The organism is Pararhizobium antarcticum (assembly GCF_001885585.1).
GTDB lineage: Bacteria > Pseudomonadota > Alphaproteobacteria > Rhizobiales > Rhizobiaceae > Pararhizobium > Pararhizobium antarcticum.
In genome coordinates, this window is sequence record NZ_LSRP01000083.1 from 1 (window position 1) to 57,671 (window position 57,671).

Annotated in this window: 48 protein-coding genes and 4 pseudogenes (1 of these 52 running past the window's edge); 17 read left to right on the top strand and 35 right to left on the bottom strand. The window is 58.7% G+C overall.

The window, feature by feature from the left end:
• The 7 genes from AX760_RS11390 to AX760_RS11420 all read right to left on the bottom strand — a co-directional run bounded on the left by AX760_RS11390 (window position 1) and on the right by AX760_RS11420 (window position 7,683).
• The gene (locus AX760_RS11390; protein WP_071833003.1) at window positions 1-1,722 is read right to left on the bottom strand and encodes an ABC transporter substrate-binding protein; all 1,722 of its coding nucleotides are present in this window, start codon (window positions 1,720-1,722) and stop codon (window positions 1-3) included.
• Window positions 1,723-1,806: 84 nt separating this feature from the next.
• Window positions 1,807-2,088, bottom strand: coding sequence for a DUF2160 domain-containing protein (locus AX760_RS11395; RefSeq protein ID WP_071833004.1), 282 nt, complete (start codon window positions 2,086-2,088; stop codon window positions 1,807-1,809).
• 13 nt (window positions 2,089-2,101) lie between these two features.
• Complete coding sequence (locus AX760_RS11400; protein WP_245294993.1) at window positions 2,102-3,025, bottom strand: carbohydrate ABC transporter permease; 924 nt, start codon at window positions 3,023-3,025, stop codon at window positions 2,102-2,104.
• Window positions 3,026-3,035: 10 nt separating this feature from the next.
• Window positions 3,036-3,902, bottom strand: a complete 867-nt coding sequence (locus tag AX760_RS11405) for a carbohydrate ABC transporter permease (protein ID WP_071833005.1) — start codon at window positions 3,900-3,902, stop codon at window positions 3,036-3,038.
• A 2-nt stretch (window positions 3,903-3,904) separates the two neighbouring features.
• Window positions 3,905-4,975, bottom strand: coding sequence for an ABC transporter ATP-binding protein (locus AX760_RS11410; RefSeq protein WP_071833006.1), 1,071 nt, complete (start codon window positions 4,973-4,975; stop codon window positions 3,905-3,907).
• A gap of 9 nt (window positions 4,976-4,984) precedes the next feature.
• The gene (locus tag AX760_RS11415; RefSeq protein ID WP_071833007.1) at window positions 4,985-6,067 is read right to left on the bottom strand and encodes an ABC transporter ATP-binding protein; all 1,083 of its coding nucleotides are present in this window, start codon (window positions 6,065-6,067) and stop codon (window positions 4,985-4,987) included.
• 47 nt (window positions 6,068-6,114) lie between these two features.
• Window positions 6,115-7,683: an FGGY-family carbohydrate kinase gene (locus AX760_RS11420; protein WP_071833008.1), complete on the bottom strand. Its 1,569-nt coding sequence runs from the start codon at window positions 7,681-7,683 to the stop codon at window positions 6,115-6,117.
• A 266-nt stretch (window positions 7,684-7,949) separates the two neighbouring features.
• On the opposite strand from AX760_RS11420, the gene AX760_RS11425 reads away from it, so the two are divergent.
• The 3 genes from AX760_RS11425 to lipA are packed head-to-tail and all read left to right on the top strand — an operon-like array spanning window position 7,950 to window position 11,493.
• Entirely contained in the window at window positions 7,950-9,734 is a 1,785-nt protein-coding gene (locus AX760_RS11425) for a glycerol-3-phosphate dehydrogenase/oxidase (RefSeq protein ID WP_083531161.1), read from the top strand.
• Window positions 9,735-9,772: 38 nt separating this feature from the next.
• Window positions 9,773-10,492, top strand: a complete 720-nt coding sequence (gene tpiA / locus AX760_RS11430) for a triose-phosphate isomerase (protein ID WP_071833010.1) — start codon at window positions 9,773-9,775, stop codon at window positions 10,490-10,492.
• Between the two features lie 26 nt (window positions 10,493-10,518).
• Window positions 10,519-11,493, top strand: a complete 975-nt coding sequence (lipA, locus tag AX760_RS11435; RefSeq protein ID WP_071833050.1) for a lipoyl synthase — start codon at window positions 10,519-10,521, stop codon at window positions 11,491-11,493.
• A gap of 42 nt (window positions 11,494-11,535) precedes the next feature.
• Here lipA and AX760_RS11440 read toward each other — a convergent pair whose 3' ends face one another.
• The 9 genes from AX760_RS11440 to AX760_RS11480 form a co-directional block, all read right to left on the bottom strand.
• Window positions 11,536-13,146 carry an FGGY-family carbohydrate kinase gene (locus AX760_RS11440; RefSeq protein ID WP_071833011.1) on the bottom strand — a complete coding sequence of 537 codons (1,611 nt, stop codon included), beginning with the start codon at window positions 13,144-13,146 and terminating at the stop codon, window positions 11,536-11,538.
• Window position 13,147: 1 nt separating this feature from the next.
• On the bottom strand, window positions 13,148-14,152 hold the full coding sequence (locus tag AX760_RS11445; protein WP_071833012.1) for an ABC transporter permease: 1,005 nt from the start codon (window positions 14,150-14,152) through the stop codon (window positions 13,148-13,150).
• Entirely contained in the window at window positions 14,149-15,153 is a 1,005-nt protein-coding gene (locus AX760_RS11450) for an ABC transporter permease (RefSeq protein WP_071833013.1), read from the bottom strand. The genes AX760_RS11445 and AX760_RS11450 overlap by 4 nt, the downstream gene beginning before the upstream one ends.
• A complete protein-coding gene (locus AX760_RS11455; protein WP_071833014.1) occupies window positions 15,146-16,666 on the bottom strand; it encodes a sugar ABC transporter ATP-binding protein in 1,521 nt (506 codons plus the stop codon). The genes AX760_RS11450 and AX760_RS11455 overlap by 8 nt, the downstream gene beginning before the upstream one ends.
• 79 nt (window positions 16,667-16,745) lie before the next feature.
• Window positions 16,746-17,756, bottom strand: a complete 1,011-nt coding sequence (locus AX760_RS11460) for a sugar ABC transporter substrate-binding protein (RefSeq protein WP_071833015.1) — start codon at window positions 17,754-17,756, stop codon at window positions 16,746-16,748.
• 109 nt (window positions 17,757-17,865) lie between these two features.
• Window positions 17,866-19,347, bottom strand: coding sequence for a xylulokinase (gene xylB, locus AX760_RS11465; protein ID WP_071833016.1), 1,482 nt, complete (start codon window positions 19,345-19,347; stop codon window positions 17,866-17,868).
• A gap of 87 nt (window positions 19,348-19,434) precedes the next feature.
• A complete protein-coding gene (glpD, locus tag AX760_RS11470) occupies window positions 19,435-20,958 on the bottom strand; it encodes a glycerol-3-phosphate dehydrogenase (protein ID WP_071833017.1) in 1,524 nt (507 codons plus the stop codon).
• Entirely contained in the window at window positions 20,951-21,769 is an 819-nt protein-coding gene (locus AX760_RS11475) for an HAD-IIB family hydrolase (protein WP_071833051.1), read from the bottom strand. The genes glpD and AX760_RS11475 overlap by 8 nt, the downstream gene beginning before the upstream one ends.
• Window positions 21,769-23,115 (bottom strand): sn-glycerol-1-phosphate dehydrogenase, encoded by a 1,347-nt coding sequence (locus tag AX760_RS11480; protein ID WP_071833018.1) that lies wholly within the window; start codon window positions 23,113-23,115, stop codon window positions 21,769-21,771. The genes AX760_RS11475 and AX760_RS11480 overlap by 1 nt, the downstream gene beginning before the upstream one ends.
• Before the next feature lie 157 nt (window positions 23,116-23,272).
• Between AX760_RS11480 and AX760_RS11485 the strand changes: the two genes are divergently transcribed.
• From AX760_RS11485 to AX760_RS11490, 3 genes are all read left to right on the top strand, one after another.
• Complete coding sequence (locus AX760_RS11485) at window positions 23,273-24,274, top strand: sugar-binding transcriptional regulator (RefSeq protein ID WP_083531159.1); 1,002 nt, start codon at window positions 23,273-23,275, stop codon at window positions 24,272-24,274.
• A gap of 10 nt (window positions 24,275-24,284) precedes the next feature.
• Window positions 24,285-24,545 carry a hypothetical protein gene (locus AX760_RS26730; protein WP_139276490.1) on the top strand — a complete coding sequence of 87 codons (261 nt, stop codon included), beginning with the start codon at window positions 24,285-24,287 and terminating at the stop codon, window positions 24,543-24,545.
• Window positions 24,546-25,105: 560 nt separating this feature from the next.
• Complete coding sequence (locus tag AX760_RS11490) at window positions 25,106-26,536, top strand: adenylate/guanylate cyclase domain-containing protein (protein WP_210187378.1); 1,431 nt, start codon at window positions 25,106-25,108, stop codon at window positions 26,534-26,536.
• Between the two features lie 89 nt (window positions 26,537-26,625).
• On the opposite strand, the gene AX760_RS26280 is transcribed toward AX760_RS11490, so the two are convergent.
• The 3 genes from AX760_RS26280 to AX760_RS11505 all read right to left on the bottom strand — a co-directional run bounded on the left by AX760_RS26280 (window position 26,626) and on the right by AX760_RS11505 (window position 32,308).
• The gene (locus AX760_RS26280; RefSeq protein ID WP_425348842.1) at window positions 26,626-28,950 is read right to left on the bottom strand and encodes a mechanosensitive ion channel family protein; all 2,325 of its coding nucleotides are present in this window, start codon (window positions 28,948-28,950) and stop codon (window positions 26,626-26,628) included.
• A complete protein-coding gene (locus tag AX760_RS11500) occupies window positions 28,947-30,257 on the bottom strand; it encodes an alpha/beta hydrolase (protein ID WP_071833021.1) in 1,311 nt (436 codons plus the stop codon). The genes AX760_RS26280 and AX760_RS11500 overlap by 4 nt, the downstream gene beginning before the upstream one ends.
• A gap of 257 nt (window positions 30,258-30,514) precedes the next feature.
• Window positions 30,515-32,308, bottom strand: coding sequence for a FlgO family outer membrane protein (locus AX760_RS11505; protein ID WP_245294995.1), 1,794 nt, complete (start codon window positions 32,306-32,308; stop codon window positions 30,515-30,517).
• A 151-nt stretch (window positions 32,309-32,459) separates the two neighbouring features.
• Here AX760_RS11505 and AX760_RS11510 point away from each other — a divergent pair, with 151 nt between their 5' ends.
• The 5 genes from AX760_RS11510 (at window position 32,460) to AX760_RS11530 (ending at window position 36,010) form a co-directional block, all read left to right on the top strand.
• Complete coding sequence (locus tag AX760_RS11510) at window positions 32,460-32,723, top strand: hypothetical protein (protein WP_071833022.1); 264 nt, start codon at window positions 32,460-32,462, stop codon at window positions 32,721-32,723.
• A gap of 150 nt (window positions 32,724-32,873) precedes the next feature.
• Window positions 32,874-33,395: a transporter suffix domain-containing protein gene (locus tag AX760_RS11515; RefSeq protein ID WP_071833023.1), complete on the top strand. Its 522-nt coding sequence runs from the start codon at window positions 32,874-32,876 to the stop codon at window positions 33,393-33,395.
• Between the two features lie 12 nt (window positions 33,396-33,407).
• Window positions 33,408-34,517, top strand: a complete 1,110-nt coding sequence (locus tag AX760_RS11520; protein ID WP_245294996.1) for an HlyD family secretion protein — start codon at window positions 33,408-33,410, stop codon at window positions 34,515-34,517.
• On the top strand, window positions 34,507-35,526 hold the full coding sequence (locus tag AX760_RS11525; protein ID WP_071833024.1) for a DUF2955 domain-containing protein: 1,020 nt from the start codon (window positions 34,507-34,509) through the stop codon (window positions 35,524-35,526). Before AX760_RS11520 ends, AX760_RS11525 begins: the two co-directional genes overlap by 11 nt.
• Window positions 35,527-35,545: 19 nt before the next feature.
• Window positions 35,546-36,010, top strand: coding sequence for a hypothetical protein (locus AX760_RS11530; RefSeq protein WP_071833026.1), 465 nt, complete (start codon window positions 35,546-35,548; stop codon window positions 36,008-36,010).
• 305 nt (window positions 36,011-36,315) lie between these two features.
• Here AX760_RS11530 and AX760_RS26735 read toward each other — a convergent pair.
• From AX760_RS26735 to AX760_RS27685, 3 genes and pseudogenes are all read right to left on the bottom strand, one after another.
• Window positions 36,316-36,837, bottom strand: a pseudogene (locus AX760_RS26735) (IS630 family transposase); the annotation flags it as partial.
• Window positions 36,826-37,260 (bottom strand): annotated as a pseudogene (locus tag AX760_RS28060) (DUF1612 domain-containing protein); the annotation flags it as partial. The pseudogenes AX760_RS28060 and AX760_RS26735, both read right to left, overlap by 12 nt.
• Entirely contained in the window at window positions 37,184-37,624 is a 441-nt protein-coding gene (locus tag AX760_RS27685) for a hypothetical protein (RefSeq protein ID WP_245294997.1), read from the bottom strand. The gene AX760_RS27685 and the pseudogene AX760_RS28060, both read right to left, overlap by 77 nt.
• 515 nt (window positions 37,625-38,139) lie before the next feature.
• Between AX760_RS27685 and AX760_RS11540 the strand changes: the two genes are divergently transcribed.
• Together AX760_RS11540 and AX760_RS27690 are read left to right on the top strand one after the other, a co-directional pair.
• A complete protein-coding gene (locus AX760_RS11540; RefSeq protein ID WP_071833028.1) occupies window positions 38,140-39,057 on the top strand; it encodes a recombinase family protein in 918 nt (305 codons plus the stop codon).
• 1,017 nt (window positions 39,058-40,074) lie between these two features.
• Window positions 40,075-40,497: a hypothetical protein gene (locus AX760_RS27690; RefSeq protein WP_245294998.1), complete on the top strand. Its 423-nt coding sequence runs from the start codon at window positions 40,075-40,077 to the stop codon at window positions 40,495-40,497.
• Between the two features lie 3 nt (window positions 40,498-40,500).
• On the opposite strand, the pseudogene AX760_RS28185 reads toward AX760_RS27690, so the two are convergent.
• From AX760_RS28185 to AX760_RS27700, 3 genes and pseudogenes are all read right to left on the bottom strand, one after another.
• A pseudogene (locus AX760_RS28185) lies at window positions 40,501-40,560 on the bottom strand (hypothetical protein); the annotation flags it as partial.
• Between the two features lie 2,350 nt (window positions 40,561-42,910).
• Entirely contained in the window at window positions 42,911-43,354 is a 444-nt protein-coding gene (locus AX760_RS28065; protein ID WP_139276496.1) for an IS66 family transposase, read from the bottom strand.
• Between the two features lie 374 nt (window positions 43,355-43,728).
• The gene (locus AX760_RS27700; protein WP_139276492.1) at window positions 43,729-44,130 is read right to left on the bottom strand and encodes a hypothetical protein; all 402 of its coding nucleotides are present in this window, start codon (window positions 44,128-44,130) and stop codon (window positions 43,729-43,731) included.
• Window positions 44,131-44,150: 20 nt separating this feature from the next.
• Here AX760_RS27700 and AX760_RS11565 point away from each other — a divergent pair, with 20 nt between their 5' ends.
• On the top strand, window positions 44,151-45,257 hold the full coding sequence (locus AX760_RS11565) for an RHE_PE00001 family protein (RefSeq protein ID WP_071833034.1): 1,107 nt from the start codon (window positions 44,151-44,153) through the stop codon (window positions 45,255-45,257).
• 456 nt (window positions 45,258-45,713) lie between these two features.
• A pseudogene (locus AX760_RS27705) lies at window positions 45,714-45,837 on the top strand (VapC toxin family PIN domain ribonuclease); the annotation flags it as partial.
• A gap of 395 nt (window positions 45,838-46,232) precedes the next feature.
• Here the strand turns inward: AX760_RS27705 and repC are convergent.
• The 7 genes from repC to AX760_RS11600 all read right to left on the bottom strand — a co-directional run bounded on the left by repC (window position 46,233) and on the right by AX760_RS11600 (window position 52,894).
• Window positions 46,233-47,447: a plasmid replication protein RepC gene (gene repC, locus AX760_RS11570; protein WP_071833036.1), complete on the bottom strand. Its 1,215-nt coding sequence runs from the start codon at window positions 47,445-47,447 to the stop codon at window positions 46,233-46,235.
• Window positions 47,448-47,601: 154 nt separating this feature from the next.
• Window positions 47,602-48,624 carry a plasmid partitioning protein RepB gene (repB, locus tag AX760_RS11575; protein WP_071833038.1) on the bottom strand — a complete coding sequence of 341 codons (1,023 nt, stop codon included), beginning with the start codon at window positions 48,622-48,624 and terminating at the stop codon, window positions 47,602-47,604.
• Window positions 48,621-49,835, bottom strand: coding sequence for a plasmid partitioning protein RepA (gene repA, locus AX760_RS11580; protein WP_071833039.1), 1,215 nt, complete (start codon window positions 49,833-49,835; stop codon window positions 48,621-48,623). Before repA ends, repB begins: the two co-directional genes overlap by 4 nt.
• A 553-nt stretch (window positions 49,836-50,388) precedes the next feature.
• Window positions 50,389-50,886 (bottom strand): DoxX family protein, encoded by a 498-nt coding sequence (locus tag AX760_RS11585; protein ID WP_071833040.1) that lies wholly within the window; start codon window positions 50,884-50,886, stop codon window positions 50,389-50,391.
• On the bottom strand, window positions 50,876-51,658 hold the full coding sequence (locus tag AX760_RS11590; protein ID WP_071833054.1) for an HvfC/BufC N-terminal domain-containing protein: 783 nt from the start codon (window positions 51,656-51,658) through the stop codon (window positions 50,876-50,878). Before AX760_RS11590 ends, AX760_RS11585 begins: the two co-directional genes overlap by 11 nt.
• Before the next feature lie 2 nt (window positions 51,659-51,660).
• A complete protein-coding gene (bufB, locus tag AX760_RS11595) occupies window positions 51,661-52,542 on the bottom strand; it encodes an MNIO family bufferin maturase (RefSeq protein WP_071833041.1) in 882 nt (293 codons plus the stop codon).
• 64 nt (window positions 52,543-52,606) lie between these two features.
• Entirely contained in the window at window positions 52,607-52,894 is a 288-nt protein-coding gene (locus AX760_RS11600) for a BufA1 family periplasmic bufferin-type metallophore (protein WP_071833042.1), read from the bottom strand.
• A 217-nt stretch (window positions 52,895-53,111) separates the two neighbouring features.
• On the opposite strand from AX760_RS11600, the gene AX760_RS11605 reads away from it, so the two are divergent.
• Window positions 53,112-53,618, top strand: coding sequence for a sigma-70 family RNA polymerase sigma factor (locus tag AX760_RS11605; RefSeq protein WP_425348843.1), 507 nt, complete (start codon window positions 53,112-53,114; stop codon window positions 53,616-53,618).
• Between the two features lies 1 nt (window position 53,619).
• The gene (locus tag AX760_RS11610) at window positions 53,620-54,252 is read left to right on the top strand and encodes an NrsF family protein (protein ID WP_071833045.1); all 633 of its coding nucleotides are present in this window, start codon (window positions 53,620-53,622) and stop codon (window positions 54,250-54,252) included.
• Between the two features lie 72 nt (window positions 54,253-54,324).
• Here the strand turns inward: AX760_RS11610 and AX760_RS11615 are convergent, their stop codons facing one another.
• The 3 genes in view from AX760_RS11615 to AX760_RS11625 are tightly spaced (at most 3 nt apart) and all read right to left on the bottom strand, a layout consistent with a single transcriptional unit that may run on beyond the window.
• On the bottom strand, window positions 54,325-55,485 hold the full coding sequence (locus AX760_RS11615) for an FAD-dependent oxidoreductase (protein ID WP_245294999.1): 1,161 nt from the start codon (window positions 55,483-55,485) through the stop codon (window positions 54,325-54,327).
• A complete protein-coding gene (locus tag AX760_RS11620; protein WP_071833047.1) occupies window positions 55,482-56,153 on the bottom strand; it encodes an ATP-binding cassette domain-containing protein in 672 nt (223 codons plus the stop codon). The genes AX760_RS11615 and AX760_RS11620 overlap by 4 nt, the downstream gene beginning before the upstream one ends.
• Before the next feature lie 3 nt (window positions 56,154-56,156).
• Window positions 56,157-57,671 carry the 3' portion of an ABC transporter permease gene (locus AX760_RS11625; RefSeq protein ID WP_087149228.1) on the bottom strand. It continues 183 nt past the right edge of the window, so the window shows 1,515 of its 1,698 coding nt (coding positions 184-1,698); the start codon falls outside the window, past its right edge — the gene reads right to left on this strand; the stop codon is at window positions 56,157-56,159.

Genomic DNA, 57,671 nt, shown 5'->3' on the forward strand with positions numbered 1-57,671 from the left:
TTATTTCTGCCAGCTCTTGACCAGTTCGTCGTAGTTGACGGTGATCGGCTGTTCTTTTTCATTCTCGATCTTCAGCTGAGGCGCGAGGTTGCCCGCCTTGACGGCTTCCGCGTTCCAGTAGGCCAGATCATGCTCTTCAGCGAGTGCCGGGCCGATATCGCCCTGAATGCCAGAGCGTTCGATACGCGACAGAACCTTTTCCTGTTCAGCGCAGAGCGAGTCCATGGCTTCCTGAGCGGTTTTCGCACCCGAGGATGCGTCGCCGATCGCCTGCCACCAAAGCTGGGCCAGCTTCGGATAGTCAGGGATGTTCGTACCGGTCGGCGACCACTGAACGCGGGCCGGCGAACGGTAGAACTCGATCAGACCACCGAGTTTCGGTGCCCGGTCGGTGAAGGACTGGTGCTGGATCGTGCTTTCGCGGATCAGCGTCAGGCCAACCTGGCTCTTCTTCACATCGACAGTCTTCGAGGTCACGAACTGCGCATAGAGCCATGCGGCCTTGGCGCGGTCTTCAGGGGTCGACTTCAGCAGCGTCCAGGAACCCACGTCCTGGTAACCGAGCTTCATGCCGTCTTTCCAGTAGACGCCGTGCGGGCTCGGAGCAAAACGCCATTTCGGCGTGCCGTCCGCATTGACGACGGCGAGGCCTTCCTTGACGAAGTCGGCCGTGAAGGCCGTGTAGGTGAACATCTGCTGGGCGATGGTACCCTGGGCCGGAACCGGTCCGGCTTCGCCAAACGTCATGCCCTGTGCTTCCGGCGGTGCGTAGGCCTTCAACCAGTCCAGATACTTCTGGATCGAGTAGACGGATGCCGGGCCGTTGGTGTCACCACCGCGGGCGACGCAGGAGCCGACAGGCTGGGACTTTTCGTTGACCTTGATGCCCCATTCGTCGACGGGCAGGCCGTTCGGCAGGCCCTTGTCGCCGTTGCCGGCCATGGAAAGCCAGGCGTCGGTGAAGCGCCAGCCGAGCGACGGATCCTTCTTGCCATAATCCATATGGCCGAAGACCTTCTTGCCGTCGATTTCGCGACCGGTGAAGAATTCGGCGATGTCTTCGTAAGCCGACCAGTTGACGGGAACACCGAGGTCGTAGCCGTACTTCGCCTTGAAGTCGGCCTTGTTCTTCTCGTCGTTGAACCAGTCATAACGGAACCAGTAGAGGTTCGCGAACTGCTGGTCGGGCAGCTGATAGAGATCGCCGTCCGGTGCAGTGGTGAACTTGGTGCCGATGAAATCGGCGAGGTCGAGACCGGGATTGGTCACGTCCTTGCCTTCGTTCTCCATCCACTTGGTCAGCGAGCGGGCCTGCTGGTAGCGCCAATGGGTGCCGATCAGATCGCTATCGTTGACATAGGCGTCGTAGATGTTCTCGCCCGACTGCATCTGTGTCTGCAGCTTTTCGACAACGTCGCCTTCGCCGATCAGGTCGTGAGTGACCTTGATGCCCGTGATCGCGGCAAAGGCCGGGGCCAGGACCTTCGATTCATATTCATGCGTGGCGATGGTTTCCGAAACGACCTTGATGTCCATGCCGGCAAACGGCTTGGCAGCGTCGATGAACCACTGCATTTCGGCTTCCTGGGCGGTGCGATCGAGGGTCGACAGGTCGCCCACTTCCGCATCCAGGAAGGTTTTTGCTTCATCCATGCCCGCGAATGCGGACCCTGTGAATGCCAGCAGCATTGCCGCCGTCGATGTTAGAAGATGCTGTCGCATATGTTCCTCCTCAGGTTTTTGCGATTGCAATATCCGGATTGTCCAACGGTTCCTCCCCCGGGCAATCCGTCCGTACGTCCTGTCTCAGACCAGCTTGAAGACGCCGACGGCGTAGACAACTGACAGAGCAAGAGCCCACCACAGGTCGGGGCCGCCAAGCCCCAGCCATGCGAGATGAATGAATGCCGAGCCCAGCAGCGACACGAATAGCCGGTCGCCGCGCGTGGTCTCGAACCGCAGAATGCCGACGCGCGGATTGCCGCCAGGTGATACATATTCCCAGACACCCATCCCAATCAGCAAAGCGAGGATTGTCAGGAAGAAGAGCGCTGTCGGCAGCGTCCATGCCATCCACGAAAAGTCCATGTGACTGCCTCCCCTATACCCGGCCCAGGGCAAAGCCCTTGGCGATGTAGTTGCGGACGAAATAGATAACCAGCGCGCCCGGAATGATGGTCAGCACCCCGGCTGCGGCGAGCACACCCCAGTCCATGCCGGATGCCGAGACGGTCCGCGTCATGATGGCGGCGATCGGCTTGGCGTCGGTCGTGGTCAAGGTTCGGGCGATCAGAAGCTCCACCCAGGAAAACATGAAGCAGAAGAAGGCGGCGACACCGATGCCGGATGCGATCAGCGGAATGTAGATCTTCACAAAGAAGCGCGGGAACGAATAACCGTCGATATAGGCGGTCTCGTCGATCTCTTTCGGCACGCCAGACATGAAGCCTTCGAGGATCCAGACGGCCAGCGGCACGTTGAACAGGCAGTGCGCCAAGGCCACCGCAATATGCGTGTCGATCAGGCCGAAGGCCGAATAGAGCTGGAAGAAGGGTAGCGCGAAAACGGCCGGCGGCGCCATGCGGTTGGTCAAGAGCCAGAAGAACAGGTGCTTGTCGCCGAGAAACCGATAGCGCGAGAAGGCGTAAGCCGCCGGCAGCGCCACCGAGACCGCGATGATCGTGTTGAGCACGACATAGATGATCGAATTGATATAGCCCTTGTACCAGGACGGATCGCTGAAGATCACCATGTAATTGCGCAAGGTCGGCGTCTGCGGAAACAAGGAGACGCCGGACATGATCTCCGTGTTGGTCTTGAAGCTCATGTTCACCAGCCAGTAGATCGGCAGCATCAGGAACACGATGTAGAGCGTCGGCACGAGCCAGGCGACGCCGGCTTTCGTGCGCCGTGCGGGCAAGGGAAGCGTGCCGGGGCGGCGCTCGGCTGCCTGCGTCGTGCCTGTCCGCAGCGTCTGGGCTGCATCCGTCTGTGCGGTCGAGATCGCGGTTGCGTGGGTTTTCATCACGCTCTCCTCAGTTGGCCGCGTCGCTGCTGGTCATCACGGTGTAGAAAACCCATGAGAGCAGCAAGACGATCAGGAAGTAGATGATGGACATGGCGGCGGCGGGTCCCAGGTCGAACTGGCCGACGGCGATCTTCACAAGGTCGATGGACAGGAAAGTCGTGGCAGATCCCGGTCCGCCGCCGGTGACGACGAAGGGCTCGGTGTAGATCATGAATGAATCCATGAAGCGCAGCAGCACGGCGATCAAAAGGACCCGCTTCAGCTTGGGAAGCTGGATATAGCGGAACACGGCCCAGCGGGATGCGCCGTCGATCTTGGTTGCCTGGTAGTAGCTGTCCGGGATCGATACGAGACCGGCATAGGCCAAAAGCACTACCAGGCTCGTCCAGTGCCAGACATCCATGACAACGACAGTGATCCAGGCATGCAGCGGATCGGAGGCATAGTTGAAAGGAATGCCCAAGCGCGCCAGGCTGTACCCGACAAGGCCGATATCAGCCCTGCTCAGCAACTGCCAGATCGTGCCGACGACATTCCAAGGGATCAACAGCGGCAATGCCATGAATACGAGACAGAAGGGAACACCCAACCCCTTCTTCGGCATGTTCAGCGCGATGAAGATGCCAAGTGGAATCTCGATGGCCAAGATGACGCCGGAAAAGAACAGGTTGCGCTGCAGGGCATCCCAGAACCGTGCGGATTCGAGCACTTCCGTAAACCACTCCGTACCGGCCCAGAAGAATTCATTGTTGCCGAACGTATCCTGTACCGAATAGTTGACGACGGTCATGAGCGGGATGACGGCCGAAAAGGCGACCAGCACCAATACCGGCAGCACCATGAACCAGGCCTTGTTGTTCCAGGTCTTTTGCATGGTCAAGCCTCCCCGCCTACGCGCCAGCTATCGGCATAGATATTGATTGACGCCTGATCGAAGGTCACGCGCGGCTCGGATGGAATTTCTCCGTCCTCGTGCACGACGATGGCGATTGGCTTGTCTGCGAACTGCGCGCGAACGATCTTCTGGCGGCCGATATCCTCGACCTTGGAAATCGTCACCGGCATGCCCACGCGGCCTAGCCGGATGAATTCCGGACGGATGCCGAGCTCGGTCCTGGCGCCGCTCGCGATCTTCGGCGCAAAACCGAGATCGATCGTCTGGCCGCCCATTTCGACCGTTCTGCCGTCGATGCGAGCCGGGATGACGTTCATGCCAGGCGAACCGATGAAATAGCCGACAAATGTATGCTTTGGCTTCTCGAACAACTCCGCCGGCGTCCCGATCTGCACGATCTCACCGTCATACATGACGACAACCTTGTCGGCGAAGGTCAGTGCTTCGGTCTGGTCGTGCGTGACATAGACCATGGTAAATCCGAACTGTTTGTGCAGCCGCTTCAGTTGCGAGCGCAGGACCCATTTCATATGCGGATCAATCACGGTCAGCGGCTCGTCGAAGAGGATGGCGCTGACGTCGGAACGCACCAGACCGCGTCCGAGCGAAATCTTCTGCTTCTGGTCGGCGGTCAGGCCTTGCGCCTTTTTCTTCGCCCAGTCGGAAAGACCGATCATCTCGATGATCTCCCGTACGCGGCGATCGACTTCCGGCTCGGGAACCTTTCGGTTGCGCAGCGGGAAGGCCAGATTGTCGTAGACCGTCATCGTGTCGTAGATGACCGGGAACTGAAACACCTGAGCGATATTGCGCTCCTGCGTCGGCAGGTTGGTTACATCCTCGCCGTCAAACAGGATCCTGCCCTCGGACGGTTGCACCAGGCCGGAAATAATATTGAGCAGAGTGGTCTTGCCGCAACCGGATGGCCCGAGCAGAGCATAGGCGCCACCGTCGTCCCACTCGTGATGGACTTCCTTCAAAGCGTAGTCATCGGGAGCCGACAGGCGAACGCCGTAGGCGTGGCGGATATGATCGAGATTGATGCGTGCCATGGTTTGTCCTCACGCCGCCTTCTGACTGTAGCCGGCAATCGCCCTGCCATCCGCGCCGAATGCCATCAGATGCCGGGTATCGACGAACAGGCCGACATCGGTATCGGCGTCGATATCGTGAATGCCGTGCACCAGCATCACCCACCGATGTTCACCGAAGGCCACATGGATGAAGCTTTCAGAACCGGCAATTTCCGAAATGATCGTGCGGGCCTGGACAGCCGAGGCAGTCGCGTGCGGCCGATGCAGCGACAGATGGTGGGGCTGGAATGCGATCGTGCAGAAGCCGTCAGGGATGTCGGCCAGATGAGGCGGCACAGCAAGAACCGTGTCGCTGCCGCTGAAGAAGCCGCTGCCCTTCTTCGTCAGCCCGATCACGTTGAGCGGCGGATCGGCAAAGGTGCGCGCCGAAAAAAGATCAACGGGATTGCGGTAGACATCGATCGTCTTTCCAAACTGGGTGATGCTGCCATGCGACAAGGTCGCGGTATTGCCGCCCAGAAGCAGCGCTTCCGACGGCTCCGTGGTCGCATAGACAAAGATCGCACCGGAGGCCGCGAAGATTTTAGGCAACTCCTCGCGCAGCTCTTCGCGCAGCTTGTAGTCGAGATTGGCCAGGGGCTCGTCGAGAAGCACCAGCGCCGCATTCTTGACGATAGCGCGGGCCAGTGCCGTCCTCTGCTGCTGACCGCCCGACAGGCTCAGCGGCATGCGATCGAGATAGGGCGTCAGCTTCAAAATCTCGGCTGCCTTGCGCACCTCCCGGTCGATCGTCGCCTTGTCCTTGCCGGCGATACGCATCGGCGAGGCGATGTTTTCATAGACCGTGAAAGCCGGATAGTTGATGAACTGCTGGTAGACCATGGCAACGCCGCGCTGCTGCACCGGGACGCCCGTCACGTCTTTTCCGTCGAAGCGGATCGTACCGCTCGTCGGTTTGTCGAGACCTGCCATCAGGCGCATCAGCGAGGTCTTGCCAGACAGGGTCGGGCCGAGCAGGACGTTCAGCGTTCCCCGCTCCAGAATAAGGTTGGTGGGGTGAATATGCGTGTCAGCCCCGTCAACCTTCGTGATCCCGTTCAATTCAAGCATGTGCCGCAATACCTTTTCTGAGCATCATCCGTTTGTGGCAAGGCACGTCAGACCGCCATAGCCTGATGCGATCCGCTGTCCTCACAGGACAGAGCCTCGCTGTCCTGGGCCTGCGACCAGAGGGGGGCTACAACGTCGATGGCGGCGCGATAGATCTTGTATTTCGCGGTCAGAATCTTCGCCCTGACGGGGTCGGGCTCGAACCTCTGATCGACGTGCACCATGGCGGCGATTGCAGCCGGAATGTCAGGATAGATCCCGGTTGCGACCGACGCGCAGATCGCGGCACCCTTCGCCCCGAACTCCGTACCATTGGCAATCTCGATCGGAAGTCCAAGGCCATCTGCGAACATCTGCGCCCAGACAGCGCTTTTTGATGGCCCACCGGCCAGACGGATGACCTTTGGATCGGCGGCATCGGGTCCATCAAGCAGGTAGGACATGTCCTGGCGATGGGCGAAAACAACACCTTCGTAGACGGCCCGGATGATATCGGCGAGCGATACGCCCGCTTTCAATCCGAGAAAGCCGGCAGGCGCGCCCTGTGGCCCATCATAAAGGAACGGGAAGAACAGAATGTTGTTGCTGCGTGTCAGCGCTCCGGCCACCAGATCGTTGCAGATGTCGTAAACGCTGCGCCCCTCCAAAAGTGCCTGATGCGCTTCGGCAGACAGCATGGTCTTGCAGAGCCACTCCAGATTGCTTGCCGAGGTCGGCGTCGCGGTGGTCGCAAGAAACTGTCCGGCAACAGGATAGGGAGTCTGGATCGTCGGCAGTGGGCTGTGAGACGGCGTGCTGTGAACGGTCGAATGGATGCTGAATGTGCCGGCAACGGCTGCCAGCTGATCAGTCCGCTCAACGCCCGACGCCATCGAACAACCGATAACATCATAGACGCCACGCACGACAGGTGTGCCGGCGCGCAGGCCCGACTGGCTGGCAGCCTTGTCGCTGACGCCCCCGACAATTGCCACGCTCGGGCCGATAGGCGGAAGCTTGTCCAGCCATGCGGTTAGTCCCGCTTCGTGAAACGCTTCCCGTGAGATCTCCGACCGGGTAACGTTGATGAGGCCGGAACAACCAGCATCCGTTGGATCTGTCGAGATGTCGCCGCAGAGGCGCATGCGCAGAAAATCCTTGCATGCCATGACATGCGCCGTGCGGCGCAGCGTGTCTGGCTCATTTTCCTGCATCCAGGCCAGGATCGGCAGGGTCTGACCCGGCCATATCTGCTGCTCGATATGCCTGGAAATCGCAGCGGCACTCCCCGATGCCGTCCAGCGGGCAATCAGCGGAATGGTGCGCGTATCGGTCGAAACAAGTGCGTTGCGAACAGGCACGCCGTCCGCATCGATCAGATAAACACCGCCGCCATAGCCCGAAGGCGTCACGGCAACGATATCAGCCGGATCTGTGGCCGTCTTCTTGAGCAGGATGCCGATGCACTCGCAGGCAGCGCGCCACATGCTGTCGGCATCGCGCTCGGTCCAGCCTTCGTGCGGCAACAGCATGACATTTGTCCGCCGTTCGCTGCCGACCTCATTTCCTTTCAGGTCAAACAGGACGACTTTCGTCATCGTTCCACCGGCGTCAATGCCAATAAGGCGCTCGCGCATGGTTCCTCCTCCAGGCCGGTGCGCACCGTCTCCACTCGACGCGCTGGGAAGGCTCCCCGTCCGGCATTTTTCCTCTGAAGCTAGGCTATTGGACCCGGGAAAATTGTCAATCAGATTTGTAAGAAAATTTTATACATACGTAATTATTTGAATTTTATTGATATTTTTGGAGTTATATATTTTTCATCTCTTTATATCTCTTCCAAAAGTAATAAACTGTCATTATGGGAGAAGCCAGAAACCCCTTGGCAAGCATGGAGAGGATGATGCGTAATCGCAACGAGGTCCTGCAGCAACTCAGGACGACATCGGAGGGCAGTAGCGCGCCCATCCTAATCGTCGGCGGCGGGATCAACGGCATCGGTCTCTATAGAGATCTGGCCCTGCAGAACGTTCCGGCGATCCTGATTGACAAAAGTGATTTTTCATCGGGAACAAGTGCTGCGCCATCGCGGCTGATCCACGGTGGGCTGCGTTATCTCGAAACCGGTGAATTCGAACTGGTGCGCGAGTCGGTGATCGAGCGCAATCATCTGATCAGAAATGCGCCGCATCTCGTCAAGCCGATCCCCGTCTGGGTTCCGGCCTTCAGCTGGTTCGGCGGCATGCTCTCCGCCGGTTTGCGGTTCCTGAAGCTGAAGAAGACACCGGGCGCAAAGGGTATCCTCGTGGTCAAACTCGGTCTCGTCTTCTTCGACCGCTTCGGCCGCAAAAACCGGACAATGCCGACCCACCGGTTGATGTCACGGAGCGAAAGCAAGCGCCGGATGCCGGGGCTCTCCGACAAGGTCTGCGCGGTCGCCGAATATTACGACGCGCGCCTGGTTCATCCCGAGCGCCTGGTCCTTGAATTGGTGAAAGATGCGGAACGCGATTGCCCGCAGTCGATCGCCCTTCCCTATCTGTCCCTGGACGGAACAGACGGCAATGAGGTGCGATTGAAGGATGAAATCAGCGGCGAAATGTTCACGCTGAAGCCACAGCTCGTGATCAATTGCGCCGGCGCCTGGGCCGACGAGGTCGATCGCCGGCTGCACATCGAAAAACGCCTGATCGGCGGGACACGAGGGTCACACCTCATTATGCGACGCCCGGACCTCGCGCGCCAACTCGGCGACGGCATGCTGTATTTTGAAACGCGGGATTTCCGCGCCTGCCTCGTCTATGCGCTCGACACCGACACTATCCTTCTCGGGACCACCGATATCCGCGTCAACGATCCGGACGGTGCCCGTTGCTCGGACGAGGAAATCGACTACCTGTTCGATGTCCTCGAACAGGTTCTGCCGGGCGCCAAGGCGCGCAAGGAGGAGATCGTCTTTGCCTATGCCGGCATTCGCCCCTTGCCGTGGAGCGGCGATGCGGCAACCGGATCGATCAGCCGCGATCACGCCCTTCATGAATTCGAACCGGAAACCAAACGCACCTTTCCCGTTCTGACGCTGGTCGGCGGAAAATGGACGACCTACCGGGCCTGTGCGGAGCAGATTTGCGATACGGTCCTGAAGCGGATCGGAATGGGCAGAACCGGAAGCACCCTGTCGCAACCCATTGGTGGCGGGCGCGATCTGGCGACGGACGCGACAGGGCGTGACCGGGAAATCGGCGAGATTGCCATGGCATCCGGTCTGGAGACGGCGGTGGCCGCGATACTTTACCGCCGTTATGGAAGCCAGTCACGCGATGTGGCCGAGATGATGGCCGAGGGCAAATGCAAACCGGTTGGTGGTGACGGACTGTACTACGAGGAAGAAATTCGCTGGATTTTGAAGAACGAGCGGGTAACGCGGCTTGCCGACATCGTCCTGCGCCGCACGCTTCTTCCTTTCGAAAATGCGATCACGCCGGAGACGATTGACGGTATCGCCACGATTGCCGCAGACGAATTGGGCTGGAGCGATCAGCGGTTGGCTGACGAGATCGCCCATACGACAACCCTGCTGACGCAGAACTACAGGGTTGTCTCGCTCTCGCCGCAACAGCAGCCTTTCACAACACACGGCCCACACACGAACAGCGCGCGCCACCAGGAAAAGGGACGACGGATATGACACCGGGTAACAAGCCGCTGATTGCCGGCAACTGAAAAATGAATGGTCTGCGGTCATCCCTTGAGACATTGGCGGCGGTTGCAGCAGGCACAGCCGCCTTTGCCGGCAAAACCGATACAATGATCTGCCCACCGGCGACCCTGCTGCACGAAGCAGCAATGCTCTGCGCGGGAACGGACCTGCGGATCGGCGCACAGGACTGCCATGCCTCTTCCTTTGGTGCCTACACGGGGGAGACCTCGGCAGAGATGATTGTGGATGGTGGCGGCAAATTTGTTATCATTGGGCACTCGGAACGCCGCACCCTTCAAAAGGAAACGGACGCACTTGTCCGCGGCAAGGCGCAGGCCGCGCATGCTGCCGGACTGATCGCCATCATCTGCATCGGTGAAACGGAATCCGAGCGGAATGCCGGCGAGACGCTGAAGGTCCTTGAAAACCAGCTGGCCGGTTCGGTTCCGGATGGGGCCACGGCTGCCAATACGGTCATTGCCTACGAGCCCGTCTGGGCGATCGGTACGGGACGGACGCCAACGATTGCCGACATTACCGAAGCGCACGCCTTTATGCGTGCTGAAATCTCCAACCGCTTTGGCGACGAGGGAAAAGGAATGCGCGTGCTTTACGGCGGTTCGGTCAAGGCATCCAACGCGGCCGAACTCATGGCCATCGACAATGTCGACGGCGCACTGATTGGCGGCGCAAGTTTGAAAGCTGCAGACTTTCTGGCAATCGCCGGAATATATGACAGGCTTTGAGGCCGGAGGGCGCAATGGAGAACGACATGGTCACCATTCTCGACAAAACCCATCACGCTGCTGCAACAGCCCGTCATCGCCATCCGGAAAAAGCCCATAGGCCAGATACGCAACTGCTGGCAAAGCCTGACTGGATACGGGTCCGAGCTTCGATGTCGCCAGGCTACATGGAAACCAAGTCGATCGTGAAGGAGCACAAGCTCGTTACGGTCTGCGAGGAAGCAGGCTGCCCCAATATCGGCGAGTGCTGGGACAAAAAGCACGCGACCTTCATGATCATGGGCGAGATCTGTACGCGCGCCTGTGCCTTCTGCAACGTCACAACGGGTAAACCTAATGCACTCGACATGGCCGAGCCGGAAAACGTCGCCAAGGCCGTCAAGCAGATGGGGCTCAGCCACGTCGTCATCACCTCGGTCGACCGCGACGATCTGGCCGATGGCGGCGCCGAGCATTTCGAAAAGGTGATCTGGGCGATCCGCGCCGCGTCGCTGATGACGACCATCGAAATCCTGACCCCGGACTTTCTGAAGAAGCCCGGTGCGCTGGAGCGCGTCGTTGCCGCCAAGCCCGACGTCTTCAACCACAATATGGAAACCGTTCCGGGAAACTACCTGACGGTGCGCCCCGGCGCGCGCTATTTCCATTCGGTCCGGCTGTTGCAGCGGGTCAAGGAACTGGACCCGACGATGTTCACCAAGTCCGGCATCATGGTCGGGCTCGGCGAAGAGCGCAACGAAGTGCTGCAGCTGATGGACGACCTTAGAACCGCCGATGTCGATTTCCTGACGATCGGGCAATATCTGCAGCCGACCCGCAAGCACCATCAGGTGATGAGCTTCGTCACGCCCGAGGAATTCAAGTCCTACGAGACGGTCGCCTACACCAAGGGCTTCCTGATGGTCGCCTCCAGCCCGCTGACCCGCTCCTCGCACCATGCTGGCGATGATTTCGCACGGTTGAGGGCAGCGCGCGCGAAAAGACTACTATTAGTAGAGTAACAAACCGGATTTCAATCGCTTTATCACTTGGGATGTTCTTGATCAAAATGCCGACTGACGCAAAGGCACGGCGTTTTCCGTCGGCGCATGCAGACCGCTGTCGATGTTGGAAACAGATTTGCCTTCGCCGCGCCGTGCCATGCGGTGCATCAGCGGCTGGAGTGCAGCGTGGGTGTCCTGGTAGAATTGGAAGACTTCGTCGTAACGTGTATGACGGCCCATGTTGGGCTCGATCACGTGGCTCTCGGTCACCATGCGACCGGCCGCTTCCGCAAGGCTGCCATAAAACCCGGCACCGACAGCGGCGGTGATCGCAGAGCCGAAAGCGGTCGCTTCCTGAACTTTGGGGACGATGATCGGAATACCGCATACATCGGCATGCATCTGCACCAGGAAAGACGTGCGGGTCGCACCGCCGCAGATCACCATGGTCTCGACGCTGACATCGTGACGGTCGAGTGCGCGCAGGATGTTTTGCGTGCCATAGGCAATCGATTCCAGCAAGGCCCTGAGCATATGGGCCGGCGTGTGCTTAAGCGTCAGCCCCCAGAGCGCGCCTTGCAGATCGTAGTCAATATAGGGGTTGCGGTTGCCCTGCCAGAAATCGAGCGCAATGAGCCCGTCTGCGCCGAGAGGAATTTCCTCTGCTGCGCACAGCATCTGGGCGTAGGTGTCCGGCCCCGACCCGGCGATCTTGCCGAGATGATCGTGCCACCAGCGAATGATTGAGCCGGAGGAAACCTGCCCGCCCTCCATGACGAACAGGCCGGGCACGACGCAATCCGGATGCGGACCGAAAATGCCTGGAACCTCGATATCCTGATCCGTCATCGGCAATACGAGATGCGACGACCCGGTGATGAAGGCAGTCTTGCCCGGCTGGCAGACATTGAGGCCGACCATGGCCACATAAGCGTCTGTTCCGCCGCAGACCACCGTCGTATCACGCGACAACCCCATGGCCTCGGCAGCTTCCGGCGCGATCCGTCCGATCGCTCCGCCAAGCGGCAGGATGTTTTGCGGGAACCGCGCGGTGATCTCGCCAAGCCCGATCTTCTCGTAAAATGCCTGCGGCCAGCCGCCCCGGCGCGGGTCGTAAAACCAGCGATTGGTGATCTGGTTGAGACCGAGCGTCAAAAGACCCGTCAGGCGCAGCGCCAGATAATCGGTCATTTCGACAAACCAGCGCGACCGTTCATAGATCTCCGGCCTGTTTTCCTTCATCCAGAGAATTTTGGGGATCATCCATTCGGAACTGACACCCAGCTGCGAGCGGCGCAACGCCGGATCGTTGGTCTCCATCATCCGCCGTGCCTGCGGCGATGCGCGGTTGTCCATCCACAGGATAGCCGGCATTGTTGGGACGCAATCCCGATCGAGCGCGACCAGTGTGCTTGAGGTACCGTCGGCAGAAATGGCCCGTATGTCGGCGGGGTTTAATCCCGAACTGCGCACAGCCTTGCGCACGGCAAGGCAGGCCGCCGTCCACCAGTCGGCTGGCGTCTGTTCCGCCCAGCCGGGAAGCGGAAACGTCGTCTGGTATTCATGGGTCGCCATGGCAATCACCGCGCCGTCAAGGTCTGTGATGATCGCCCGGGCACCGCCGGTGCCGCCGTCCAGGCCGACAAAATAGGCCGCTGTCTCGATCGCCATTCTAGGCTCCCTGTGAATGAGAAGAGATCCGGCGACCAGCCCGCATTGCGACTGCGACGCCGACCAGCAGCAACACGCCCTTGATGATCTGGCGCTGATAGTCGGCCCAGCCGAACATGGCACTGCCGCTGACAAGCACCGACAAAAGGAGAATGGCCGTCGTCGTGCCCAGAACATTGGGCTTTCCGATCCGCAGCATCATGCCCCCAAGCAGCACCGCCGTCAGGCCGTCGATGAAATAGGACGAACCGATCATCGGCTGGCCCGACGACAGGCTTGCGGCCAGAAGCACGCCGGCAATGGCCGACAGGACGGCGGAAAAGACGAACAGGAACAGGATGAGGCTACGGGCGGGAATCCCAGCCTCGTTGACCGCCTCCTCGTTCTGGGCCGTGGCGAAAATATAGTGCCCGAAGGTGAGCTTTTCCTGCGCGTACCACGAGATGAGATAGAGCAGTGCCGCAACCACTGCGATGACCGGGACAGGCCCCCAATTGGTGAAAAGCATTTCGCCCAGAGGTCCGGGGTCGGCGATGCGGATCGATGTTCCCTTGCCAAGCGCAGCAGCAATCGAGGCGCAAATACCGCCGGTAGCAATGGTGACGATCAACGGCGGAATGCGCAGCAGCGCGATCAGCGTGCCATTCAGCAGCCCGGCAAGCGCACCGACGCAGATGCCGCCAAGCGCCGCCAGCGGCCAGCCGCTTCCACTGGCCAGCAGCCAGGCGGTCATCATGTTGCTGAGGGCCGCGACCTGCATGAAACTGACATCGATTTTGCCGGCAGCAATCACCCAGGTCAATCCGAGGATCATGATCGCCATCAACGCCGAGGAACGCAGAATCGTCGCGATATTGGAGTTATCGAGCAACTGCGGTTTGAGGAAAGCGAAGACGGCGATCATGACAACGAGGGTCGCGACAAGCCAGTAGCGCCCTATGAACCGGTTGATCATCCGGGATTGCCCCCGATCAGTGACGGGATGGATGGTGGTGATATCCGTCATGTGCGGTTCTCCCGGACCTGTGTGGACGGTCGGACAAAGGAGACCAGATCGGCGAAGAGCTGGCGCACACGGGCATCAAACAACACCACACCCGCCAGAAGGATCAGACTTACGACGCCATCGCTGTAGTAGTACGGCACGCCGAGAAGAGAGAAACCGTCGAGCAGCATGGTGATCAGGAAGGTGCCGGCCAGCGTCGCCAGAACGGAGGTACCGCCCAAAAGCGCCGCGCCAAGGAAAACGCCGGCATAGGCGGGCATCAGCAGGTTGGCCCCTTCATTCGTATCCGCAGTCCCGGATTCTGCAAGGATCAAGACAACTGCAAGCGCCGATGTTGCCGCACAGATGATGAAGGCGAGCATGGTATAGAATTTCGTCGGTACGCCGGAAAAATAGGCCGAGACCGGATTCTCGCCGGTGGCATAAAACGAGGCTCCATACCGCGTCCGGTGCATGAACACCCATGCGACGGCATAAAGGGCGATTAGAAAAAAGAACGATACACTATATCCAAGGATGCGTGCGTCGTTCAGATCGAGAATCCCGGAGGTCACGAAATTCTGGAAGATCGTGCGGCCGCGCGAATACAGGAAGGCGAGGCCACCCGCTATCGATCCGGTGGCGATCGTCGTCACGATATCGGGCAGTCCGAAATAGCTGATGGCAATCCCGTTGAAGGTGCCGACCACGACGGCAGCCAGAACCCCGATCAAAATGCAGAGCCACAGATCATACCCGCCGGCGATCAGGAAACCGATGGTCATGGCGGCAAAACATGCGGTGCCAGCGAAGGAAAGGTCGAACTTGCGCACGATAACCACGAATGTCAGACCGAGCGCGGCCAATCCGTTGGCAGCCATATGCCGCGTGACGGCGGCAATGTTCTGGGTCGACAGGAACCGCGGCTCGACCGCCGTAAAGGCAGCGCCGATGATGATGACTAGAGTGACGAAGGCCAGTGAACGACCGAGGCCTGTCGGCAGGATCGAGTGTCTATGCATGATGGGCATCTCCCATGATACCGGCCATCAGAAGCTGGTTTCGGGTGAATATCGTGCCGGGCGAGGCAATCTGCCGGCCTTTGTAGAGCGCAAAGCTTCGGTCGGAGATGCCGTGCACCTCGTCGCAATCCGTCGACATGACGATGACGCCGGCGGTTCGGCTCAGTTCGCGCATCAAACCGTACAGTTTGGCGCGCGCACCAATATCGACCCCGACAGTCGGCTCGACGAAGATGTAGACATCGGCATCGGCAAACAGCCCCTTGGCAATGACGATCTTCTGCTGGTTGCCGCCACTGAAGCCGCTGACAGGCATGGTGACGTTTGGCGGGTTGAGCGCGACACGGCCGGCATATTCAACGCTTTTGAGCTTGTTGACCGAGCGCTTGAGAAAACCAGCAAATCCGGACGCGCGCCCGAGATTGGCCAGCGTGGTGTTGAAGATCGCCGATTGGGCGAGCGCCAGTCCCTCGATCCGGCGATCGCCCGGGACGAGAAAGATACCGGCCTTCAGTGAATCGCGCGGCGATCGCAACGAGACTTTCTCGCCCTTCAGCTCGATTTCACCCATATCCTTCGACAAGGCGCCGTAGAGCACTTTCGACAACTCATCGATACCGGAGCCGACGAGGCCGAAGATGCCGAGGATTTCGCCCCGCTGCAGCTGAAACCCGATATTGGAGAACAACCGCCCATGGCGCAGGCCGCGCACATTGAGAACGAGCTCGCCCAGATCGGCCGGTTCGCCCTTCTTCGGGAAGACGGCTCCCATGGTTTCGCCGAGCATCAATTCGGCAAGCGACAGGTTTTTCTCGCGAACCTCATCAGGCGTCATTGTCGCGATCATACGGCCGCCGCGAAACACGGAAAACCGGTCCGCGATCTCCATCACTTCCTCAAGCCGGTGGGTGATGTAGAGAATTGAGATGCCGCTGGTCCGCAGGGTCTTCATCAGACGGAACAGAACAGCCTTTTCGACTTCCGTCAGTGTCGACGTCGGCTCGTCGAGGATAAGAATTCGAATGTTTTCTCCAGCAATTGCCTGGAGAATGGCGACAATTTCGCGCTCCACGGCAGACATGTCCTGGATCGTACGCGAAAGGTCGATCTCGACCGGAAAGCGCGACAGCAACGCATCACCGCGCCGTTGCAATGCCGTGCGATCCATCCGGGCGGTAAAACTTGCTGTCGCCGCCTCCCGTCCGAGAAAGATGTTCTCATAGCCCGTGAAATCAGCAACCAGCTCCGGATGCTGCTGCACAGTTGCGATACCATAGCGAATGGCATCCTTTGGATTGCGGCAATCGAACCCTTCTCCGGCGATCTCGATCGTGCCCTCGTCCTTGGCATAGACGCCGGATAGAATCTTGATGAATGTTGATTTTCCAGCACCATTCACGCCCAGAAGCGCATGAACCTCGCCCGTTTCGAGCACAAAATCGACATCGCTGAGCGCACTGATCGGCCCGAAGCGCTTCGAAACCGCTCTGGCAGATATGGCGGGAACCGTCATCGCCCATTCCTCCACTTGCATTGGACACAGAGAGCCGGAAAGCAGGCGCGGTCCTTGCAGACCGCGCCTGCCATCATCATCAGACGGCGCGAACCCAACCCAGCTCCGCGGCGCGACCAGGCACGTCGAAATCGTCCGGCAGGCCATCCTTGAGCATCGATTGATCAACGGCGTAGGTTGGCGTGACGACGAGACGCGGCGTCTTCTTGCCTTCCAGATGTTGATGCGCATAGAAAACGGAGAGATAGGCCATCTCGTAAAAGCTCTGCGCCATAGACAGCTTCAGTTGTGAAGGACCTGCGATATAGCTGAAAGCCTGCGAACCGCCGTCAATGCCGGTGATGACAAGGTTCGGCCGCTCGGCAGCGCGCGCGGCCAATGTCCCCTCGACGGCAGCACCGTCCCAAGCACACCAGATGGCATCGATATCCGCATTCGCAGTCAGAATATTATCGACGGCCTGGCGGGGCGTGACATTGCCGGCCAGTGCAAAAGCCCAGTCGGCAACAATCTCGATGTCCGGATACTGGCGCAGCGTCCACTCCATGCCGAGCGTACGCTGATCCCAGCTTTCGTTTTGAGGCAGCAGAACGCGGGCGATGCGGCCCTTGCCCTTCAGTTGCTTGGCAATATAGTCGCAGGAATAGGCACCCATGCCAAAATTGTTGGACATAGAGGTCGTGTTGACAGCCACGCCGGGAACGGAACTGTCCGCGCAGAAGACAGGAATGCCGGCTGCAATGGCACGCTGAACGGCCGGGGCAATTGCAACTGCGTCCGCCGGCGTGATGAACAGAGCATCCGGCTTCGACGCAATCAACGAATCGATCTGGTCAGTCTGTGTCTTGGCGTCGAACCCGGCATCGGTGGTGGTCAGGCTGCCGCCGAGTTCCTGAACGGCGGCTGTGAAACCATCCTGCAGGTGGCGTCCCGAATCATAGGTTGTCCAGCCCAGCGCCGCTGCAAATTTGCGATCGGCAGCCTGGGCACGGGCACCGGTCGAGCCCAGATATTGGGCAGCGACCAGGGCTGCGGTTCCGCCGAGCAACGCGCGGCGCGAAAGTCCAAAGTTCAGAGTGTCGAAGTTCATGTCTATCCTCCCAGATGAAACATTTTGCGTTGAATCCCGGATGACCCTCCTGGTCACCATGGACAGTCCCTGCCTTCGTCAGGCGAATTGCCGCCGAAGGTAGTCTCTTTCAGGCCGTCCCCGCTCGTACGGCCAAGGATACGCGGCGAACCTCCGGGATGACCGAAAGCCATGTCCGATAAGCATCCGAATAGGCACGAGCGAGGTCCCGAACCGGTGAAATCGTCCGGTTGATTTTCGGTGGCGTGAGAACGTCGCTGACGTCTGCACCCGTGCTGGCAATCATGCCCAAGCGCGCTGCTCCGAAAGCCGCGCCGAGCTCGCTTGCTTCCGGCACCCGCAGCTCGACACCGAAGCATGTCGAAATCATCGAAAGCCAAACATCGGATCGCGACCCGCCGCCGATAGCCAACAGCGTATCGATCGAGGTACCGGTGGTCCGGAAGGCGTCGGCGCACTCCAGCAGCGCGAACGCAACGCCCTGCAGAACGGCGCGGGTCAGCTCTTCGTCTCCCGACGAATGTTGCAGGCCGATCAATGCGCCACGAATTTCCGCATTGTTGCGCGGTGACCAGCAACCGTCGAGAAAAGGCACGAAGACCACCGAACTCGGCGCTTGAAGAACAGTGCCCAATTCGGCGACGAGATCGGCCGCCGGCCGCTTGACCAGACGCGCCAGCCAGTTGACGCAGGACGTGGCCGACAGGATCACCGACATCTGGTGCCAGACACCCGGAACCGAATGGCAAAGCGTTTCAATGGCGTGATCAGGGCTTGGACGCGCATTGTTCATCGCGACGAACAGGACACCCGACGTGCCCAGCGACAGGGTGCCCTCACCATCGTGGATGACTCCGGTACCACAGGCACCACAGGCGTTGTCGCCGCCACCGGCCGCGATGACGGGGCGCCTTTTTATGCCCCATCGATCCGCCAGCTGGCCGCGCAACAACCCGGTCGCCTCGGTTCCTTCGTAGAGCGTCGGCATTTGCGACCGCCTCATGTCGGTGGCATCGAGCAAGGTATCGGACCAGGTGCGCGCGGCGACGTCCATCCACATGGTGCCGCTGGAATCTGCCATGTCGGACGCCTTGTCGCCGGACAGCATCAGGCGGATGTAGTCCTTCGGCAAGAGAACGTGGGCCACCTGATCAAAAACGTGCGGCTCGTTGTCGCGAAGCCAGGCAAGCTTGGTGGCGGTAACGCCGGGCGTCGGTTTGCGCCCGGCAATGCGGCGCACATCCGGTGCGCGCACCTCGAGATCGGCGCATTGTTTTTCCGTTCTGGTGTCGTTCCACAGGATGGCGGGTCGCAACGGCTTGTCGGACGCATCCAGCACGGTCGCACCATACATCTGGCCTGACAGCCCGATCCCCCTGACACTGGCAAGGGCAGGCCCGTGGTGTGCGGCAAGACCGTCCAGACTCTCGCAGACGGCGTTCCACCACAGATCAGGATCCTGTTCCGACCAGCAGCGATGTGGTCGTGATATTTCGAGTGGTCGGGAGGACTGCTCCCCCACGATAGTCTGATCATCGTCGATCAGAATTGATTTCACGCCCGATGTGCCGAGGTCTATGCCCAGATACATATCGTCCTCCTCCCCGGCCGGCCTTTGCGGCCCGTTGGTGTTCCATTCCCTTCCTGCCAGTCGCGTACCTTCTGCCGACACCGGTGCTCAGCCGGTCATCTGCAACCGCTTTCCCTCCAGAAAGCTGTCGATAGAGTCGATTTCGGTTTGGCTCAGCCGCAAACCGAGCTTGCTCCTGCGGAACAGGATGTCGCGCGCCGAACGCGCCCATTCCTCGCGAACCATGTAGTTGACTTCCGCTTCGGTCAGGCCCGCACCGAAGACGATGCCGAGATCACTCCAGGATCGCGCCTCCCCGAGCACCCGGTGGACGCGGGTGCCGTAGTAGCGAAACAGCCGGGTCGCGTGGTCGCCTAGAAACGGATAGGCGACACGAAGCGCCATGACCTTGTCGTCGAAAGCATCAATCGGAAAATCGCCGCCCGGCAGGGCCTCGCGACCGGTCCAGCCGGCAGTATCAGCGACAGTTTTTGCCTTGTCCGCAGGCAGGTAGGGGGCCAGCTTGTCCATGACGGATTCTGCAAGGCGACGGTAGGTCGTGATCTTGCCACCGAACACCGAGATCAGAGCCCTGTCGTCGACAACGTCCACTTCCAGCACGTAGTCTCTTGTCGCCTGTTGTGCCGCGCCGCGACCATCATTGTAGAGCGGGCGGACGCCGGAATAGCTCCAGCAGACATCGGTATCGAGGATCGGCTTGCGGAAATAACGGCTGGCCGACCGGCAAAGATAGGCGATTTCCTCTGCGGTCGCGTCGAAATTATCGAGGTCGCCCGTGAAATCCCGATCGGTGGTGCCGATCAGCGTGTATTCCTCCTCGTAGGGAATAGCGAAGAGGATACGATTGTCGCTGTTCTGGAAAATGAAGCACCGATCGTGAGCGTAGAGCTTGGGCACCACGATGTGCGATCCCTGCACAAGGCGGACCTTGCCTTTGGCTGGACGCTTGGCACACAGATCGACCACGTCGTTGACCCATGGCCCGGCGGCATTGACGACGATGCTTGCTTCTACCGTCTTCTGAAGATCTCCCTCACCGGAGACCGTCAGCGCCCAGCCATCGCGGCTTCTGTTGACGGCAATGCAGGACGTATGCGTGTCGATCACCGCGCCGCGTTCCTGGGCGGACTTGGCATTCATGATGACAAGTCGATTGTCCTCGACCCAGCAGTCAGAATATTCGTAGCCGGTCGATAGCGACTCAATGAGACCCTCGCCTACGACACTCCGGCGGAAATTGACCACCGATGTCGGCGGCAGGCGTTTGCGGCCGCCGATGTGGTCATAGATGAAAAGGCCGAGCCGGAGCAGCCATTTCGGCCGCATTCCGGGTGTATGGGGCAGAACGAAGCGGAGCGGCCGGACAAAATGTGGTGCGACGCTCCATAAAGTCTCGCGCTCCCTTAGAGCTTCACGAACCAGCCGGAATTCATAATGTTCGAGATAACGCAGCCCGCCGTGCAGCAGCTTCGTTGACGACGACGAGGTGGCACCGCCCAGATCGCCTTTCTCGCAGAGATAGACTTTGAGACCGCGCCCTGCCGCATCGCGCGCAATACCGCAGCCATTGATACCACCGCCAATGATTGCCAGATCGAAATGTTCAGCCATGGGCCCGCCCCTGCTCGGACCGGGCGGCCAACAGGCGCGCGGCGACCTCAACGAAGCCGGCGCCACCGCGCTGTGTTGCAATGAACGCCGGCAGGTCGATGCCACTTTCCGCGAAATCGGCGACATTGGCGACGCCGCAGGAATTCGGGAAAAACGAGAACATAGGTCCGTCATTGGGACTGTCGCCCACAAATACGATGCTGTCCTTCTGTGCGTCGAGATCCATGGCAAGAATGTCTGCCGCGAAGATCCGGCTCATCGAAAGCTTGTCGTAGTTTCCGAACCATCCGTTGACGTGGATGGAGGAGAGCTTTGCGATCGCGCCTGCGTCCTCGAAAATCTTCAGGACGCGGTCGATCTCTTCCTGCGGCAACGGATCGACGTCCTCACAAATGTCGATGGCGAGATCCGCCTCGCGGTAAAGCTGGTCGGAGGCGATACCGCTTCCCGGAACCTCGCGCAGAATGCGCTCCCTCAGCTGGTTGAGCTTGGCGCGGTTAACCTTGCGCTCCGCATCCGTGGCGAAAAACCTTTGGCGCATTTTGCGGGCTTCACGGTCGTAGGAAAAATAGAAGGCACCATTTTCCCCGACGATGCCGGCGACCGGCCAAAGCCGTGTGATCATATCGCACCAGCCAGCGGGACGGCCCGTGATCGGCACCACGTTGAGACCGGCCTGCGCCAGCTGTTCCAGCGCAGCGTAAGCATCGGCGTGAAGCTGGCCTTCCGTGGTCAGCGTGTCATCGATATCGGTGAACACTGTCGTGACGCGAGCAAGGGCGCCGTCGGAAAGTTCGGAGAGCGAACGCATCAGCATTCCTCCGCGATGAACTGTTCGAGAATGCCCATGTCAGCCGCAAGATCGAGCATCGAATAACGATTGCGCATCTCTTTGGAGTAGCGCACGGCGTCACGATAGAGGTCGCGGTCCATGCCGATTTCGGCCGGTGTTGCGCCACCGCCGGCCGCACGGATGTGTGTGGCAAGTGTCGCGGAAGGAACGGACATCTCCTTCAGCTTCAGACGGAGGGTCGGCCAAAGCCGTTCGAGATCAGCATTAAACCGATCGGCTCGAGCCTGGTCCATTGCCTTGGCACGCGAGGCCTTGAGACATTCTTCCACGGCAGCAGCCGGGTAGCGTGAACAAATATCGGCCTCGTCGAACAGCGTCGGTTGCACCTTTGGCGCCGTTTCGCTGGCAAGAATGATTTCCTGCAAACGTGCCATGGTCACGGAGGACACGCCGACCTGCTGGCCATGAACGGTGCCTGGATGCCGGGCCCCGGCGAAACTGTCGATCCAGTGAGAGATTTGATGTTCGCCCATGGAGCCAGGATGGCTCATACCTGTAATGCTGATGCCGAATCCTCCGAGGGTCAGGATGCGATGCAAGTATCCGATTGCCTCGTGGTCACGATGACCCAGTCCCTCGGAGCGCATCATGATGGCAGCCTCGTCGTCGGCCTGCAGCACATAGGGGGACGTGGCATAGTTCGTGCCCAGCAGCATGTGCGAAAAGTACCAATCGACCTGTGCCGTCGAACGACACATGCTGTCGCCAAAGCCGGCGGCGATCAAGTATTGAGGCGCTCCGGCGCTGATCTCGATATCGAGGAAAACCCCCTTGGCAGCATGGGCAGACATGGTCGTTTTCAGCCCGCTATCGAGCGTGATCGAAGCGGTTGTGGATGTATAGCCGTTCATGGACGGCGCAGTTCCGAAGACACTGTATTCCCGACCGTCGCCAGCCGTCGCATATTTGCAGAGATCGTTGATGGTGCCTGAACCGACAGCTATCAGCGCATCGACATGCCGCGTCCTGTCGCGCAGCGCCCGGACTTCCCCCTCGTCGGCATGGGGACGATCAAGAACGATGACCGAGGCCCGATTGCCCAGGCTGCGGGCAACCGCATAGCCATACGCATCATATGTATCACGATCGGCAACCACTCCGTATGTGGGAGCCGGCATCGTCTGGGCAATAAGATCGGCTTCCGCGCCACGCAGGCTGTCTTCGATGATCACCGTCTTGAACGGAACTTCCGCAGTGAGCCCTGTATCGGGATCGACCCATCCACCGGCGCTCACATTTCGGATCAGATCGTTCCAGTCACGACGTCCGACAGGTGGCCGGACGGCGTTCGCTGCATTCTGCATTCTCTCCTCCCAGAGCAATTTCTGGCAATTTTCAACAAGACGTGCAATTTGTCAATGGCTTTTTTTATAACACCTTGGCATTTGCCATAGATACCGTTTTGATGTGGGAATGGCTGGACTTGCCGGTTAAAAACTGCCAATTACGGTTTCAGGAGACATGTTCAGTTCAATGCGCGCTAACCGGGCCGACGACAAAGTTGCAAAGCGGAAGCCACCGCCGCCCATGCAGTTTGGCGCGGATCAACCCCTATGGGCGGCGTGGCTTTATTACGAGGAAGGCTTGAAACAGGACGAAATCGCCGAGCGCCTCGGAATTTCGCGTGCCTCGGTGTTCAATCTGCTTCAAAAAGCCCGGGACGAGGGCATCGTCACCATCACCATCGATCCCACACGCCTTGAGCGAGCCGACCTTTCGGTAGAACTGAAAGAAAAAGGTGGGTTGCTGGAATGCTACGTGCTCCCGGCGGGCGGCTCCGCCGCAGCGCTTTACGACCGGATCGGTCGGCTTGGCGCGCGAATTCTGGAACAGAAAATCGAGAATGACGATGTCATTGGTGTTGCCTGGGGGCGTACAGTCATGTCGCTTTCCAAGGCCCTGTCACCGGCCAACAAGCCGGGTGTTACCGTAGCCCAAGTGACCGGAAGTTCGATTGCGACCTATGATTTTTCGCCCGAGCTCTGCACCTCCAACATCGCGGCAAGGCTGAATGCGCGTTGCGTCAACCTTCACGCACCGGGTGTGGTATCCAATCCCAGCATGAAAACACTGCTGATGCAGGAACCAATAATTGAGCAGCACTTTACTCTGCTGCGTCAATGCACAAAGACGCTGTTTGGCGTCACCCATCTGAGCGGACCGACGCTCCTGGAAGACAGCGGCGTCATGACGGAGGAACTGCTGCTGCAGTACCAAAAGAAGGGCGCAGTGGGTTTTGCGTCAGGCTATTTCTTCGACCCCGACGGCACAATCATTCGCACCGGGTTCGACGATCGCCACATCGTGATGCCGATAGAGGATTTCATCAACGTGCCTCGCCGGATTTGTATCGGTGGTGGTGCAGAGAAAATTACGGCCATACAAGGCATGCTCAAAGCAGCCCTGGCAAATGTTCTAATTACCGATCAGGACACAGCGCGTAGCCTGTGCAGGATTCTTTAGAACAGCTTTTATGCGGATGGATATTGTTGCGCGCAGAGCGGAATCCAGCTCCGCCATTTCAATTTTCGGCATCAACATGGGGTTCTCAGGTCAAGTTTGCCTGATCAGCACAACCGGTCACCAGACGCTCACCTCATGGCGCAAATTGCTTCTGGCGAGATTGACGCGGAGGCCAAACGCAAAAAGCCCCTCGACCAATTTGGCGAACGGCCTCGTGTTTGTTGCCCTGACTGGAAGAATTTACAAGTTTGATTTTGTTGCGGGGGCCTGAACGCATAGCTACTTTCAAATTCGACCGCCTTGAAAGGGATCGAACCGGCGACAGGTTGGTCAGATAGCATAAGTGTCTGAAAAGACATACTTCGTGGGATAACGCCTATTTATGGAACTTTGAGGTTCCGTTGGTGAATAGGCATAAACGCCGCGGGCGCACGGCCCAGCTTGGGATCTGCTCTTCATTGGGGGGCAACATCGTTTATTCTGTCGACCCTGGAGAGCAACGCAATGAACTCTCTGCGGCCCTGCATAGATTACCTCGCCTTCGCCTTCAAAACGTCAATACCTGAACAGTAGGGCATGGCCCTTGCCGTTCCTACGCGAATGATGGGGTGGTCGTTGGGTCTGCTTTCTGTCAGGCTGTCTCATAACACTCAGAATTCCCTCTGTGCGAGAAGCTAAAACGGCAGAGTCGGAGAAGTCGTGCAGATGTTAGTGTCCCTGCCCTTTCTAATGGTAAAGTTGAGTTGCAATGATTAATCCCCGGCACGAACCATCACATCGAGGTTGCATCTGAGTTTAAAGTCAAAGGGCATCCACGCGGAGTTAAGCAACATGAAAAGGCGAAAAGCGTTCGATACAGACATCGTTGGTCAAAATGTTTTATCTTCGAAAATGCAGCCCTTTTCAAACAGCAGGACTGGAGCCCTCGCTAAACTCTGGGAAGGACTTGTTGGTCGAGCTCCCGAAGGTACGGTACCGTTGCGGGTTCGGGTTGCGCTCGAGGAGGAGCAGCGAAAAGGCGAAATCCTTGTTGGCTGGGTGCAGGCGGTTATCCTGGCGACTTGGGCGGTACTTTATGCGGTTTCACCCAAAGCATTTTCCAGTGAAGTCAGTTTCCAGCCGGTCCCATGGACGCTGACTGTCTATGCTTGTTTCTTGGGAGTGCGCATTTGGCTTGCGCACATTCGCAGGCTCTCGAACTGGTTGCTTTCGGCTTCGATCGTTGCGGATATGGCTGCGTTGATGGTACTGATCTGGAGCTTCCACCTACAATATGGTCAGCCGCCAGCCTTCTATCTGAAGGCGCCGACACTTCTCTATGTATTTATATTCATCTCGCTGAGAACGCTTCGCTTCGAGGCGAAATGGATCCTGATTGCCGGTTCCGCAGGCGCATTGGGCTGGTTGATACTTCTGGCAATCGCCATCAATGCCGAAGACAGCATAACGAGGAACTACATTGCATATATGACCTCGTCATCCGTGTTGCTCGGCGCGGAACTAGACAAAGTTATATCGATAACCATTGTATCGCTTGTGCTCGCCGTCGCTGTTCAACGAGCGAGAAGGCTCATGGAGCGGGCTGCGATCGATCATGTCGCGGCTTCGGATCTCTCCCGTTTCGTGGCTTCCGGCGTCGCAAAAACAATCAGCACCGCAAACAACGCAATCCAGCCCGGTCAGGCCGAGATGCGGTTGGCAGCTGCACTGTTCATCGACATGAGGGGGTTCACGGCCCTGGCGCGCGCGCTTCCGCCTGCGGATCTGATGTTGTTGCTGGGCGAATACCAAAGACGCCTCGTGCCAATCGTACAGCGGCATGGTGGTCAGATCGACAAGTTCTTAGGCGACGGCATTTTCGCGACCTTTGGGACGGTGTTGTCGTCTACTACCTTCGCGATCGACGCGCTCAATACCGCCGACGAAGTCGTCAAGGAACTCATCGCTTGGACCGATGAACGTCGTGAGAGGGGACTTTTCGTCGTGGATGTCAGTCTTGCTGTCGCGAGTGGGGAAGTTCTTTTCGGAGTGGTCGGCGACGACACTCGCATGGAATACACAATCATCGGCGATCCCGTTAATATCGCTGCGAAGTTAGAGAAACACACGCGTGTAGAGGCCGTTACAGCCGTGACCGATATGTCGACTTATGAACTTGCCCTTCAGCAAGGTTACAGGTCAACCGTCAAGCCCGACATACGATTGGCAAGACAGGTAGGCGGCGTTGCGCATCCTATCGATCTGGTTGTCCTTGCAAGGTAAGCGATTTTCGTTGCTCCGGGCGGGCCATCATCTTGTCGTGAGATACTAAAACTAACGAGGGAGGATTTGCGTGGTTACAAAACCTTTACTTAGACGTTCGCCGCCATAGCCTCGTTATGCTTGGCCAACGCCTGCTGGGCTGCGGCGGCTATGTTGCTAGTGCCCTCGCCCCCTGCAACCTGAACTGTCGGGAATGCCGGCTTAATGTTGTTGTCATGAAACGCCTGGTTGATCCGCATCAGCGCGCGGCGCTTCAGCGTGAACTGTTCGCCAGGAATTGTGGTGAATTTCATGCGGAGGATCAGCCCTGAATCACCCATGCTGTCGATGCCCTGCATCTTGAGTGGTTCGATGGTGATCGGTGCAAGTTCAGGATCAGCGAGCAGTTCCTGCCCGATTTTTTTGATAATTTTGCGCGCTTTGTCGACGTCGGTGTCGTAGCCGACCGTGACCGTCAGTTTCTCGACCACCCAGTCGCGACTAAGATTTTGAACGGCGCCAAGTTCGCTGAACGGCACGATATAAATGGCACCGCGATGGTGGCGGAGCTTCACGGATCTCAGGCTGAAGGATTCGACGGTGCCTTTGTATGAGCCGCTCGAAATATATTCACCCACCCGGAAGGCATCATCAAGCAGATAGAACATGCCGCTGATAATGTCTTTAACGACCGTCTGCGCACCAAAACCGATGGCGACGCCGACCACGCCTGCGCCAGCGATGAGCGGCGCGATCTCAACACCCAAAGCAGATAGAGCCATCATGATCGCGACCGCCACGAACAAAATCATCAGCACATTCTTGAGAATGGGCAGAAGCGTCCTGATGCGGGCCCGCCGTCGTTCCCGTTCGCTGCCATGCGCATGCGCGAGTTCAGTTTCGCCAAGCTTCCGGTCGATCAGCACTTTCACGATATTCCAGACCAGGTCGATCACCAGCAAAATGATGCCCGCGCTGAGGGCGCCGCGCATCAATCGCCGAGCTGCGGAATCCTGCTCGGTAATTCCTGTTAGATTGATCTCGAGCACGTCAGCCAGGAAAAGGATCGCCCCAACGATCAGCGTCGCGCGTATGCCGCGTTCAACCATGACGGAGATGACGCCCGGCTTGCTTTGGACCACGACGACGGCTTCGGTATCGGGATTGGCGATGACAGTTCCCTCCGGCAGAGTCTGTGAGCCGGCCGAGACGTCAGTTGCTGCAGGCAGGGCGATGCCGGTTTGAATATCGACATTGATAGGTGAAACTGGGTCGGTACCCGTTTCGACAATATTGTTTCTAAGAAGATTGTCGACGGAGGCCCGTGTCAGAGCGATTGCTCCGGGAAGTGCTGCCGCGACAACGGCAATCCAGAACGGCTTCATCATTCCGACAACCCAGAGAAGCCAAAGCGAAACGAAGTAGACCGACCAAAGCCAGTTGCGTGCACGCATGCCAATACGGCCAAAGCGGGTCGTCTCACCAATCGGTGGCATGGCTTCCGGCCGGTTCCAGATCGCTTCGATACCGAGAATGAGAAGCACGATCCCAAGCGCATAAGCCGCCACGTGCCGGGACGGGCCAGCAACGCCGAGCGCATGGAGAAGGTAAACGGTGATCGAACCGAAAGCGTACCAGCCGACAATGTAGCTAAGTCGTTTCGTCCAATGGGCGGCCGACTGGTCCGCAACCGGGACGACACGGAAGCGCTCCGCATTGGCAAAGCCGCCTGATCCGGGCGGTGCAAGGAGAAAATCGAAAGATGCCCTTGCTAGCCGGAAAATTACCACCGCGAAAAGGTAGCCGATGATGATCTCGCGGATCAGCGGCGGCCATTCGAGCGCCAGGAAGAAGCCAATGCTGCCGAGCGCGAAGGCCATTATGGAACAGATTGCCCAAAGCAGTCTAACGGAAATCGCGATAAGCTTTTCACGCACGGTCAAGACCCGCAAGGAAGCAATCCAGGCGCGCCAACCCGCGCTCAGCCACCAGAAGCACCATTGTGCAGTCAAACCGGCAGCCACGAATGCGAGTACGAACAATATTGGACGTGCACGGATGCTGGTATCGATCTCGTTTTGCAGGATAGCGGCGGCCTTGCTCGTCTCTGCCGGGAACGCCTGCAAACCTACGATAAGTTGTCCGACGTGGGCGCGAAAGGTTGTCGCGAAACCCGCATAGGAGACCGGCTTTTCCACGACACCTGCGGGCGTCGTGGTTTCCGCTGACGACTTTGCGTTCAAAAGCCATGAGCGAACTTGCGGGTCTTCCACCAATTCCAGGAAGCGCTGTACCTTTTCTTGCTGGCCGGGATCAGTCGCCGTGGTCTGCGCCGCGGCCGGTGATGAATACACATGAAGTCCAAGCGCCAGCACGAGCCCACAAAGAACTATACGAATGGCGACAGATAGCCGGATCGAAAGTGACATCTTCATTGTTTCCTGCAGTTTACAGACGAGACAGCCCGGCATTTTGGCAGTGTTTGGGAAGGGGATATGCCCGCAGGACCCAACGCGCCGAGCTGGCTTGAGAAATTGTCCCGTGTATTCGCATCGACGATCGCCACCGGAGCTGCGAGCAACAGGCCGGCGGCGTTTCCAGCGGCCGCCGCAGTGCCGGTTGTCGCCGCGAGTATCGTATCGCCAAGCCCGATGCGGTTGTCGGTGAGCGTCTGGCCGTCCGAGATGCGCGCGCCGATTAGCCGCACGATCTCCGGGGATTCGGCAAATTTTCCATGGTTGAGCCTGTCGCCCGCTTTAACCTTGGTCAGATCGATGACCTGGATGTCGACATCCGCTAGTTCCTGCTTGTAGGGTTCTTGTTCGGGATCGATAGAGCCGAGACGGGCGACATCGCCCCAAACGCGGCGCGACGCGGCCAGCGCCCTATCATCGCGCGAGACAAAAAGCGTGAACTGCGGATGCGGCGTGCCCATATCGACGATCTGCGAGCGGAAAACATCGACGTCGACATCGGGCGCTGCCAGCATCACGTTCTTGAATTTGGCCGGTAGCCTGCCATTGCGGATCGCCATTTGTCGGAGCGCTTCGAGCGTCAGCCAGTTGCCCATTGAATGAGCAAGGATCGAAACTTCCTTTACCTCCGCGTCGTTGGCCAGATACTGGAACAGGTTTTCCAGTGCATTGCGGGTGTAATTGGTGCTCTCGCGGTCATAGCCATAGGCAAGCAGATTGCCGCGCGAGGGCCATGTCACGAGGATTGGGGCGCTGCGGACGCCTGAGTCCTGCACGATCTGGGCAAAGCGATAGACACTGTCCTCAAACCGCGTGTTGAAACCGTGGATGAAAACGAGCGCGCTGCCATCGGGCGTCTTTCTCACAGAGGTGTTCAGCCAGGCTTTGGCCGACTCTATGTCGATCATGTCAGCCTTGAGGGTCGCAAAGTCCGTGGCCGGGTCTGGCGGCAGTTTCTTGGGCCAGGACACTTCGCCGACCTTGCGTGCGCCATCCGGAGGCACCGAGACCGTGATGTCGGCGAAATTCGGGGCTCGCGCTCGCTCGCCCGTGAACATCTCGCCGCGAATGTCCGACGGGCTTCGTGTCGTCGCGATCAACATCTCGACCCTGTGCGATTGCGGTTCAGTGTCCGCAACCGGTGTCAAAACACCCTTGGGATGTCCGCCGCAGCCGGAAACCAACAGCCCAAAACCAAAGAGGATCGTGCAGAGGCGTGCTCGGTTGAAAGTTTTGGCCCATCGCTGGTGCGCTTTTTGATCGTTCATCAGCGCTGTCCTGCCGCCGTGGTTTCACAATGAAGGTGGCTATTGGAGGCGTGAGATTCAGCCGGGCGTATGGGTACATTACCAGCCCGCCCTGATCCATTGTCGTTAAGGGCAAGCCGTGCGAACACGACGCTGCTGTTCACTAGGAACAATCCGGACTTCATGGCTTTTCCATCGCTTCATTCCCGAGAGTTCCACCCTATGCAGGTGGCACCGGGGAATGGGAGTATATTACTGTAGCCTACGGGCTCGATGGCTTACGGAGGCTCGGAGGCATACGCAAATGCACGCTCATCGTCCCCGATTGTCATTCCGGCTTTGCGCAGCCCTTCGACGAGCCGATTGAGGTCCGCATCGCGCATATTTCGCGACGTCATCTCTGAAACGAAGTTCGGCAGAAAATCCGGTCTCATGGTTTTGAACACTGCTGCTGCGCGACCCGCCTCCACCGTCATCCCCGCTTCAGCGTAGATGATCGCGGCAACGCCATGAAACAGCGGAAACTTCTGCATGTCTGACCGTTTGATCTGCAACACCGCATTCACCGTGTCGCCCAGCATGTAGGATGCCAGCCCCCGCATTCCGCGGTAGAAGCCGCCGCCGCGGGGATTGAGAGCGATCGCCTGGTCCAAGAGTTCGGCGCCACGCTGCCATTGTCCGGCGATGGCGATCCTGGTTCCAAACTCGCCCAACACCTCGGTGTCATTGGGGTTCATGGCGATTGCATGCTCCCCGACATGAGTGGCTTCCGCCAGTTGTCTGTCGAAGAACAGGGCCATCATCAGCGCTTGCTGTGCGCGCGTGTTGTCGGGTTCCACCTGTATTGCCTGGCGCGCCGCCTGAAGTGCCCGCTCGATCGGTGGCGGCCCTTCGGTCGTTGGGTTGAATTTGTACCGCTCCTCGTCGAGGTAAATCATCGAAAGCATTGCGCGAGCGGTTGAGTAGGCGGGAGAGCGCTCGACGGCCTGTTCCAGACAATTGCGCACCGCCCCATGCCGTTCAACACTGAGATGAATGCGGTATTCGTAGAAATCCAGCGCGCATTTATATGTGCCAAGATCGTCCGGCGGTGGGCGCCCGACTTCTGCCTGGGCAATGATGCCATAGGGTTGCGCAACCGATGCCGCTACCCTGTTCGCCACATCCGTCTGGATGGTGAACAGGTCACCCGAGCGAAGGTCGTGGTCATAGCTCTGGGACCAGAGGATAGCACCGTCCCTGGTGTCCAAAAGCCGGACGCTTGCGCGCAATCTGTCGCCCGCAACTCGGACGCCGCCCGCCAGAAGGTACTGCGCGGCAAAACGTTCGCGCACTTCTGCGACATCGATCTGAGGCAGCAGGGATCTCGACGTTTCTATCTCGAAAACCTTGATCTCCTTGAAGCGCGGCAACGTCGTCAGCAATTGTTCGGTGAGGCCGATCGCATAAGAATGGGATTGCGGGCCGTCGCCAAGGTTTACGAACGGCGCGACAAGCACCGTTGGCTTATCCGGTTGGAGCCTGGCTGTCGGAGAGGTCCCGGTCACAGCGTCATAGGGCAAGGTCCAATAAGCGGTAAAACCGAAAAAGACAGCTAATCCGGCAAAGAGCCCCAACGTTCTTGCCGTCCCCGACCACCAGGACGCTCGCGCCAGCGATCTGATTTCGGAAATATCGGGTTTGTCGATCACTTCCCGATGGATTGACCCGGGACAATTCCAAGTAAAAACCGGGATATAACCGCCTTTCGGGATATCGATGCGGATGGAATCGGTCTGGCCGGCGACGAGATAGTACCGTTCGAGCGCACGCCTCAGCCGTCCCGCTTCGATCCGAACCACCGGATCATCCTGACTAAAATTTTCCCCACGTCGAAAAATCTCAAGCGCGATAGAGTAGCCTTTAAGACGGTTTGCGCGTCCGCAAATGGTTTCTTCAACGATATATGTTAGGAAGGCCGCGCCACGACCGACGGTCGGAAACTCTGGGCTCGTGACAATACGCTCAAGCTGCGCGCGAATATCGTCCGCATTGGGCGGCCGGCGTGTTCCTATGGTATTCGTATCCTGCACAGCCAGCCCTCCCCCGAGAGTCACCAGACTGCCAGCCGTATGTTACGGTATTATACTCCACAAGAGACCCGCTTTACCTGAGACTGCTCCTGAAAGCGCACGTGGCAGTGGTGTACGTTTGTATTCTTTGAACAGAAAGAAATCAAGAAAGATGGATGAGGACGCCCTTGCCGCCTGCTGCCGATTTCCGACCCGCGCGGGGGCGATTGTCGAGCTTTCGGTCCGAGATGAAGAGTTTCGCGATCTCTGCGCAGACTTTGCTACGGCCGAGGCCGAGTTGCACAGGTGGCGTGGCTCAAACCACGTTCTGCGCGATCAGAGGGTCTCGGAATATGCTGTTCTCGTCGAGGCGCTTGCCGGCGAAATCGTATCGATGCTGGAGAACGCATCCGTCGTCCCCTTTCCGCGGCGATGATCCAATCTGGGGGACACGTATGTTACCGTTGCCTACATTGCGCCGGATTGTTCGCCAGTTGACAAAAGCTATGAGCCGATCGGCCGAGCCGGCCGAAGTCTCCACCTATAGCCGCGCCCGGTGAGGTCGGTTCAACGAACAGGAGTGATCATGTCTGTTAACACCGAGACCAACATTGAGCCGGCAGCAGCCACCTGGCGCTTTAAATTGGGCATTGCGCTTGTTTGCCTCGCCATCGGCATGTGGCTTTGCGTGCCGCTTGCGGCTTGGGCCGGCGTTCCAAATACGCGGATTGCTGCAATCACCGGCATCATCTTCATCGTCAATAAAGTCCTTCTGCTTCTCGTGATCGCCGTAATGGGGAAATCCGGATTCCAGCAACTCAAGGGGAAAATCTTTGGTGTCTTTAAGCTGGCACCCGATACCAGTGTTAGCAGTGGCCGCTATAAACTCGGCCTTGTCATGTTCTGCCTGCCGTTGCTCACAAGCTGGCTTGAACCATATATCGATGCCGTTGCTCCGGGCCTGCGCCCCAACATATGGCAGTTTCAGCTTTTGGGCGATGTGATGTTTCTGGCAAGCTTCTTCGTTTTGGGCGGCAACTTCTGGGAAAAGATACGGTCCCTGTTCATCCGCACCAGCCGCGTCGTGTATACGCCGACGGCAGAGTGAAGGAGTGTAGTTGTGGCTACCGATGAAACGCTGACGCCGCCGCCGCACCAGGAGACCGCCCCAAGTGCCAATCCGCTGCGCAGGGTCGCGCTTATTGTCGTCCTGCTGGCGCTGATATTTTTCGTCCTTTCCGTCTTCATGGAACGGCGGACGCCTTCGTCGTCGCAGGCCCAGGTTCAGGCCTATGTCGTCGGCATCGCTCCGGAAGTGACGGGGCGGGTCGTTGAAGTAAATGTGACTGACAACGCGTCGGTCAAGCCGGATCAGGTTCTCTTTCGCATCGACCCGGCCCGCTACCAGATCGCGGTTACGGAAGCTGAAGCAGCGCTCGCCCGTGTCGGCCAGTCGATAGGGGCATCAACGGCACAGGTCGATGCGGTTCAGGCGAGGCTTGTTCAAGCGCAAGCCAGCCGCGACAATGCCGCTGAACAGCTGGGCCGCGCGACCGAACTGACCAGCCGTGGCGTCTACGCAAAGACAAAGCTGGACGAGGCACAATTGGCATTCGATCAGGCGCAAGCGGCCGTCACGGCGGCCGAAGCCGACCTTATCAGCGCGCAGGCCGATCTTGGCCCGGCTGGAAACGACAATCCAGAACTCAAGCAGGCACTTGCCGCCCTAGAACGCGCGCAGCTCGATCTGCTGCGAACGACGGCGCGCGCGCCTTCGACAGGCGTCGTTACCAACCTGCAACTTTCCATCGGCAAGGTGGTCAGTGCCGGGCAATCCGCCATGACCTTCATCGATGTCGGAACGGTCTGGATCGCTGCTGCTTTCAAGGAGAACAGTCTCGAAAAGGTCGCGGTGGGCAATCGTGCCGAGGTCCTATTTGATGCGCTTCCGGGGCAGATTTTTCGAGCGAAGGTCGAGAGCGTCGGCCTCGGCGTCTCGCATGGAAGTACGGATCCGAACACCGGCCTTCCGACCATTCGAAACAACAGTGGCTGGGTGCAGGAAGCGCAGCGTTTTCCGGTGCGGCTCGTCATGGATGACGGAAGACCGAAGGGCGTCCGTTACGGTTCGCAGGCGACAGTGGTGATCTACACCGGAGACCACCCGGTGACCAACGCTTGGGGATCGCTCTGGATACGGATCATGTCGGTGCTGACCTATGTCAATTGACAGCGCCGGGGCGGCGCAAAGGCGCAAAGGACTGCGGGTCGCACTCGCGGTTTCCCTTGGCTTCACCGCCTCGGTGGCTTCGGGAGCGCTCGTCCCGTTTCTCGGGCCGCTGTTTGCCGCGCAGTTTCTTTTATCGAGCGCAGTGCCGATGCCGCTCGCCAAGACCTTTGGCATGGCAGTCCTCATCTTCGTGGTCGGCACGGTCATGTCTATCCTGACCTCGTGGTTCGGCGATCACCCGGCAAGCTTTCTGCTTCTGCTCGGCCTGCTCTATTTCTCCTGCTTTGTCGCCCAGTCGAGCGGCAAAGGCGGCGCTGCGATCTCTCTCGTTCTCATCGTCTCCGTCCTTGTGCCGCTTCTCGGCGTGCTCAACAAGGAATTGGCCGCCTCCATCCTGTCGATCCTGCTTCTCGGCGTGATCAGCGGTGCGGTGTTGATGTGGCTTGCCCACGCGGTCTTTCCGGAGCCCGCCATCGTCGATGCGTCGAAGCAGGAGGCTGTCATCCGCCCTACCGACTACGGCCGGGCGCTGGCGAATAGTTTGATCCTGCTCTCGGTCATGGCGATCTGTCTGACCAGCGATAACCTGACATCTGCGGCTGTCATTCCGATAACGGTGATAACGCTCCTGACGCAGCTCGATGCTGCAGCCACCGGACGGGCAGCATTTGGTCTCGCCATCGTGAACCTGTTCGGCGGAATTATTGCCTCTGTCGCTTACGAGGTGCTCAATCTTCGGCCCAATCTGCTCTCCCTGTTTCTCATTACGCTTGTCGTCTGCCTCTTCATTGGCGGGCGGGCGGCGGCACGGTCGCCGGATGCAAGGGTCTATGCAGGTGCGCTCACGATATTCCTGATCCTGTTCGGCCTTGGCGTTTCACCATTGCCTGGGAGCGCTGCGGAATCGTTTTCGACGCGGATTCTCTATGTGGGTGCTGCAATCCTCTACACGCTTTTAGCAACCGCACTGCTCTGGCGACAGCGTGCCGTCAACGTCGCAGTGGCCTGACAGCCAGACAGGAGGATCCATGCGTTGGAGAACAAGTGGCTTTGCCTATGCACTACTTCTTGCCGGACAGACCCTCGCTGCTTCGGCATTGTTCTGGATCGTATTCCCGGTTTTTCACGAGATTGTCACGAATCTTGGTGAGCGACAGGAGATGCCCCCGTCGCAACAGCTTGCAGTCCTTGGCAGTGCGGCGTTTCTGCACCTGTGCTACTGGATACGGTTGCAATGGGTTCCGATCGTTGCGCCGTTCCATAGCGTCTTCCTTGGACATGTTTGCGCGTTCGCGAGCCGTATCAGTTTCATCTTCGGCGGGGCACTCTTTTCGATCCTCTTTTTTCGCCACCTACCCTCCCTGCATGTCATGCCGCCTCTGTCACGGACCGCTTTTTCTACTGTCGAAGTGATCGCCATTCTGTTTGGTCTCTATTGCTATTCGCGTGAACTCGATCGTCTGGCGACGGCGATTGAGGAGCCACGCGTATAAATAGCTGTTCCTTTGCTGATGCCGTTCGGCCCACTCCGTCTCCTCACTAATCGTGCTTGTATATCGGCGGCGATAGCTCAGGTTTGGCTCGACAAGCATCCAGCGCCTTCAGGCAATTCCAACTCGCGACCCACTTCAGCGGTGGCTGGAACTTGTTGCAAGTCATTGACCACACCAGATGCGGCGTCTCTGCACCATCGATTGAGCGGTTGTAGCTATCAGATCTTTGCCTGCTGCTGGTGCTGTGCGTACGTCAGGGAGTCCCGGACGAGCTCATATGAGGCGCTGGTCCCTCGTGCACTGACTCATACAGACGGTACATGCAGTTCGTCGAGCTTTGTGAAAATGTCGTTGGCGGATTTTGTCCAGACGAAGGGTCTGGGTTCGGCATTCTGGCGCTTGATATGATCGCGGATTGTTTTTTGCAGATCAGGCACGGATTTGAACACGCCCCTTCGCAGTGCTCTTCTGGTGAGAGCTGAAAAGAAGTTCTCAACCGCATTGAGCCATGATGCGGATGTTGGGGTGAAATGAAAAGTCCATCGGGGATGGTCGGCCAGCCATTCGAGCACCTTGGGATGCTTGTGGGTGGCGTAATTGTCGAGAATGGCATGGATGACCTTGCCTGCGGGCACGGCTTTTTCCACCGCATTGAGAAAGCGGATGAATTCCTGGTGGCGATGGCGGGACATACATCGCCCCAGCACGGTTCCATCGAGGACATTGAGGGCGGCGAACAGGGTGGTGGTACCATTGCGCTTGTAATCATGGGTCATGGTGGCGTATTTGCCGGGTTTGAGCGGCAGTCCTGGCTGTGTGGCAGCCAGATGGGCGCCACTGGTGACACCGGCTTGGCGCAGGATAGAGGCGGCCAGCAGCCGGCCAAGCCAGGGGGCATGCTGCAGGACGGAGAGTTCGTTCCAGGCATCGAGGGCGACGATCGCCTGCAGCACCGCCGGCAAGTGTTGCGCCTGTCGCAACACGGCGCGCCATTCGTCGAGCCGAGCATCCTCGTCCCAGTCGAGATCGTAGATCATTGGATCTTTTTCCGCGCCCCGACCACCTGTGGTGCGGTCGGCGCGCGTGGCGTTTTCGATGGCGGCGTTCGATCGGGCCAGCACCGCATCGATGGCCGCGTAGTCGACGCCGGGGAGATTTTCGATGCCGTCAGCGTCATGGCCCCCCTTCTGGATCGGGCGCCACCGCGAGCCGGATGGCATCGGCCGGCTTCCCCTCGCCAGCGTCGGCATATGTGATCTCCGCCGTCTTTCGCAGCGTCCTAAGCCCGTCGGCGGTCAACGCCCAGCCGGGCGGCTGGGCGGCGATGCGCCGGCGGGTGCGCAGCACATCTAGGGCAATTGTCAGCTCATGGGTGGGTGTGCGAATATCACGGGTGGCGTCATGGAGGACGAGGTCTTCCAGGTGGACGAGTTCGCCGTCGATCCAGAGCGAGGCGCAGACGTCGGTGAATTGGGATCGTTCGATCCAGCCTGCGCCAACTGGTGAACGGGCGATACGCTCGTCCAAACGCGCAAGGACGATACCGGCGTCAAAAGCCGGCCTAATCAAGTTGGATATAGGCAGTTTTCCAAAATCATAAGCCATTGAAATCATGGTAAATGATTTCTTACAGGAACTCTATCAGAAAGTTAGTGTTCTACACATAGTATGATTGCCGGTTGGCGTAGTGACCTCCGATAAGTACCCCTTATCTGAGGTGATTGATTGCCGCAAATCAGTAATGTTGGCCATCCCAATTCAACGGATTTCCCACATTTCCGGAGATTTCGGGCCCGGGTCATCCTGACTAGGCGGATTCAACTCGCGCGTCGCGCACTGCCCCCTTCCCTACAGACGCAGTCGCCGGAGCTTCCGAAGCGAATTTCGGACGCATTCTCCGTTGGCGAGCCGATCAGCGAACGTCATGCCTTGAGAGGCCTTATTTTCCAGCATTTCTGCCTCAGAACGCCGCTGGCGCGCTTTCCAGTTGCTGGATAACCATACACCAGTGAAGGGTCATAAATCGCGTTCTACGGACTCGCATCTGCCCTGTAAAACACGCTTGCAAAGGACCGTTTATCGACGCATTCCTTATCTGAACAACGATACCGGAATCGGGCCGAAAATCCATGGCAAAATCGTCGAAACGTGTAGCCCCTCCCCTGCCCCGGCGCTTGATCGGTTATGCGCGTGTTTCCACAGAGGAGCAGATCCATGATGCGCAGGTCGATGAGCTCCGCGCGGGCGGCTGCGATCGCATTTATCAGGAGCATGGATCTGGTGCCTCCCGTGCCAGACCAGTTCTCACCAAGGTGCTGAAGGAACTCGCCGCCGGCGACGTCCTTGTCGTCGTTCGGCTCGACAGACTGGCACGATCAGTCAGCCATCTGCTCGATGTCATCGAGGACCTCGAACAACGCGGCGTCCATTTCCGATCACTTCGTGATCCCATCGACACATCGACACCGCAGGGGATGTTCTCGTTGCAGGTCCTCGGCGCTGTTGCCCAGCTCGAGCGTGCCTTGACTGCCGAGCGGACGAAATCGGGGATGAAGGCCGCGAAGGCGCGGGGACGGATGGCCGGCAACCCTGGCCTGCGCGAGCGTCGCCCGGAAGCGATACGGGCTGCGGCCGCAGCAAAGAACCAGACATATCTTGAAGGGCTGATCACCTCGGCACAGACGTGGCTTCCGACGGTAAAGCAGCTTCGCCCACAGCACAGCTGGGACAACGTGGTGCGGGTCCTCAACCGCAAGGGCCATGACTGGACCGTCGAGAGGCTGCGCCGCGCTGTCCATCGTATGGTCCATGAAAAACTCGCGGACGCCGACCTGCTGGCCCGCTCCCCGCGTCGGCCGCCAGAAGATCATCTGATGAAACTGGTGGCGGCAATCGCCATCGCGGATCCGACCCTGTCGCTACGCGACATTGCTGGCCAGCTCGACCAGATGGGGGAGCGCCCTGTCCGTGGAGGCCGGAAATGGCAACCCTCTTCCGTCAAAGCCCTTATGGACGAGGCTTTTCGATTTGGGCTCCTGCGAACCTGAGCAAATCGCTTGCTAACCGCGATAGTGCCTCGGAGCGGTCACGTTATCCCAAGGTGGCGAGTTCGTGCCGAAGTTGATCCTTCATCGTCTCGGCCGCCAACCAAGTGTAGTCGAGATTGGGTCGGAGCGACGGTGCCACTCGACGAGGTTTCCCCTCACGTCGCTCGCGTAAGCTCAGATCGGCAGCAACCCTATCTCCACATCGCAGGAACGCGAGCGTCATTCGGTCGCCGGGCGATCCGAGATCCGATTGTGCACTACCGGTATTCAGCAACTGTGCAATCATCAGAACAGTTTTGGACCTCCATGTTATAGACAAGCACGTTGACGGCACAGCCGCGTTCACCGAGATGGAAGCCGGCCCTCACCTGCTTTGGACATCGAAGCCGATAATCTCGGACTGTCCACTGCTCGCGGAATCACTCCAAAAAAAGCGGATGGCCTTTTCGAACCCAGCAAGATCCCGCACGCCCCCCTTCCCTTCTCCGCATCATCGATCGCGCCATCGTCGCAATCAGCAGGTCATGGTAGCGGAACTCGAAGGAGCCGGCGGAGAACGCACCGCAGCTGTTATTCAACCGGCGCAAATCAGTTCGGCCAGTCCATATCTGTCGTCATAACGAAGTCGCATCGCGCGATCCATTTCCAGCAAGAGAAGCGCAGTCGAACTTGGTGTATGGGGCAAGCCATGGCCTCAGAGCGCGACCAGCTTGTGTGAATGAACTGATGGCGGCCGTATCGCCGTCGCCATCAGGGCAGGCTCCGCAACTGCGCGCGATCGGGCCCGTCGGCCATAGCCAAACGGGAATCATGCCTTGAAAGTGCGGGTGCCTCGACCTCGCCTGGTCGGATCCTGCAAGCGCTGCTCCATCTCCAAACACTTTCCTGTCTGGATCGAAGTTGCTGTCGGTTGAGCTGTCGGGGTCTAGCCGAGCGTCAACTTCAGCCCTCCGCAGGAATACCCTACCGCAACCCGCGCCTGCCACGAGGAGATAAGCTCGTCGCAGTGGGTCCGCGGTGCCAGCGGCAAAAGCGGCGTATTCCTCACCGGGCGATCCGCTTCTGCAGATCCGGCTCGGAATATTGCGTCATCGAGATAATGCAAAAACCAACTCGCCGCCGGTGAAGCTTTCGATGGCAATGGGCTTGTTACCGCTTCGGATGGCCTCGACCGAGGCGGGCTCGATCAACCGGAAAATCCAAACCGTTGTACCGTCAGTCAACTCAAGGACACGTTGGCGGACTGCGTTAGTGCCTATGTTCGATGGTTTCCTGAGGGGCGATGCCAACCAAATCCGACAGAATCCGGGCCAGGTGCTGGTCGTAAAACTAACGGTTCAGATGAAGAGCATCGAACCGCTCGGCGAGTTGCTGCATGACACCGACCAGCATTGTGGTGACGCCGGTGCTCTGGTCGAACGGAGGCGGATGGTCACCTAGGAATTCGCGGATGATCTCGGTCTTCGCGATACCGGTGTCACCATTGGGTAGAAGGCAGGGCACCCGGTCGCGCGCAGGGGTAGGACAGAAGATTCTCTAGCCGCTTGATCACCGCTGTTGCTTGCGAAATATCAAGCCATCGATCCGCACTCAGCCACACGATGCGTTCCTCGGTGTTCAGATCGGTATGTTGGCGATACGCGGGCAAAAGGTGCTCGCGTGCAGTTATGACCACTCCTCAACGGACAAAGTGGCAGATCCTCGATCTATTTCCGGACTGCGCTAATCGTTGGGAAGAGCGTCGCAATCCCGACTTGCGTCACACGTGCAGGCAACAGCACTGCCCGTATGTGCACTTCAAAAGCGGAGAAACCCAGCATGTAAAGAGAAATTGAATAACAATACCTCCATGTTTTTCAATCACTTAAGGCTGTGGTCAGCTGACCACACGTTTGTCGCTTTTCTAGCGATACGGACGTCCAGGCCAAATCTGCTCTACCGTTAGATCCACGACGCATCTGGAAACGGGATAGTTTGTGTCACGGCGCCACAAATTGCTTCGAGTTTTCTGACAGTGCCGCCGAAAAAGAGGGCCCTATCAAGAGCCAAGCTGGCTCGGCTTCGTTCGCAACTAAGAGGCTCACCATGCCTGTAGCCAACAAAGACCGCACGCAGCGGGAAGAAATAGGCGCCTCGTCAGGCAGCAGCTGTTTCTGGCATGACCCACCCGCCTGCATGCTATCATCGGAACCGCAGTTTGACCCCGATGTTAGACTGAACGATTAGAAAGTTCATGGGCCCAAGCTTAAGGCGAGGGCGAACATGCTCTACCCCGAAGATTTTCGATGGCGTGACGAGGTGTCGTTGTATGCGTCAAATATGGGGCGGAGTGAGTTAGAACTTCCCCTCGGAAGTTGATTGATCCCGCTGCTCGGTGGCATGGGAGAGTCCCTGCTGGATTCTGAGCTATCGTTGACTGACTGGCCAAGGCGACAGGGGCTTTTTTCGGAAAACGAGCGTCAGGCGCCTTCCGATCGCCGAGATACCTTGAGGACGGCAGGTAAACCGTGTGGATAGCGGGGGCGCCTGGGCAGGCCCCTCAGCACTCTAGCGAAATACCGATATGTGAGGGCGGCATATTACGTCGTTAATGCGCGCCGACATGAAGGATCGACACTGAGCGAATATGTGGATGCGATTACAGGGACACAAATGTTATCGCCGGGTATCCGCTGCCGACAAAAGGGGCATCTTTTTGGTCAAATGGAGCGATCGCCCGACATTCGAGATCCAGTGTCACGCCAACAACCGCGCGGCGCACCCTCTTGCTCCGGCTGAGTCGCAAGACGTTGCTGCGCCGACCGATGCCGGGATCTCTCCCTAGCCTTGAGTATGGGAACGCAGCCATCCCGAAGGATCTGTTCCATTTCGGCTGTTATTCCGTGACCGGATACGGCATCCGCGGCGGATCCAGAAGTGATGCACCAAGAACTTCAGAGGCGCTGCCTCCGGCCCCCTCCGGGGGAGGATCACCGCCAGTCGCTGCTTGCGATCAGCTTTCAAGATAGGCCAGACCAGTGGGAACGTAGTCGCCTTATTCAACCCCGCTTTGATTCACGAGATGGCGAAGCCTCTCAACTTTTTCGTCCGCCAGGGAAGATCTTGTCGCGCCGGTCGACCGGCAGCATTAAAGCGATCGCGTCAAACGGCTCTGCGCTGCGATGTACTGTGCTTCTAATTTTCGGTCCAGCAAAATGGACAAATGATCCCTTAACCGAAATGCTTCTCATGGCAAATTCGAGATCAGCCGCATCAGAGGAAATGCACCTTTGATTCGAAGCGGGGACAGAGCTGAAATGTCGCTGGCGATGCCAGTGTGTTCGACCGGCAATTGATCAAGCCGCTCCATTCTCGACAAATGCGTCTCCGTGAGCAATTTCGTCCCATTGCGCGTGTTTCCGCCAGGGAACTACGGACCTCAATCCAGAAATAGCGAAGGCAGGGCAGGGCGCTGAGATTGCTGCATCAACCGCCTCAGCGCCAGCGCTGAACTTTTGCGGCGGTGATCCGATGCGGCGAGTGCATTCGATGGCGAATGGCTCTATTACTGTCCTCTGTCCCACAGAAGATGATCCCGTCGTCCGGGCCTCTCTACCCGAGGGAGCAGATCAAACAAATGGCTTTGGCATCGGAGGGCTTCCCGTCGATGCTCATGGCTTGTCTCGAGCGATGGGGTGACATTGCGTGCATTATAAACAGCCAGGACGCGTGACCAAGCAGTCGGTCCGATGGCCCCCGGCAAAGGGTGGCCGCCGACTAAGTCAGTTCGCCTACAAAACAACGGCACCATCTAAGGAATGGTAACTTACATATGGAGTTCCTGCAACGAATCGATTATCATGATTTCAAGGCTTTACGAATTTTGAGATTGGCCGTCGATGTTACCGGGGCAGATCCGGCGGCCCTGCCGATACAATCGGCAGGTATATGGCCGCGGTGTCCGCTTTAAACGGCCGGAAGCGCTCAGTTGCGCGCCGCAACCGTGGAGGGGAGGGATAAAGTGATCGTCGTTACCAATGCCCAATCGATCGCCGAGATGATGCCAGAACGACAGGCCGAGCTTCTGGCAGGTCTTCATCAGGCCAAGCATGCTGTCGCCCGCCTGCCTACCATTGCGACTGACCATGCCACCAGAGATCTTCCGCTTGATGACGAACCCACGCAGATCTCTTTCCGACGCGTTCGTATGCAGCGGCGGTTCAGGCCGCTCCAGAACCCGGAGCAGTTCTCCCTTGCGGCGCTTCAGCCGAGACAACCGTTTGTCGAGGGCGTAATACCGTATTTGGTTGGAAAATATCCGATCGACCCGGACCCGAAGTTCTCGGGCTGCACGTTGGCATCTTCGGCATGAAAGCCCTCCAACGCTGGCGTCAAAAACCGGCTAACCCAGCGTCGGGAAATCTCCACACCAACATAGTTGAGCAAGGTCATCCATCTTTTCGTCGTGACCTGCCCATGGCTGTGAAGCGCCAGACAGAAACGCCGAAGATTTGCACCGTAGCCACCTTAAACTCACGCTGGCAGCGGCGTGGTGATCCTTTTTCCTTCCGGTGTCAGCCAGAATTCGCGGCGATAGCGCACGACGTCAACGCGCACGAGCAGATCCCGCACCCCGCAATCCTTTTAGCCTTTGAAGCGGGATTCAGCTTGGGCGCTCACAAGCAGCACCTCTTAGCGCGTGACATTGCCCGTGTCGATTTTCGGGCGGCGTCGCCGCGCAGGGCTCTCTGTGCCAGAAACCGTTTTGTCGCCGGTTGCCTGTTCCATGCCCGATGGTCCGAAAGGCGGGCATTGCGGCAAGGTCTTCAGCCGCGCAATTTCGTCGCGAAGGAGGTGGTTATCGACCTTCAGCCGTGTCTTCTCGATCCTGAGCAGGTCGTTCTCGCCACGAAGCTTTTGGTTTCCGGCCTCGAGCGCCTTAATCCGGAAGTCTGCCCGATCAGACCGCTCTACAAGACCAGTCACGAACACCTTCAGCGACAGCATATGGGCATGCTCGACCATGGGGAGGCGACGCTTCGTGAGGAAGGCAGAATCTCGTGAATTACAGAAAACAGGAATCCCTCCTGCCATCAGATTTGCTCCAAGTACTGATGCGGCCGGCTTTCGACGCCGGCATCGCGTTGACGCGTCTGGACGAGCGGATTGCGCGTTCCCCGGTAGGGCAGGGGTGGGTCGAGCGTTCCCAGTTCACCGACGCCTGCGCCTCACTTTGGATCGACGGGGAACTTGTCCACCTCGACGATCTGGTCCTTCACGATGATATCAGGGATATTCGCGCACCCACCCATGAGCTGACAATCGCCCGCGATGTCTTGCGCACCCGCCGGCGCATCGCTGCCAATTCACCGGATTGGGCGCTTTCTGCCGACGGACTTCGGACGCTGCGAAAGACCTCAGAGATCGCGTCGGTTGGCCACGACGAGACGGAGATTGACACGGCCAGCGCCATCCGGCGCGCGGTCGCGATCGAACCCGAAGGGGAGGGGGAATACGCGGATGGTGGGCAAAATCTTCCCCGTGTCGACTATGCCGCCATCGATGCGGTAATCGCCCGATCGGAGGCGGCGATTGAGAACGCCACTCGGCCCCGTTGCACCACCAGTGGTCGTGGCGCGGAAAAAGATCCGATGATCTATGATCTCGACTGGGACGAAGACGCGCGGCTCGACGAATGGCGCATCGTACTGCGGCAGGCAAATGATCTGCCGGCGGTGCTGCAGGCGATTGTCGCCCTTGATGCCTGGAACGAGTTGTCGGTGCTCCAGCATGCGCCCTGGCTTGGTCGCCTGCTGGTCGCCTCCATCCTGCGCCAGGCCGGCGTCACCACCGGTGCCCATCTTGCCGCCATCAACCTCGGCCTGAAAACAATTCCCGTCGATAGACGCCGGCATCGTCATCGAGAAACCCGGTTGCTCGCTATCGCCCACGCGCTGATCGCGACTGCCGAGATCGGGTTGAAGGAACAGGGTCGACTGGCGCTTGCGCGGACCATGATGGAGCGCAAGCTGGAGGGTCGGCGGACGTCTTCAAAACTGCCGGAGCTGATCGAACTGGTGATGGCAAAGCCGCTGGTGTCCACAAAAATGGTCGCAAGGTCGCTGGATGTCACGCCGCAGGCGGCGCGGCGGATTGTTTTGGAACTTGGCCTTAGGGAGATGACGGGCAGGGGAAGGTTTCGGGCATGGGGAGTGCTTTAAGAAAATTTGAAACGTTAGAGCGGTCGGCGACGTTGCTAGTCGGCCATTCCCGAATTCGCGGGGTGAGATCAGAGCAACATTGACCGGTTTATGCTCTGGATGTCCTTCAGCAAACTGGAGGTCATACTTTGGAAGCTGACATGCGAATACGCTCCTTCTACCAGGCCCATCACTTCTGACGGGCGTATGACCATCGTGTAATTCTCCGAATTGTTTGACCAGGAAATGTCCGATCCCGAGACCATCGCGATCGTGATGGTCTTCGACCTTGTCGAACGTTTAGAAGATCGCTTGTGATCCTCCAGGGCCCCGTAACGTCAACCAGTCAGCCACCAAAAAATATGGGACTTGGCGCTATGACCAGATCTGTTCGTGATCCCCTTTTATGGTCGCCACCGATTTACAGAGGAGGTGATTGTCCAGAGCAGTCTGCCTGTACTTCCGGTTTCCGCTCAGTCTGGGAAAGCGATCGGCACGGCTGATGGTTACATTGCTGCCATACGGTCTCGCAATCGCAACTCGCGACACAAGCCCTTTCGAGGCTGCTGGGCTGAAAGTGACCAATCCTTGGTCTAGATAACGACAGTGTGCGTTTAGGTGTCGTAAGTTCGGATCCCTTCAAGACCTTACCGTTTCGGAATTTAAGCAGAACCAAGCGGGGATAGGGAGCTTTTGGCTGATGGTCGTCCGCCGCTGTTTGGGCGGCAGCTTCACGTCCTCGTCGAGCCGATGATCGATCGTCGAAACAAATGCATCGAGCGTCGGCTCGCATTCATATCCCTTCCGATACAGCCAGATACAACTTCAAATAAAGTTCCACGGTGTTGATCCCGAGGTCCTCCTGCCTTCATTGCAGAAGGAAGATAGGTGGCCGGATTTTACTCCGCGCCTATGGCGAGATTATCGCGCCGTTACCGTGGCCGCCTCTTGCACCGCCGCACGCACGCCGCCAACAGCCGCCGAGGCATGCAACCGCTATCCGGTTTTCAGACCGGTGTGGGCGCCGGCTTTCAACAGGGCCATAATCATCGGCCCGAGCGAAAATTCTCCGCGTTCTGTTCGTCGCGTGAGATCGCGAAGATAAGCACCGGCGGAATTGATGAAGTTGCCCCGCTCCAGGATACAGCCTATCGCTATCGCCGCATTCTCAGGCCCCATAGCTTCACAGGCATCCTGATAGGCCGAAGGGCTGACCCCAAGCACGGATCGAACAACCACCGCCGCCGACATGAAATCACGCCAGTTGCCGATCACGCCCCCAGGCCCGTAGTCGGAAATCGTCGGGCAAGCCTTCAGCACTACAGCCAGTGGAAACGCCTTGGTCGGCTCGCGCCTCTGCTGGCCGCTTCCCCCACCTTTCGCGCCCTGCTCTTTTCGAGAGCTAGGTTCAAATTCGTAAGTGGATTCGGGATTTGAATTCTGTATGTGCCGCTCATTTTGAGCAGCATTGGTGTTAGTATTTTTCTGATTATCCAGTAAATTCAGCCTGTTGACGACTTCGTCGAGCAACATCTGCATTTCTTCCAGGATCGCTGTGGTTGACGTGAGCGTGGGAATGCGGGGAATCCTGCCGACAAGAGCAATGTACATGTCCTCGATCGACTGCCAGTCGCCGTCAGCACCCTCTTCCATTGCAGCCGTGATCAACTTGCGTACATCCCGCCGGCAGATCGTCAGGCTCTCCTTTGCTTTTCTCAACAGTGCACGGTCGGCCATAACCTGCTGCGCCATCAGAGCCAGTTCCTCAGAACGTCCGAGCAGAGGAGAAAGATCGAAGCCGAAGGCGGTATCGATTTCGCCAGCGCTGTCTTTTCGAGCGTAACGCTTGCCGTTTGCGCTATCCTTCCGCACGATCAGGCCTGCCTCAACGAGGACAGCAATATGCCGGCGCAACGTCGCCCCAGCCATTCCATGCGCTCTCAGCGCAAGTTGGTTGTTCGATGGGAATACGATCAGCTTCGCATCCTGGCATAGCTCATTGTTTGGATAGAAGCTCAGCAGCGCATCAAGAACAGCAAGGCTGTTGGACTGAACACCAAGCATGTCCTTGGCTGCCGAGACATCCCTGAGAACCTTCCATTTGTCCGCGGTCTTGCCGGGTTTGATATGGCTCGTAGCCATCTGTCGCTGCACCAGGGCGAGCGTCATCGGCCGCCGCCCAAACGGCGTCGTCACACTTCCAGTCTCCATCATCTTTCACCTTTTAGCAGGCAAAGGAAAACAGCTCACCAAAACGGTGCCAAGACTCTTGACGAGAATTCGAGGAAATGCGATTCTGTTCTTGCTACAGAGACAAAAGGGCTTCCGCGACGGCGACGTTGAGGGGGCTCTTTTCTTTTGCGGGTTACTCTCCCTGTTTCTGTTGTGTCTGTGCGCGGTGGGCTTGATAAAGCGCCGGCAAGTGTTCGATCACGAAGGCCGCGAAGTCCGGCGTCGCCTTCTTGTCAATTGTCAGTTCCAGTTTGGATTTGCTGTGTGTAACTTGGGCAAGCCGGTGCCCGTCAGGGGTTGCCATAACCTGAGCAAGACCTCGTGCCACGGCAGGAGGCCGGAGTTTTGCCACCAGAGCCTTAAACCGTTCGGCCGATGGCAGCGCCTGCACCGTATCCGCAAGCGCAAACGTTGATATCTCCTCCAGGGAGGGCTGCTTTTCAATCAGTTCCACCAGCTGCTGCCAGTTCGGCCGCCCTATTCCAGGTGCAGCGCCGATTGCATCAATCAGTTCCGCAGGCAGGGCATCGACAAGCAGAAGCATCTTAGAAAGATTGCTTTTGTCGAGCGACATTGCAGCAATCACGACATCGCGCGAAAATTGTTTGTTCAGCCGATGCGCGAAACGCGCCTTCTCGATAAAGGTGAGGTCTTCCCGTTCGTTGTTTTCCTGGCCCTGGGCAACGACCAGTTGCTCATCCGTCAAATCGCGAACAACAGCTTTGATCGGAAGACCCAACTCAGAGACAGCCCGAAGCCGGCGATGCCCGAAGCCGACCTGATAACGACCGGGCTGATCCGGGTGGGGCCGAACAAGGATGGGCACCTGCTGGCCCTGTGCCCGGATCGAGGCAAGAAGTCCGTCGATGTCACCGGGCATGCGATCCTGCACGAAGGACGGTTCGATCGCAGCAGTATCCAGTTCGACCACTGCCTGGCCTTCAGCAAGGCGGCGTTCAATCTCCTCAGCGCGGCTCAGCCGATCATTTTGCTCACGCAGCGCGTTGCCGATGTTCGCCGTCAGCTTCGTCGCTGGATCGCGCTCTTTCCGGGCAACACCAAGAAGCGGCATTGATCGGGTTTTCCCTGCCCGGGTCTCGGCAATTGATGCGTCGGGGGCCTCTGTCGAAACACCCAGGATATGTTTCCGGCTCATGCGGGTCTACCCCATGCTTTTTTGACCAGGGACTCGATCTCGTCATTGACAGCGTTCATTGCCTCCAGAGCACGGTCATAGGTGGATCGCGTGAACTGGCCACGTTCAACCTCAAACAGTGTCTGGTTTGTTAGGCCGGCATCCGACACGGCTGTCGTTTTCAGCATCGGGAAATTGAGCACGCTCTCCCCGAAAATCGAACGCAGATAGCCAACCATTTGGTTCTGCGGGCCATCGCTCGGTTCGAAACGGGTGATGAGATATCGCATCCAGTTGAATTTGAATTTGGCTCCAGCACTCTCGATTTCACGCAGCAAATTCGATGTCATCGCCAAAAACTGGTTCATCGACATCACATCCAGCATCTGCGGATGGACCGTCACAAGGATGGAGGTGGCAGCGGTCAATGCGGAAAGCGTCAGATAGCCCAACTGGGGAGGGCAGTCGATCACAACGACATCATAGTTATCCGCAATGTCTTCGATTGCCTGGCTGATGCGACCATAAAAGAGCGTGTCGCCCTCCTTTCGCTTCATCAGCGCACGCGGGGTATCGTGCTCAAACTCCATCAGTTCAAGGTTTCCCGGGATCAGGTGAAGGTCGGGAATATAGGTTCCCCGCACGACCTGCTCGATCGGCACCTGCTCGTCATCGTACCGGATGGCGCCATAAAGCGTTTCATTCGGACCAACATCCGTCTCCGGTTGGCTGCCAAAAAGCGCAGACAGGCTTGCCTGAGGATCAAGATCGATGGCCAGAACACGGTAGCCACGCATGGCAAGATATTGCGCCAGATGTGCTGCGGTGGTTGTCTTGCCAGACCCCCCTTTGAAATTCATCACGGAGATGACTTGAAGCTGCTCGCCGTCCCGACGGTGCGGGAGATAACGACGGTTGCCACGGCCGACCTGGTCCATATGCTTTCGGATTGCATGGATATCTTCAATGGAGAAGATCCGCCTGCCGCCTGGGCTCATGCTGACATTTAACTCCGGCATCTCGGAAGCAGTCTGTCGCAGATAGGACTCTCCGACGCCCAGCAATTTGGAAGCCTCCGACGGTGCGAATGTGCGAATGCCCTTGTCGGATGTCGGCGGAAAAACCTTTAGATGATGTGCTTTGAGCTGGCTTGAGAGCGCATCGGCATGACGCTCCATCAAGGCCGTCAACCCTTCGGTCACAGGTGCTGCTCTCGGGGCGATCTTCGCCATCTCAAAACCTATTTTTTGCCAGTGGCGTTATTTTTCGCGAAACTGCTAAAGTTCCGCCACCAGCAGTTAGTGTCGATTCTGTGTTTTGAGCAAGCCCTATTTGGTTAACGCGGGCTTTGCGAATAGGGATCGGCGAACTCCAGAAATATCATTTTTTCATTAACTATCAATATCTTAAGCGCAATTTTCCCTGAATATTCAATTTTCCTATTGATGGGAACACATGCTGTTAATCCGAGACTTTCCATCCGCGGCAAGGCCATTTTCGTCAAACCGCACGACATTGGCGACACGACTCACACCGGTGATGGGTATCCGATTCGACAACGGCTGCCACCTTCACCATGACCAGGTGGTTTCGAAAGGCTGGGATGGGACGCCAAGACTGCAAGTACCGGCCTATTTCGAGCGATCGGCAACAGCCGTTCAGGTCGTCTTCCCTTGGCATCTCGCAGTCCCGAAATGCTGAAATGGCGATCTGCAAAACGCCTGAAGCCCTGTGACACCGCCGCATCAACAGGGCTCCCGCTTGGCACCTCTCGGAGACCGGATCTTATCTGTTCGGCGGAAAGACATAGGGATCGAGCGCGATCCGCCCGCTGCCGAAGACGACGAGCGATAGAGCCATTGCCGCCCACGGAAGATGGAAATTGGCCCAGCCCTCCGGGATGGTCAGCTGGATGACCGCTGTCATCAGCAAAAGGCCGAGGGCCGAGAAACGTGTCGCGAGGCCCAGGATCAGCAAAATCGGCAGGAGCAGTTCACCAACCCCGGCAGCCGTCGCCATTGCGAGTGGAAATGGATAGGAGATTTCGCTGCCGAGGATATGGAGTTTGAACTCCTCCTCGAAAAGATAGCGGGCGCCTGGCGACAGCGTCAGGAAACCGTCCCATTTTGTCAGCCCCGACTTGAAAAAGGGAATGGCCAGTGCAAGGCGCAGCGCCAGAAGCGGCAGGGAACGGGGGAGGGATGCAAGCGCCCATTCGGCGCGCGCAATGAGGGAGAGCAGAACGGCGCTAGAGCCGCGCGAGGGGGCGAGGTCAGTCTTCATCAATTTGTCCTTGATCCTTTTGGAGGGTGGCGAAAGCGCCAAGGCCGGTCAGACCAGCCAAAGCTGCACCAAAATCGAATGCATCGTTTGCCGAAAAGGCCGTCTCGGCAGCCTCGCCGAGCGATAATCCGCGAAAGAGCAGGCTTGCAAAAACCGCGTCCTGCGGCGGCAGAATGTGGATATCGACGGTCATTTCCGGTCTGAGGACCAGCATGGCCTGCGGTTGCCAGTCCATGACCGGTCGCACCGGATTCTGCTGATGCGCATTCCAGATGGAGCCGGCAGGATGATCCGACAGGATCAGGTGGGCGGACGGATGCGGCGAGAGCTGCAGGTCTGCAAGTGTTTCGGGCGCGAGCGCGGCAAGTGCGGCAAGATCAAGTGCTGGCGCGTCCGCCGCGTGGTAGGCGTGGGTCCAGGCCGCTTCGATCCGGGCGACATCCGACAGATAGACAAGACCGCTCGCCGGCGCAAAGCTGGCAATGAAATCGGCAAAATAGTTGCCGTAGTTGATGATCAGCGGCGAAGCCGGTTTGTGATCCTGGGCATAGGCCCGCGCCATCGCCAGAAAAAAAGCCGGGCCGACAAGCTTTTCCGTCACAGGAAAACGCTGTGCCAGCGCCCGCGTCAACCCGACGAAGACATTGTTTCGATAGACGGCGAAACGGGCCGGATCGGCGTCGCCACGGACTGTGGTTATTCCATCCGGAACCGGCCGATCGGCCTGCAGCAACGCGGTGGCAAAAGCGGACTGACTGGCGGCGAAATCCATGATCATGCCGCCTGAGACGCGTTGCGTTGTCGTGCAGCCGTCGCAAGCATCCGGTCCGCCCGGATTGCTTCGGCCTGCAGGGTGCCAAAATCGGGCACATCATTGTCCCATTCGATCAATGTCGGAACCGGCCCGCTGCGGACAAGCGCATGCTGATAAAGTTCGAGTACGTCGTTTTTCACCGCCGTGCCATGGGCATCGATCAGAAGCCGGTCCCCGGCGCTGTCAATGGTCTCGTCATAGCCGGCAAGATGGATCTCGCCGACGCAACAGACCGGAAAACGGTCGATATAGATGATCGGGTCAAGCCGATGATTGACGGCCGAAACCATGACATTGTTGACGTCCAGCAAGAGCCCGCAACCGGTACGCTCAGCGATGGCCGTCAGAAAATCCACTTCGTCGATCGTGCTGTCGGCAAAAAGCACATAGGTTGACGGGTTCTCCAGCAGGAGCTGTCGGCCCAGAAACTGCTGCGTCTCCTCGACATGGGCAATAACCCGCGCCAGTGTTTCCTGCGTATAGGGAAGCGGCAAAAGGTCGTTGAGAAAGCCCGTCTCATGGGTAGACCAGGCGAGATGTTCCGAAAAACTCTGCGGCCGATAGCGGTCGATCAGACTGCGCAGCCGCTTCAGATGCGCCTTGTCCAATCCGTGGGCGGCACCGATCGACAGGCCCACACCATGCAGCGAAAGCGGGTAGAGCGCGGTGATCGCTTCAAGCGTCCGATGCGGCGCCCCGCCATCTCCCATGTAGTTCTCGGCATGAACCTCGAAGAAACCAACATCCGGCCGGGTCGCCAGGATGATTTCACAATGCTCGGGCTTGAGGCCAAGGCCGGCCCGTGGGGGCAAAGCAGACGGGTGGTTTGCAGATGCAATCATTGGCGTTCTCCTGGTCCTGTAAGAGAAAGACGGAGGCCGGGAAACCAGGCCTCCGTTCGGAAAATCAGCCCTGCATCGGTTCAAGCGTACCCATATGGCCATCGACGTTCATCGTCGTGCAGGTACCAGCCGGGACAGCCTTCCAGGCATTGCCCTGGTAGTCCGCCGTCGAGGTGCCGGCGCATGTCGTGCCGGCGCCGGCAGCGCAGTCGTTCTGACCCTTGAGCGAAATGCCGTAGCATTTCTCGTTGCCTGCCATTTTCTCCGCCGGCAGCGGTCCGGCAAAGGCAACGGAGGCGATTGCGGTTGCGAGCGAGCCGGCGAGGGCAAGGGTGAGTGCGGAACGGGTCATAAATGATCTCCTCTTGGATTTGCCGCAGGCCGTTTGCCGGCTGCGTAACTGATCTTCGGTGCCGCGATCCCGGTTGTTACACCGCATCGAAAACACGAATGCGTGATCTTCCGTTTGGCCGGGTTGGACAATATTTCGGCTGCCGCGTAACAAGAGGGCGTCTGCGCACGTATGGGAGAGACAAGCGTTGAACAGTCGGGAGGAAAACGAGCTGGCGATGTTGCTTCGGACTGCCATTGCGGGAGATGAAAAGGCCTATGCGGCGTTCCTTGGGCGCACTGCATCGATCGTACGCGGCTTTGCCCGCCGAAAAATCGTGCAGGGAGGTGTCGATGCGGAAGACGTCGTGCAGGAAACGCTTCTTGCCATTCACACCAAGCGTCATACCTGGATCACCGATGCGCCGGTTCTGCCCTGGATCTATGCGATCGCGCGTTTCAAGCTGATCGATGCCTTTCGCAAACGCGGCCGCCGCGTGGAGATCGAGATCGGCGAAATCGCCGAGACCTTTGCCCAGCCGGAATCCGAAACGGTCAGCGATCGCGAAATCAATCGTATTCTGGAGGGACTGGCGCCGGGTCAGCGCTCGGTTGTCGCGTCGATTTCGATTGATGGACGCTCGATCATCGAAACGGCCGAGACTTTCGGCATGACCGAGACGGCAGTGAGGGTGGCCCTGCACCGGGGTCTGCGCTCTATTGCGAAGAAGTTTGGACGGAGCTGACATGCAGACACGCGACCTCATCAATGCCCTTGCGGCAGATACAAAAACGCAGGCGATGCCGATTGGTCGTGTGTGGTGGATTGCGCTTGCGGCGGCGACCGTCATGGCCGCCATCGCTTTCTTCCTGCTGATCGGTCCGCGTCCCGATATTGGTCAGGCAGCGCAAACGTTCCGTTTCCTGTTCAAGTTCATCGGTACGTTAATGCTTACCATATCCGCCTTCGCCTTGCTGCGCGCTTTGTCGCGACCCGGCGCACCCCTTACAGCAGCCTGGCTCTTGCTCGCACCTGCGCTTGTCGGTGCAGCAGTGGTCGCTGAACTGTTCATCGTACCAGCAGAACGATGGGGCGCAGTCTGGTGGGGCACGAACGTCTATGTCTGCCTGACCTTCATTCCCCTGATCGGTTTTTTGCCACTCGTGATTATGCTTGCTGCGCTGCGCCACGGCGCTCCGTCGCGTCCCGGTTTCGCCGGGGCTGTTTCGGGTCTGCTGGCCGGTGGTATCGCCGCAACATTTTATGCAGCGCACTGCACGGACGATTCACCGCTGTTCGTTGCCACCTGGTATACGATCGCCATCGCCGGTCTCGCAGCCGTCGGGACGATCCTGGGACGGCGTCTTGCCCCGTGGTAGACGTTGCGCATTCGCAAGTTTAGTTGCTATCGAAAAACGGTCACTGGCCACTTGGACGGGGAAGCGCGATGTTCATTTGACGAAACGCCGAAGGAAGCGCGAATCGGTCCAATGTTTCCAGATGGTGATCCACCGGCCAGACGCAGCCAACCCCCATTTGTCGGCGATCGTTCGTCCGTTTGCCAGGGAGATCAGCACAAGCCAGGCGCGCTGGGGCCGGTACCGCATCAAACTTTTCCCGCAAAGCGTACGGCGAATATTCTCCGCCAGAACAGGGCCGGCACGCACGGCAAAAACGCCGGCCTTCGGGCGGGGATCCTCCAGCGCAGCGACATCACCCGCTGCAAAAATCTCCGGATGGGAAAGCGATCGCAAGCCGGCATCGACACGGACGAAGCCGTCAGCATCCAGGGCCAGCCCCGTCTGGCGTAGCCATGCGGGCGCACCGCTTGATGTTGTCCAGACCACCTCGTCCACCGCAAGCCGCCTGCCATCCGCGGCGACAAGGGTTTTGCCCTCCAGCGCGACGACATCAAACCCCGGATGATGCGCGATATCCTGGTCCAGGAGCGCCTCTGACACCAGCTTGCGGGCGTGTTCGCTGCGCTCAGGCAGAAGCCGTGGGCCGCGTCCGACAAGATGAAGCTCGACACCACCGTTTGCCCGGCCATCGCGTGAAATCAGCTCATCGAGCCGTTTCCTGAGCGCAAAGGCCACTTCGATACCGGCGATGCCCTGTCCCACCACGGCAAGGCGCAACCGGTTCTCGCTTTTGTGGGCCAGATGATCCAACTGGTCCAGACGCGCAGTGAAGCTTGCGATCGGCTTCACCGCGACACCGCCAGAAACCCCATCTGGAAGGCTTGGTGTCGAGCCGATGTCCAGCGACAGAACGTCGTAGTCGAGCCAGGTGTCGTCTGCCAGCCGCACCCGATGCGTCTCGGGATCGATCCCGATTGCCATGCCCTCGTGAAATGTGGTGTTGGAGCGTTGGCACAACGCCTGCAGGTCGATGTTGAAGTCCTCGAACGTATAGCGGCCGGCGATATAGCCCGGCAGCATGCCGGAATAGGGCGCATAGCGCGAGGGCGATACAAGAATGATCTCCACCCGTGCACCTTGCCCCTGCAGGCGGCGAACGACTTCGACATGGGCGTGTCCACCGCCCAGCAGAACAACGCGTTTGCGACGATCGACCCCTCGGTCCGCAATGGCGCGTTCGCCCGGGTTCAAGGTTCCTGCCCCGAAACGGCGTCCATACGGTAGATTTCGCCGCCGGCGGATTGCGCATCGGCCTCGTCATGAGTGACCAAAATGACTGGCAGGCCTGCATCCTGGGCCTTGGTGAAGACAAGGCTGCGCATCTGCTGGCGAAGCGCCATGTCGAGCTTGGAGAATGGCTCGTCGAGCAGAAGCAGTCGCGGCTGCGAGACGAGAACCCGCGCCAGCGCGACACGGGCCTTCTGGCCGCCCGAGAGGGTGGCAGGGTCGCGCGCCGCAAAATCATCCAGCTCCACCTCCGCCAGCGCGTGCGCAGCGATGCGCACGCGCTCGCTGCGTCTGGATATCGTGGCGGGGACGGCAAAGGCGACATTTGCCCCGACGGACATATGCGGGAAGAGAAGGGGGTCCTGGAACAGGATACCAGCCCGTCGGCTTTCCGGAGCGAGGTCCGTCAGATTGACCCCTTCGATGGTGACGTCACCCCTTGCCTTGAAAACGGGATCGAGAAAGCCGCCGATAAAGGCCAGAAGGGTCGATTTGCCTGATCCGGATGGGCCCATGACCGTCAGCACGCGGGAAGGCTGCACCTCAGCCGAAAGCGCGATCAGCCGATGGTCCCCCAGCCAGATTTCAATGCCGGCAAGGACAAGGCCAGCGACTATAATATCATTCGTCATTGTTCAGACCTGCATGGCACGGCGGTTTCGATAGAGCAGTGCCGGCACGATGGACGCAACGGCAAAAACGATGAAGGGTAAAAGGGTTTGCAGCAGGCCGTAGACACCGATCACCCGGCGGTTGCCGCCCGACGCCAGGGCCACGGCTTCCGTCGTGATGGTCTGGATCCGCCCTTCACCGATGAGCACGGTGGGCAGGTACTGGCCGACGGAGACTGCGAAGCCGACGGCAAAGGCCGTGAAAATAGCGCGCGTCAGCATCGGCAGCCGGACGGCCAGAAGCGCCGACAGGCGCGAGCGCCCGAGTGCTGCGGCCAGAACGTCATAGCGGATGTCGAATTGCCGCCAGGCATCCGAAAGGGAGAGGAAGACATAGGGCAACACGAAGACGAGATGCACAAGGACCAAGGCGGCAAACCGGTCGAGGCTACCGCTGCCGATAAACAGGATCTGGAGACCGAAGACAAAGGTGATCTGCGGCGTGATCAGCGGCAGGTAGAGCAGAAGAAGCGCCGACTGCCCGCCTCTTTTGCCGGTTTCCGTTTCCCGCTCAAGACAGCCGATCGTCAAGAACACGGCGATCAGCGTCGAAATCACACCGGCTGACAATGTGGTGATCAATGGCATCGCCAGCTGCGAAAGAGCGGCCTGCCAAGTCCGGAGTGTCAATCCCTTCGGCAAGAGGTCGGGGAACGTCCAAAGCCCGGCGAAGGACCAGACCAGAAGTAGGGCAAGGCCGCTGAAGACGGTGGCGATGGCGACGATAACTGCGCTCGCTGCGGCTATCTTGACGCTCCGGTCACCTGGAAAGCGATGACCACGATCGCGAAGCGCTGTGAGCGCTCGTCCACAGACGCGTTCGGCAAAATACCAGAGAACGAGGGCCGTCGCCGTCACTCCTAGCTGAAGGATCGCACCCGCGGATGCCAGAAAGCGGGTCGACAGATCGGGGTCGTTCATCCATTGCAGCAGACGGGTCGCCAGCGTTCCCGGCAGGTTCGGCCCGAGGATCAGAGCGACATCAACGACGGAACTCGAATAGGCAAGGACGGCATAGACGGCAAACCGGATCTGTCGGTAGATCCCGGGCCAGAGCAAATAGAGAAAACCCGCAACAGGTCCGTAGCCGAGCGAGGCGGCAAGGCGACGCGATGCGACAAGTTCCACTTGCGGAAGTGCGGCAAGCGAGACCAGGAAAAGAAAGGGAATTTCCTTGAGGACAAGCGCCGCTGTCATGGTGATGCCGAACGGATCGTGCGGAATCAGCAAGTCAGGCGGGCGATCAAGTCCTGCGAAAGGGGCAGCGAGCCGGATGAGGTAACCCGACGGCGCGATCAACAGAGCAAGTCCAAACGCGGCTGCGGCGTGTGGGATGGCCAGGAGCGGCGACAGCCAGTGCTGCAGGCGTCGCAGAACCGATGTGCCCGCAAAGGCGGCCAGAAACAATGCTGTGACGGCAACCGAGATGGCTGTGGTGGACAGTCCACTGGCAAGGCTGAGCCACACCGAAGCCCAAAT

Bases quoted from the DNA above. Each gene is read 5' to 3' on its own strand.
- AX760_RS11390 (WP_071833003.1), bottom strand. From the start codon at position 1,722: ATGCGACAGCATCTTCTAACATCGACGGCGGCAATGCTGCTGGCATTC.
- AX760_RS11395 (WP_071833004.1), bottom strand. From the start codon at position 2,088: ATGGACTTTTCGTGGATGGCATGGACGCTGCCGACAGCGCTCTTCTTC.
- AX760_RS11400 (WP_245294993.1), bottom strand. From the start codon at position 3,025: ATGAAAACCCACGCAACCGCGATCTCGACCGCACAGACGGATGCAGCC.
- AX760_RS11405 (WP_071833005.1), bottom strand. From the start codon at position 3,902: ATGCAAAAGACCTGGAACAACAAGGCCTGGTTCATGGTGCTGCCGGTA.
- AX760_RS11410 (WP_071833006.1), bottom strand. From the start codon at position 4,975: ATGGCACGCATCAATCTCGATCATATCCGCCACGCCTACGGCGTTCGC.
- AX760_RS11415 (WP_071833007.1), bottom strand. From the start codon at position 6,067: ATGCTTGAATTGAACGGGATCACGAAGGTTGACGGGGCTGACACGCAT.
- AX760_RS11420 (WP_071833008.1), bottom strand. From the start codon at position 7,683: ATGCGCGAGCGCCTTATTGGCATTGACGCCGGTGGAACGATGACGAAA.
- AX760_RS11425 (WP_083531161.1), top strand. From the start codon at position 7,950: ATGCGTAATCGCAACGAGGTCCTGCAGCAACTCAGGACGACATCGGAG.
- tpiA (WP_071833010.1), top strand. From the start codon at position 9,773: ATGAATGGTCTGCGGTCATCCCTTGAGACATTGGCGGCGGTTGCAGCA.
- lipA (WP_071833050.1), top strand. From the start codon at position 10,519: ATGGTCACCATTCTCGACAAAACCCATCACGCTGCTGCAACAGCCCGT.
- AX760_RS11440 (WP_071833011.1), bottom strand. From the start codon at position 13,146: ATGGCGATCGAGACAGCGGCCTATTTTGTCGGCCTGGACGGCGGCACC.
- AX760_RS11445 (WP_071833012.1), bottom strand. From the start codon at position 14,152: ATGACGGATATCACCACCATCCATCCCGTCACTGATCGGGGGCAATCC.
- AX760_RS11450 (WP_071833013.1), bottom strand. From the start codon at position 15,153: ATGCATAGACACTCGATCCTGCCGACAGGCCTCGGTCGTTCACTGGCC.
- AX760_RS11455 (WP_071833014.1), bottom strand. From the start codon at position 16,666: ATGACGGTTCCCGCCATATCTGCCAGAGCGGTTTCGAAGCGCTTCGGG.
- AX760_RS11460 (WP_071833015.1), bottom strand. From the start codon at position 17,756: ATGAACTTCGACACTCTGAACTTTGGACTTTCGCGCCGCGCGTTGCTC.
- xylB (WP_071833016.1), bottom strand. From the start codon at position 19,347: ATGTATCTGGGCATAGACCTCGGCACATCGGGCGTGAAATCAATTCTG.
- glpD (WP_071833017.1), bottom strand. From the start codon at position 20,958: ATGGCTGAACATTTCGATCTGGCAATCATTGGCGGTGGTATCAATGGC.
- AX760_RS11475 (WP_071833051.1), bottom strand. From the start codon at position 21,769: ATGCGTTCGCTCTCCGAACTTTCCGACGGCGCCCTTGCTCGCGTCACG.
- AX760_RS11480 (WP_071833018.1), bottom strand. From the start codon at position 23,115: ATGCAGAATGCAGCGAACGCCGTCCGGCCACCTGTCGGACGTCGTGAC.
- AX760_RS11485 (WP_083531159.1), top strand. From the start codon at position 23,273: ATGTTCAGTTCAATGCGCGCTAACCGGGCCGACGACAAAGTTGCAAAG.
- AX760_RS26730 (WP_139276490.1), top strand. From the start codon at position 24,285: ATGCGGATGGATATTGTTGCGCGCAGAGCGGAATCCAGCTCCGCCATT.
- AX760_RS11490 (WP_210187378.1), top strand. From the start codon at position 25,106: ATGAAAAGGCGAAAAGCGTTCGATACAGACATCGTTGGTCAAAATGTT.
- AX760_RS26280 (WP_425348842.1), bottom strand. From the start codon at position 28,950: ATGAAGATGTCACTTTCGATCCGGCTATCTGTCGCCATTCGTATAGTT.
- AX760_RS11500 (WP_071833021.1), bottom strand. From the start codon at position 30,257: ATGAACGATCAAAAAGCGCACCAGCGATGGGCCAAAACTTTCAACCGA.
- AX760_RS11510 (WP_071833022.1), top strand. From the start codon at position 32,460: ATGGATGAGGACGCCCTTGCCGCCTGCTGCCGATTTCCGACCCGCGCG.
- AX760_RS11515 (WP_071833023.1), top strand. From the start codon at position 32,874: ATGTCTGTTAACACCGAGACCAACATTGAGCCGGCAGCAGCCACCTGG.
- AX760_RS11525 (WP_071833024.1), top strand. From the start codon at position 34,507: ATGTCAATTGACAGCGCCGGGGCGGCGCAAAGGCGCAAAGGACTGCGG.
- AX760_RS11530 (WP_071833026.1), top strand. From the start codon at position 35,546: ATGCGTTGGAGAACAAGTGGCTTTGCCTATGCACTACTTCTTGCCGGA.
- AX760_RS27685 (WP_245294997.1), bottom strand. From the start codon at position 37,624: ATGATTTCAATGGCTTATGATTTTGGAAAACTGCCTATATCCAACTTG.
- AX760_RS11540 (WP_071833028.1), top strand. From the start codon at position 38,140: ATGGCAAAATCGTCGAAACGTGTAGCCCCTCCCCTGCCCCGGCGCTTG.
- AX760_RS27700 (WP_139276492.1), bottom strand. From the start codon at position 44,130: ATGGCAGGAGGGATTCCTGTTTTCTGTAATTCACGAGATTCTGCCTTC.
- AX760_RS11565 (WP_071833034.1), top strand. From the start codon at position 44,151: ATGCGGCCGGCTTTCGACGCCGGCATCGCGTTGACGCGTCTGGACGAG.
- repC (WP_071833036.1), bottom strand. From the start codon at position 47,447: ATGGAGACTGGAAGTGTGACGACGCCGTTTGGGCGGCGGCCGATGACG.
- repB (WP_071833038.1), bottom strand. From the start codon at position 48,624: ATGAGCCGGAAACATATCCTGGGTGTTTCGACAGAGGCCCCCGACGCA.
- repA (WP_071833039.1), bottom strand. From the start codon at position 49,835: ATGGCGAAGATCGCCCCGAGAGCAGCACCTGTGACCGAAGGGTTGACG.
- AX760_RS11585 (WP_071833040.1), bottom strand. From the start codon at position 50,886: ATGAAGACTGACCTCGCCCCCTCGCGCGGCTCTAGCGCCGTTCTGCTC.
- AX760_RS11590 (WP_071833054.1), bottom strand. From the start codon at position 51,658: ATGGATTTCGCCGCCAGTCAGTCCGCTTTTGCCACCGCGTTGCTGCAG.
- bufB (WP_071833041.1), bottom strand. From the start codon at position 52,542: ATGATTGCATCTGCAAACCACCCGTCTGCTTTGCCCCCACGGGCCGGC.
- AX760_RS11600 (WP_071833042.1), bottom strand. From the start codon at position 52,894: ATGACCCGTTCCGCACTCACCCTTGCCCTCGCCGGCTCGCTCGCAACC.
- AX760_RS11605 (WP_425348843.1), top strand. From the start codon at position 53,112: ATGTTGCTTCGGACTGCCATTGCGGGAGATGAAAAGGCCTATGCGGCG.
- AX760_RS11610 (WP_071833045.1), top strand. From the start codon at position 53,620: ATGCAGACACGCGACCTCATCAATGCCCTTGCGGCAGATACAAAAACG.
- AX760_RS11620 (WP_071833047.1), bottom strand. From the start codon at position 56,153: ATGACGAATGATATTATAGTCGCTGGCCTTGTCCTTGCCGGCATTGAA.